At 72.0% G+C, this 57,671-nt stretch carries 44 protein-coding genes (2 of these 44 only partly in view); 25 read left to right on the top strand and 19 right to left on the bottom strand.

Annotated features, from left to right (window positions below; translation table 11 throughout):
• Positions 1-333: the end of a DUF1996 domain-containing protein gene (locus tag ACIP4Y_RS04245; RefSeq protein WP_401387493.1), read on the top strand. It extends 1,206 nt beyond the left edge of the window; the window shows 333 of its 1,539 coding nt (coding positions 1,207-1,539); the start codon falls outside the window, past its left edge; its stop codon occupies positions 331-333.
• Between the two features lie 80 nt (positions 334-413).
• Here the strand turns inward: ACIP4Y_RS04245 and ACIP4Y_RS04240 are convergent, their stop codons facing one another.
• A complete protein-coding gene (locus ACIP4Y_RS04240) occupies positions 414-806 on the bottom strand; it encodes a hypothetical protein (RefSeq protein ID WP_401387490.1) in 393 nt (130 codons plus the stop codon).
• Positions 807-921: 115 nt separating this feature from the next.
• Between ACIP4Y_RS04240 and ACIP4Y_RS04235 the strand changes: the two genes are divergently transcribed.
• The 5 genes from ACIP4Y_RS04235 (at position 922) to ACIP4Y_RS04215 (ending at position 6,108) form a co-directional block, all read left to right on the top strand.
• The gene (locus tag ACIP4Y_RS04235; protein ID WP_358640671.1) at positions 922-1,422 is read left to right on the top strand and encodes a tetratricopeptide repeat protein; all 501 of its coding nucleotides are present in this window, start codon (positions 922-924) and stop codon (positions 1,420-1,422) included.
• Positions 1,423-1,471: 49 nt separating this feature from the next.
• Positions 1,472-3,385, top strand: coding sequence for a hypothetical protein (locus ACIP4Y_RS04230; protein ID WP_401387486.1), 1,914 nt, complete (start codon positions 1,472-1,474; stop codon positions 3,383-3,385).
• A 69-nt stretch (positions 3,386-3,454) separates the two neighbouring features.
• Entirely contained in the window at positions 3,455-4,333 is an 879-nt protein-coding gene (locus ACIP4Y_RS04225; RefSeq protein ID WP_358640675.1) for a metal-dependent hydrolase, read from the top strand.
• Positions 4,333-5,382, top strand: coding sequence for a PDR/VanB family oxidoreductase (locus ACIP4Y_RS04220; RefSeq protein ID WP_401387483.1), 1,050 nt, complete (start codon positions 4,333-4,335; stop codon positions 5,380-5,382). The genes ACIP4Y_RS04225 and ACIP4Y_RS04220 overlap by 1 nt, the downstream gene beginning before the upstream one ends.
• A 36-nt stretch (positions 5,383-5,418) precedes the next feature.
• Positions 5,419-6,108 (top strand): TetR/AcrR family transcriptional regulator, encoded by a 690-nt coding sequence (locus ACIP4Y_RS04215; protein WP_401387481.1) that lies wholly within the window; start codon positions 5,419-5,421, stop codon positions 6,106-6,108.
• Between the two features lie 7 nt (positions 6,109-6,115).
• On the opposite strand, the gene ACIP4Y_RS04210 is transcribed toward ACIP4Y_RS04215, so the two are convergent.
• The 7 genes from ACIP4Y_RS04210 to ACIP4Y_RS04180 form a co-directional block, all read right to left on the bottom strand.
• The gene (locus ACIP4Y_RS04210) at positions 6,116-6,478 is read right to left on the bottom strand and encodes a 5-carboxymethyl-2-hydroxymuconate Delta-isomerase (RefSeq protein WP_401387478.1); all 363 of its coding nucleotides are present in this window, start codon (positions 6,476-6,478) and stop codon (positions 6,116-6,118) included.
• A gap of 32 nt (positions 6,479-6,510) precedes the next feature.
• The gene (pulA, locus tag ACIP4Y_RS04205) at positions 6,511-11,910 is read right to left on the bottom strand and encodes a pullulanase-type alpha-1,6-glucosidase (RefSeq protein ID WP_401387475.1); all 5,400 of its coding nucleotides are present in this window, start codon (positions 11,908-11,910) and stop codon (positions 6,511-6,513) included.
• Positions 11,911-12,003: 93 nt separating this feature from the next.
• Positions 12,004-13,380, bottom strand: coding sequence for an alpha-amylase family protein (locus ACIP4Y_RS04200; RefSeq protein WP_401387472.1), 1,377 nt, complete (start codon positions 13,378-13,380; stop codon positions 12,004-12,006).
• A 174-nt stretch (positions 13,381-13,554) separates the two neighbouring features.
• Positions 13,555-15,225, bottom strand: a complete 1,671-nt coding sequence (locus ACIP4Y_RS04195) for a glycoside hydrolase family 13 protein (protein ID WP_401388667.1) — start codon at positions 15,223-15,225, stop codon at positions 13,555-13,557.
• A 137-nt stretch (positions 15,226-15,362) separates the two neighbouring features.
• Positions 15,363-16,268 carry a sugar ABC transporter permease gene (locus tag ACIP4Y_RS04190; protein ID WP_401387469.1) on the bottom strand — a complete coding sequence of 302 codons (906 nt, stop codon included), beginning with the start codon at positions 16,266-16,268 and terminating at the stop codon, positions 15,363-15,365.
• A 19-nt stretch (positions 16,269-16,287) separates the two neighbouring features.
• Complete coding sequence (locus ACIP4Y_RS04185; RefSeq protein WP_358640689.1) at positions 16,288-17,292, bottom strand: sugar ABC transporter permease; 1,005 nt, start codon at positions 17,290-17,292, stop codon at positions 16,288-16,290.
• A gap of 104 nt (positions 17,293-17,396) precedes the next feature.
• The gene (locus ACIP4Y_RS04180; protein ID WP_401387465.1) at positions 17,397-18,671 is read right to left on the bottom strand and encodes an extracellular solute-binding protein; all 1,275 of its coding nucleotides are present in this window, start codon (positions 18,669-18,671) and stop codon (positions 17,397-17,399) included.
• Positions 18,672-19,016: 345 nt separating this feature from the next.
• On the opposite strand from ACIP4Y_RS04180, the gene ACIP4Y_RS04175 reads away from it, so the two are divergent.
• Positions 19,017-20,051 carry a LacI family DNA-binding transcriptional regulator gene (locus ACIP4Y_RS04175; RefSeq protein ID WP_401387462.1) on the top strand — a complete coding sequence of 345 codons (1,035 nt, stop codon included), beginning with the start codon at positions 19,017-19,019 and terminating at the stop codon, positions 20,049-20,051.
• Positions 20,052-20,119: 68 nt separating this feature from the next.
• Positions 20,120-20,980 (top strand): phosphatase PAP2 family protein, encoded by an 861-nt coding sequence (locus ACIP4Y_RS04170; protein WP_358640695.1) that lies wholly within the window; start codon positions 20,120-20,122, stop codon positions 20,978-20,980.
• Here the strand turns inward: ACIP4Y_RS04170 and ACIP4Y_RS04165 are convergent.
• Positions 20,962-23,982, bottom strand: a complete 3,021-nt coding sequence (locus ACIP4Y_RS04165; RefSeq protein ID WP_401387458.1) for a bifunctional [glutamine synthetase] adenylyltransferase/[glutamine synthetase]-adenylyl-L-tyrosine phosphorylase — start codon at positions 23,980-23,982, stop codon at positions 20,962-20,964. The genes ACIP4Y_RS04170 and ACIP4Y_RS04165 overlap by 19 nt on opposite strands.
• A 325-nt stretch (positions 23,983-24,307) precedes the next feature.
• Positions 24,308-25,180, bottom strand: a complete 873-nt coding sequence (locus ACIP4Y_RS04160; RefSeq protein ID WP_401387455.1) for a DUF72 domain-containing protein — start codon at positions 25,178-25,180, stop codon at positions 24,308-24,310.
• 127 nt (positions 25,181-25,307) lie between these two features.
• Between ACIP4Y_RS04160 and ACIP4Y_RS04155 the strand changes: the two genes are divergently transcribed.
• The 3 genes from ACIP4Y_RS04155 to ACIP4Y_RS04145 are packed head-to-tail and all read left to right on the top strand — an operon-like array spanning position 25,308 to position 28,466.
• The gene (locus ACIP4Y_RS04155) at positions 25,308-26,195 is read left to right on the top strand and encodes an alkaline phosphatase family protein (protein ID WP_401387452.1); all 888 of its coding nucleotides are present in this window, start codon (positions 25,308-25,310) and stop codon (positions 26,193-26,195) included.
• Position 26,196: 1 nt separating this feature from the next.
• On the top strand, positions 26,197-27,450 hold the full coding sequence (locus ACIP4Y_RS04150; RefSeq protein WP_401387450.1) for an MFS transporter: 1,254 nt from the start codon (positions 26,197-26,199) through the stop codon (positions 27,448-27,450).
• A complete protein-coding gene (locus ACIP4Y_RS04145) occupies positions 27,447-28,466 on the top strand; it encodes a TolB family protein (protein ID WP_401387447.1) in 1,020 nt (339 codons plus the stop codon). Before ACIP4Y_RS04150 ends, ACIP4Y_RS04145 begins: the two co-directional genes overlap by 4 nt.
• A 10-nt stretch (positions 28,467-28,476) precedes the next feature.
• Here ACIP4Y_RS04145 and ACIP4Y_RS04140 read toward each other — a convergent pair whose 3' ends face one another.
• Positions 28,477-31,887, bottom strand: a complete 3,411-nt coding sequence (locus tag ACIP4Y_RS04140; protein ID WP_401387444.1) for an NACHT domain-containing protein — start codon at positions 31,885-31,887, stop codon at positions 28,477-28,479.
• Positions 31,888-32,096: 209 nt separating this feature from the next.
• Between ACIP4Y_RS04140 and ACIP4Y_RS04135 the strand changes: the two genes are divergently transcribed.
• From ACIP4Y_RS04135 to ACIP4Y_RS04120, 4 genes are all read left to right on the top strand, one after another.
• Entirely contained in the window at positions 32,097-34,457 is a 2,361-nt protein-coding gene (locus tag ACIP4Y_RS04135) for an Orn/Lys/Arg decarboxylase N-terminal domain-containing protein (RefSeq protein WP_401387441.1), read from the top strand.
• Positions 34,458-34,654: 197 nt separating this feature from the next.
• Entirely contained in the window at positions 34,655-35,422 is a 768-nt protein-coding gene (locus ACIP4Y_RS04130; RefSeq protein ID WP_401387438.1) for a hypothetical protein, read from the top strand.
• Position 35,423: 1 nt separating this feature from the next.
• The gene (locus ACIP4Y_RS04125) at positions 35,424-35,846 is read left to right on the top strand and encodes a phage holin family protein (RefSeq protein ID WP_358640710.1); all 423 of its coding nucleotides are present in this window, start codon (positions 35,424-35,426) and stop codon (positions 35,844-35,846) included.
• Positions 35,822-36,475 carry a DUF3618 domain-containing protein gene (locus tag ACIP4Y_RS04120; RefSeq protein WP_401387435.1) on the top strand — a complete coding sequence of 218 codons (654 nt, stop codon included), beginning with the start codon at positions 35,822-35,824 and terminating at the stop codon, positions 36,473-36,475. The genes ACIP4Y_RS04125 and ACIP4Y_RS04120 overlap by 25 nt, the downstream gene beginning before the upstream one ends.
• 128 nt (positions 36,476-36,603) lie before the next feature.
• On the opposite strand, the gene glnA is transcribed toward ACIP4Y_RS04120, so the two are convergent.
• The gene (glnA, locus tag ACIP4Y_RS04115) at positions 36,604-37,965 is read right to left on the bottom strand and encodes a type I glutamate--ammonia ligase (RefSeq protein WP_055703789.1); all 1,362 of its coding nucleotides are present in this window, start codon (positions 37,963-37,965) and stop codon (positions 36,604-36,606) included.
• A gap of 307 nt (positions 37,966-38,272) precedes the next feature.
• On the opposite strand from glnA, the gene ACIP4Y_RS04110 reads away from it, so the two are divergent.
• Complete coding sequence (locus tag ACIP4Y_RS04110) at positions 38,273-39,457, top strand: globin domain-containing protein (protein ID WP_401387432.1); 1,185 nt, start codon at positions 38,273-38,275, stop codon at positions 39,455-39,457.
• Between the two features lie 40 nt (positions 39,458-39,497).
• Here the strand turns inward: ACIP4Y_RS04110 and ACIP4Y_RS04105 are convergent, their stop codons facing one another.
• Positions 39,498-39,947: an RrF2 family transcriptional regulator gene (locus ACIP4Y_RS04105; RefSeq protein ID WP_401387429.1), complete on the bottom strand. Its 450-nt coding sequence runs from the start codon at positions 39,945-39,947 to the stop codon at positions 39,498-39,500.
• Positions 39,948-40,083: 136 nt separating this feature from the next.
• Between ACIP4Y_RS04105 and ACIP4Y_RS04100 the strand changes: the two genes are divergently transcribed.
• From ACIP4Y_RS04100 to ACIP4Y_RS04090, 3 genes are all read left to right on the top strand, one after another.
• The gene (locus ACIP4Y_RS04100) at positions 40,084-40,767 is read left to right on the top strand and encodes a DUF3105 domain-containing protein (RefSeq protein ID WP_358640716.1); all 684 of its coding nucleotides are present in this window, start codon (positions 40,084-40,086) and stop codon (positions 40,765-40,767) included.
• Positions 40,764-41,396: a DUF305 domain-containing protein gene (locus tag ACIP4Y_RS04095; RefSeq protein ID WP_358640718.1), complete on the top strand. Its 633-nt coding sequence runs from the start codon at positions 40,764-40,766 to the stop codon at positions 41,394-41,396. Before ACIP4Y_RS04100 ends, ACIP4Y_RS04095 begins: the two co-directional genes overlap by 4 nt.
• A gap of 210 nt (positions 41,397-41,606) precedes the next feature.
• Positions 41,607-43,550, top strand: coding sequence for a protease pro-enzyme activation domain-containing protein (locus tag ACIP4Y_RS04090; protein ID WP_401387425.1), 1,944 nt, complete (start codon positions 41,607-41,609; stop codon positions 43,548-43,550).
• A 56-nt stretch (positions 43,551-43,606) separates the two neighbouring features.
• Here ACIP4Y_RS04090 and ACIP4Y_RS04085 read toward each other — a convergent pair whose 3' ends face one another.
• On the bottom strand, positions 43,607-44,350 hold the full coding sequence (locus ACIP4Y_RS04085; RefSeq protein WP_401387422.1) for a helix-turn-helix domain-containing protein: 744 nt from the start codon (positions 44,348-44,350) through the stop codon (positions 43,607-43,609).
• A gap of 223 nt (positions 44,351-44,573) precedes the next feature.
• Between ACIP4Y_RS04085 and ACIP4Y_RS04080 the strand changes: the two genes are divergently transcribed.
• The 3 genes from ACIP4Y_RS04080 to ACIP4Y_RS04070 are packed head-to-tail and all read left to right on the top strand — an operon-like array spanning position 44,574 to position 47,041.
• Positions 44,574-45,239: a DUF4097 family beta strand repeat-containing protein gene (locus tag ACIP4Y_RS04080; protein ID WP_401387419.1), complete on the top strand. Its 666-nt coding sequence runs from the start codon at positions 44,574-44,576 to the stop codon at positions 45,237-45,239.
• A gap of 15 nt (positions 45,240-45,254) precedes the next feature.
• Complete coding sequence (locus tag ACIP4Y_RS04075) at positions 45,255-46,226, top strand: ATP-binding cassette domain-containing protein (protein WP_358640726.1); 972 nt, start codon at positions 45,255-45,257, stop codon at positions 46,224-46,226.
• Positions 46,223-47,041 (top strand): ABC transporter permease, encoded by an 819-nt coding sequence (locus tag ACIP4Y_RS04070; RefSeq protein ID WP_401387416.1) that lies wholly within the window; start codon positions 46,223-46,225, stop codon positions 47,039-47,041. Before ACIP4Y_RS04075 ends, ACIP4Y_RS04070 begins: the two co-directional genes overlap by 4 nt.
• 46 nt (positions 47,042-47,087) lie before the next feature.
• Here ACIP4Y_RS04070 and ACIP4Y_RS04065 read toward each other — a convergent pair whose 3' ends face one another.
• The 4 genes from ACIP4Y_RS04065 to ACIP4Y_RS04050 form a co-directional block, all read right to left on the bottom strand.
• Positions 47,088-48,305 (bottom strand): MFS transporter, encoded by a 1,218-nt coding sequence (locus tag ACIP4Y_RS04065; RefSeq protein ID WP_401387413.1) that lies wholly within the window; start codon positions 48,303-48,305, stop codon positions 47,088-47,090.
• A gap of 93 nt (positions 48,306-48,398) precedes the next feature.
• A complete protein-coding gene (locus ACIP4Y_RS04060) occupies positions 48,399-49,448 on the bottom strand; it encodes an endonuclease/exonuclease/phosphatase family protein (RefSeq protein WP_401387410.1) in 1,050 nt (349 codons plus the stop codon).
• Between the two features lie 186 nt (positions 49,449-49,634).
• Positions 49,635-50,264: a TetR/AcrR family transcriptional regulator gene (locus tag ACIP4Y_RS04055; protein WP_401387407.1), complete on the bottom strand. Its 630-nt coding sequence runs from the start codon at positions 50,262-50,264 to the stop codon at positions 49,635-49,637.
• Between the two features lie 85 nt (positions 50,265-50,349).
• Positions 50,350-51,936 carry an MFS transporter gene (locus ACIP4Y_RS04050; protein ID WP_358640736.1) on the bottom strand — a complete coding sequence of 529 codons (1,587 nt, stop codon included), beginning with the start codon at positions 51,934-51,936 and terminating at the stop codon, positions 50,350-50,352.
• A 180-nt stretch (positions 51,937-52,116) separates the two neighbouring features.
• Between ACIP4Y_RS04050 and panB the strand changes: the two genes are divergently transcribed.
• From panB to ACIP4Y_RS04035, 3 genes are all read left to right on the top strand, one after another.
• Positions 52,117-52,983, top strand: a complete 867-nt coding sequence (gene panB / locus ACIP4Y_RS04045) for a 3-methyl-2-oxobutanoate hydroxymethyltransferase (RefSeq protein ID WP_401387404.1) — start codon at positions 52,117-52,119, stop codon at positions 52,981-52,983.
• A 141-nt stretch (positions 52,984-53,124) separates the two neighbouring features.
• Positions 53,125-54,150: an ATP-binding cassette domain-containing protein gene (locus ACIP4Y_RS04040; RefSeq protein WP_358640740.1), complete on the top strand. Its 1,026-nt coding sequence runs from the start codon at positions 53,125-53,127 to the stop codon at positions 54,148-54,150.
• Entirely contained in the window at positions 54,147-54,968 is an 822-nt protein-coding gene (locus tag ACIP4Y_RS04035; protein ID WP_358640742.1) for an ABC transporter permease, read from the top strand. The genes ACIP4Y_RS04040 and ACIP4Y_RS04035 overlap by 4 nt, the downstream gene beginning before the upstream one ends.
• Positions 54,969-54,981: 13 nt before the next feature.
• Here ACIP4Y_RS04035 and ACIP4Y_RS04030 read toward each other — a convergent pair whose 3' ends face one another.
• A protein-coding gene (locus tag ACIP4Y_RS04030) for a BTAD domain-containing putative transcriptional regulator (protein WP_401387400.1) crosses the window boundary here: on the bottom strand, positions 54,982-57,671 show its 3' portion. 562 nt of this gene lie beyond the right edge of the window; only the last 2,690 of its 3,252 coding nucleotides appear in the window; the start codon falls outside the window, past its right edge; its stop codon occupies positions 54,982-54,984.

Here is a 57,671-nt window from a genome sequence, read left to right as displayed (position 1 = left end):
AAGGTGGTGCGCTCGTTCGCCTTCCAGAGCTGCTGGGACGGGCAGAACGCCGACAGCGCCAACCACCGCACCCACGTGGCGTTCGCCGACCCGGCGAGCGGTGTCTGCCCGAACGGGTTCAAGGCGATCCCGCAGCTGACCATGCGGCTCGTCTACAACATCAACCCGCCGACCATCCAGAACGGCCAGGTGAAGAACGCCTACGCCGTGGACGGCTTCCCGGAGCAGCTGCACAAGGCGGCCACGGACCACGACGACTTCATCAGCGTCACGAAGAACGGTCTGGCCAACAAGATCGCCAACTGCATCAACCGCGGTCAGAACTGCGCGTGATCCGGTAACGGACGCAGGACAGAAGGCCGGTGACGAACCCCCCTCCCGTCACCGGCCTTCGTCATGCCCCGGCACTCCCGTCAGCCGCTGTGCGCGTGGTGGTCGGTGCCCTCCTCCAGGTCGCCGCCGAGCGTGCCGCGCAGCGCCTTGACCACCCCGTCGTCGCCGACGGCGACCCACTTGCGGCCGACCAGGTAGTGACCGCCGTAGTCCTTCGCGTCGTTGATCCACTCGCGCTGGCCGCGGTCGGTGGCGAAGGTGGCGAGGATGAATTTGCCGTCGCCGTTGCGGCAGATGGCCTGGCGGATCTCGTCGGCGTCGGTCTGCATGTTCGGCGTGCACTTCACCTCGGCGGCCAGACGCTCCAGGCTGCCGGTCGCGGTGGGCGGCACCGACTCGCTGCTCCCGCCCGAGCCGCAGCCCGCCAGCGTCAGCACGGCCGCGGCGCCGAGCAGCAGTCCTGTCAACCTCATCTGTTCCTCCGGTCCTGGTGTGCCAAGCATGCCCCAGCTCCTTCGGATACGGCTCCCGCGCGCGGTGCGCTCAAATACGCCGACCGGGCGCGCACGAGTGTGCGAAGGTGGCGCGGTGAACCAGAACTGGGAAGACCGTGTGGCCGCCGCCTGGGCCACCTTCGACGACTATCCGGAAGAGCGCGCGCACGAGTTCCGCGCGCTGATCGACGCACTCGTGGCCGAGCTGCCGGACGACAGCCCGCTGGGCCCCTTCGAGCGGGCCTGCGCCTGGGACTCCACCGGGCACTCCGACAAGGCGGTGCCGCTGTACCGGGAGGCGCTGGCCCGCGGACTCGACGGGTACAAGGGCCGCCGGGCGAAGATCCAGCTGTCGAGTTCGCTGCGCAACACTGGGCAGCCCGAGGAGGGCGTCAAGCTCCTCACCCCCGAACTGGACGCGCCTTCCGATGAGTTGGACGACGCGGTGCGGGCCTGTCTCGCCCTGTGCCTGTCCAGTCTCGGCCGTGACCGCGAGGGCCTGTCCCTCGTGCTCGGCGCGCTCGCCCCCCATCTGCCGCGCTACCAGAGGTCGATGGCGAACTACGCGCGTGCCCTGGTCGAACCCCGGGTGTGAATCCCTCGCCGGGCGGTGACCAACCACCGGCTCGCTCGTTCTCCCGGACGTGCAGTCACAGGATGTATCCCCGCGTCCCCCCTCCGCCGGCGGCACCGGCCCGGTCGACGTCGAGCAGGCCGAGGCCGTGCTCGTCGAGCACTACCCCCGGCTGGTCCGGCTCGCCTACCTCGTGCTGCCGCCGGGCCTCGGCCGCAGCCGCCGCGTGCTGACCGCACACGCCCTCACCCAGCACGCGCTGCCCCGGGGCCGCAAGCAGCCGTCCGTGATCCCCGCCCAGGCCCCGGGCCGGGCGGGCGACCCCGGGTACGCCTGTCTGCGCGAGCGGGTGCTGCGGACGGCCCTGGAGGCGGCCCGCCCCCGCAAGGGCCTGCCCCGGCTCGCCCAGCTGCCGCCGCTGCTCCCCCAGGTGTGGGGCCTCAGGCTGTTCCCGCGCTCGGGCGGCGCCGACGAACTCGCCCTGGACCAGCGGCTGTCCGCCCTGTCCGGACCGGCCCGTGCCGCCTACGTCCTGCGGGGCCTGGAGAAGCTGCCCGACCCGGACGTCCGCGACCTCCTCGAGGCCGCCGGCGTGGCCGACCCGGGCGGCGCGCTGGCGTCGGCGAACAGCGTGCCCGCCCAGCCGGGGCTGCTGTCCTCCCCCGAGTTCGACCCGTGTTCGCTGCAGGCCCGGCCCACCGACCTGATGCGCCGCCGTCGGCGCACCAAGGCCGTGCTCGCCGCCGCCGCGGCGCTCGCGGTGTGCGGCGCGCTGGTCGCCGTGCCGGGCGGCGGCTGGGGTCCCGACGGCGCCGCCGCGCCCGTCTACGCCGAGAACCCGGCCGCCGAGGCCGCGCTCGACCCCGGCCGGCTGACCCGGGTCTCCCCCGCCGTCTGGCGCACCTCGGCGCGCACCGACTTCTCCGTGTGGCCCGCGCGCGGTCCGCTCACGGGGGACAAGGCCCTGTTGCGCCGCGCCCTCGCGGTCTGGGCCCGCCCCGGTGAGACGGTCCGGGTCTCGGCGACCCCCGGCACCCAGACCGGCGGCCCGGCCGGCCCGCCCCAGCTGCTGTACGCGGGCGAGGTAGACGCCGCCCGGGTGGTGATCCTCTACGACGGCCTGCGCATCGCCCGGTACGCCGAGCCGAAGAGCGGCACGCAGCTCGCGGTCCTGGACTTCGCCCGGGTCGACGGCGCGACGGGTGCCGGGGCGAGCGCGCTGGTGCTGGGCCGCTCCGACGGCAACGTCCGCTATCTGACCGCCCCCTGGGTGACGAAGGCGGCCCAGCGGGACCTGACGAAGCCGGACACGTCGGCGACGCCGCTCGCCCTCGCCGACGGTGTCACCGCGCCGCTGCCCAGCCCCGTCCTGCAGCCCGGCGCCTGCGCCTCGTGGACCGTGCTCCAGCTGACCGGCGCCTCCGGCACGCAGCTCGCCACCGACCTGGGCGAGCTGGTCCCGGCCCACCTCACGGCCGGCCGGCCCCGCAGGGCCGGGGAGGTCTCCGGCGCGGAGGGGCTGCGGACGTGGGCGCCGTTCGCCTGTTCCCTGGCGGGCGAGCGCTCGGCGGGCATCCGCAGCGTCAACGCCTGGGCGTACGCCGAGCAGCCGCTGCCCGACGGCAGCGGCTCCGGTACGTGGGTGTGCGCCCGGGCGGAGACCTGGCGCGGCGACGGCACGGCTGCGCTGGCGCTGTTCCGGACGCCGGACAAGGCGGCCGGGACGGTCGTCGCCAAGGGCACGGACGTGCCGGCCTGCGGGCCGCGTGATCCGCATGTGCTGGCCGGAGTGCTGTGGAAGTCGGCGGCGGGCTCCTGGTACCTGCTGGCGGCGGGCAGCAAGGACACGGCGTCGATCGAGGCGTCGGGCGGGGTCACCGCGTCCGGGCCGGGGCCGTTGCTGGCCGTGAGGGCCGCGCAGGGGGCACGGGCGGACCTGACGGGGAGGCTGGCGGACGGGCGGGAGATCAACGGACTGCACTAGCTGACACCGGCGTCAACAAGCTGTCACACAGGGGTTCTCAGGCGCCTTACCCGCCAGTACATTGACGCCATGTCTAACACGCAGGCCCGGGTGCCGCTCAAGGCGCGCAAGGTGTCCTTCTCCTGGGAGGGCACGCCGCTGCACTGGGTGCCGGGGGATCCCTTCACCACGCACACCATCAATGTGCTGCACCTGCTGCTGCCGGCCGGTGAGCGCTGGTTCGTACACGTCTACAAGCAGGTGCTGCCGTACATCCGGGACGAGCGGCTCCGTGCGGACGTCATCGGATTCATCGGCCAGGAGGCGATGCACTCCCAGGCCCACGACGAGGTGCTGCCCCACCTGCGGGAACTGGGGCTGGACCCGACGCCGTACACCGCGCAGGTCGACTGGTTCTTCGAGAAGCTGCTCGGCGACCGGACCCTGCCGCCGGGCAGGCCGCGCAGGTGGTGGCTGATGGAGCGGGTCGCCCTCATCGCGGCCATCGAGCACTACACGGCGTTCCTGGGGAACTGGGTGCTCAACGCCGAGGCACTCGACCGGCACGGCGCCGACCCGACCATGCTGGACCTGCTGCGCTGGCACGGCGCGGAGGAGGTCGAGCACCGCTCGGTCGCCTTCGAGCTGTTCATGCACCTCGACGGCAGTTACCGCCGGCGGGTACGGACCTGGGCCACCGCCTTCACGGCGCTGGTGTTCCTGTGGCAGCGCGGGACGCGCTTCTTCATGGCGAACGACCCGACCCTCGTCGACGGCAAGGCCACGCTCAAGGACCTGTACGTCCGCGGCAGGCGGGGCCTGCTGCCCACGACCGGCGACATGCTCAGGTCCGTCCCCCGCTATCTGCGCCGCGACTACCACCCCTCGCAGGAGGGCGACACCGAGCAGGCCGTCGCCTACCTGGCTTCCTCGCCCGCGGCCACCGCGGCGGAGAAGAGGGCCGCGTGATGCCGAAGCTGCGTACCGCCGCACTCGTCGCGGGCGCCGCCCTGCTCACCCGGCGGGCCCTGCGCCGCCGCGTCCGGGTCTCCCCGCTGTGGCCGCTGCCCGCCCTGGACCCGCCCCTGTCCGGCCGGCCGCGCTCACGGACCCTGCGGCTGCTGCTCACCGCGCACGAGACGATCGCCGACGGGGTCGTACAACTCCGCCTGGAGGGCGCGGACCTGCCGCGCTGGGAGCCGGGGGCGCACCTCGATCTGGTGCTGCCGTCGGGGCTCGTACGGCAGTACTCCCTGTGCGGGGACCCCGAGGACACCTCCTCCTACACGGTGGCCGCGCGGCTCGTGCCGGACGGCAGGGGCGGCTCGCGCGAGGTGCACGAGCAGCTCGCCGAGGGCATGGAGCTGGAGGTGCGCGGCCCCCGGAACCGCTTCGAGCTGGCCGGCGCGCCCTCGTACGTGTTCGTCGCCGGCGGCATCGGCATCACCCCGATCCTGCCGATGCTGCGGGCCCTGCCGGACGGCACCGACTGGCGGCTGCTGTACGGCGGGCGGACCCGGGCGTCCATGCCGTACCTGGAGGAGGTGCGGAAACTGGCCGGGGACCGGCTGACGGTGGTCGCCGAGGACGAGGACGGCCGGCCGGATCCGGCCGCGCTGTTCGCGGACACGGCCGCGGGTGCGGCGGTGTACTGCTGTGGTCCGGAGGGTCTGATGGCGGCGGTGGAGGAGGCGCTGCCCGAAGGGGCCGCCCTGCACCTGGAGCGGTTCGCGCCCCGGGTGACGGCCGGCGGCGACACCGCGTTCGAGCTGGAACTGCGGCGCAGCGGACGTACGTTGACGGTCCCGTCCGGCTCGACGGTGCTGGCCGCCGTCCGCCGGGAGCTGCCGGACACCGCCTACTCCTGCGAGCAGGGCTTCTGCGGGACCTGCCGGCAGCAGGTGCTGGAAGGGGAGATCGATCACCGGGACGAGCTGCTGACGGACGCGGAACGGCGGGACTCGATGCTGATCTGCGTGTCCCGGGCGCGGGGCGATCGCCTGGTGCTCGACATGTGACCGTAGGCGGCCGGAATCGATCGGTAAAGTGTTCGCATGAGTACCGGGGTTCGCCGCAGGATGGGCGTCGAGGAGCGGCGGCAGCAGCTGATCGGTGTCGCCCTCGACCTGTTCAGCCGACGCTCGCCCGACGACGTCTCCATCGACGAGATCGCCACGGCGGCAGGCATCTCCCGCCCGCTCGTCTACCACTACTTCCCCGGCAAACTCAGCCTGTACGAGGCCGCGTTGAAGCGTGCGTCGGAGGATCTCGCGAGCCGTTTCGCCGAGCCGCACGAGGGCCCGCTCGGCGCCCGGCTGCTGCGGGTGATGAGCCGCTACTTCGACTTCGTGGACGACCACGGCCCCGGTTTCTCGGCGCTGATGCGCGGCGGCCCGGCCGTCGGCTCCTCCACCACGAACGCGCTCATCGACTCCGTACGGCAGGCCGCGTACGACCAGATCCTGTCGCACCTGGGCGTGCGGGAGGCGTCCGCGCGCCTGGAGCTGGTGGTCCGCTCCTGGATCTCGCTCGCCGAGTCCACGGCGCTGATCTGGCTGGACGGCCGGCGCGTACCGCGCGCCGAACTGGAGATCCAGCTCGTGCACGACTTCGCCGCGCTGGCCGCCGTCAGCGCGGCCTACGACGCGGACATGGCCGAGCTGCTGCGCACGATGGTGAAGGACGAGCCGGCCGACGGCCCCTTCGCGGACCTGGTCGGCCGGCTCATCGCCCTCGGTTCCTGAGCGTGTCCTAGCGGTCGAACTTCCGGTACGACGCGTCGAGATCACGGATCTCGGCGGAGGCGTGCACGGCGAACGCCGTGTCCGCCACATGCTTGCGGAGCAGGTCCAGGACCGCCTCCGTCAGCTGCGCCTTCGTCTCGTCGCTGCGCCCGGCGAGGAGCCCGATCGTCACGTGCACGACGGCGTGCCCGCGCGCCCCGGGATCCTCGCGACCGAACACCGTGTACGCGCTCGGCCGGAACTGTGACGTGCAGTTCTCCGGCTTCGCCGCCGCGATCTCCGCGACCGCGTCGTGCAGGCCTCGTGCGAAGCCCTCGCGGTCGAAGGCGTTCTCCAGCGTGTCGGAGTAGTCGACGGTGATCTGCGGCATGCGCACTCCTGTTCCACGGCAACGGCCTCACCCTAGTTCCGAGCGGTGAACACCGCGACGGTCCGGGCCGGAACCGTGAACGTGCCCGAGCCGGCCGCGTAGGCGGAGCCCTTCACGACCGCGTCCGCGCCTGCCGCCTGCACCGGGTGCAGCCGGTACCGCTGCCCGGCCAGTGCCGGGACCCGCTGCTCCTGCTGCTCGGGGGTGGCGTTGAAGACGACGACCAGGTCACCGAGGCGCATGGTGATCACGCCCGGCGTCTCGTCCTTCCCGGACAGCGGGAAGGAGAGGTGCTCCTGCACCTGCCCGGTGGTGCCGAGGGAGAAGGCCCGCTCGGTCGTGCGGATCCTCAGCAGGTCCCGGTAGGCGGCCGAGGCCCCGGTGATCTGCGGGCAGCCCACCTCGACCGTGCTCAGCAGCGGCTTGGCGTAGTCCCACTTGGACCTGTTGTCGGCCGCCGGCGGCAGCCCCCGGCCGAAGCCGTTGCCGTCGGCGCAGTTCCAGTGGATGGCGTTGAACCAGTCCCCGCTGTCGAAGGAGTTGCGGTCCAGGGACTTCGAGCGCAGCAGGTCGGTGCCGGCCTGGGAGAGGGCCGGGCCCTGCGAGAGGGCCGCGGTGGCCATCGCGAGGACCTGCATCCGGGACCGGTCGGACGCGGAGGTGTCCCTGGGCAGCTTGTAGGCGAGTGCGTCGAACAGCGACTCGTTGTCGTGCGCGTCCACGTAGGCGAGGGCGTCGCCGGGCGCGTCCGCGTAGCCGGCGGGCGAGCCGTTGTAGTCGACCGCGGCGCCGGTGACCTCCTTGCCGTCGGTGTCGGTGAAGCGGTACCTGGCGAGGTTGCCGGTCAGACCCACCTTGATCAGGTCCTGGTAGTGCAGCAGGCGGGCCTTCTGCTCCTCCTTCGTGCCGTTGGCCGCGGAGGAGTTGGGGTCGGTGTAGAGCCCGGACGCGAAGCCCTGGACGCCGGGGTCCTCGTCGAAGGGGCCGCCGCCGCGCACCGCGTCACGGGCGCGGTCGGAGAAGGTGGCGATGCCGGTGCCGGCCATGTTCGCCTGCGTGGCCTGCACGAACCGGGCGTCGTCCGCGACCTCGCCGAAGTTCCAGCCCTCGCCGTACAGGATGATCTTCTTGCCGTCGACGCCGTCCTTCTCCGGGGTCAGCGCGTCGAGCGCCTTCCTGACGGCGAGGATGTTGGCCTTCGGGTGGTGGCCCATGAGGTCGAAGCGGAACCCGTCGACCTTGTACTGCCTGGCCCAGGTGACGATCGAGTCCACGACCAGCTTGCCCATCATCGCGTTCTCGGGCGCGGTGTTGGCGCAGCAGGTGCTGTTGGCCACCGAGCCGTCGGCGAGCAGCCGCTGGTAGTAGCCGGGCACGATCCTGTCGAGGACGGAGGTGTCCGCCTGGCCGGCGGCCGCCGTGTGGTTGTAGACGACGTCCATGACGACCCGGAGGCCGTCCTGGTTGAGCGCCTTCACCATCGTGCGGAACTGGACGGTACGGGCCGTGCCGTCCGGGTCGGTGGCGTAGGAGCCCTCGGGGACCGTGTAGTGGTACGGGTCGTAGCCCCAGTTGTAGGCGTCCCTGGCGGCGACCTTCGCCACGCACTCCTGCTGCTTGTCGGAGTCGGCCGGGTAGGAGGCGAGGTCGCAGTCCGTGGTGGCCTGGTCGGCCTTCTTCTCGGGGATCGTGGCGATGTCGAAGGCGGGCAGCAGGTGGACGTACGACGTCCCGGCCCCGGCCAGCGCGCGCAGGTGCTTCGAGCCGTCGCTGCTGCTGTCGGCGAAGGCCAGGTAGGTGCCGGGGTGCCGCGCGGTGCGGTCCGCGACCGAGAAGTCCCGGATGTGCAGCTCCTGGATCTGCGCGTCCTTCAGCGGTACGGCCTTGGGCTTGCGCAGCGTGGACCAGCCGGCCGGCGCCAGCGACCGGTCGTTCAGGTCCACGACCAGGCTGCGCTCGGAGTTCGCGGTGAGCGCGACCGAGTAGGGGTCGGTGACCTTGTTGGTGACCAGCTTGCGGACGCTGGGCGCCCACACCTTCACGACGTACCGGTAGGGCTTGCCCTTCCAGGACGCGGGGCCGGTGACGGACCAGACGCCGGTGGTGTCGTCGCGGTGCATGGCCACGGTCGAGCCGTTCAGCTCCAGCGCGACGCTCTGGGCCGTGGGTGCCCAGACGGCCAGCGTGGGCCTGCCGTCGTGGAAGGTCGGTCCGAGCTTCGCCTTCGTCGCGCCGGGGTAGAGGTCGTCGAGCACGCCGGCGGTCTGCACGCCGGTCGCGGCCAGCACGGCCCCGTTGGCGGCGCGCTGCGAGGCGACCAGCTGGCCCTTGAGTGCCGCACGCACCCGGTCCCGGTCGCGCGGGTCGACGGACCAGGCGGTGTAGTCCTTCAGGTGCGGGAACTTCGCCTTCTGCGCGTCGGTCAGGGTGGTCTTCGCCAGCCGGATCCAGCGCTCGTCGTCGCTGGTCAGCGTCCCGTCCTTGACGGTGATCGAGCCGTCGCGGGAGGACAGCAGCTGGGTGGAGGCGGCGCCGTCGACGCCGTTCCAGGCGAGGGTGTCCCGGTCGATCCAGACCGCCTTGGAGGTGGCCGGGTCGAGGGCGGCCGCGCTGCCGGGCGGCTGGGGCAGCAGGTACTCCTCCTGGCCGTTCAACAGCCACACCTCGTGGCCGTCGGCCTTGAGGTCCAGGGACTGGTCGGCCGGGAGATCCTTCTCGTCGCCCTTGTGGAGGATGTAGCTGAGGCTGGTGGCACCCTCGGTGAGCGGCACCTCGAAGACCGCGCCATAGGCATCAGTCTTCACCGGAGCCAGCGGGTTCGGCCAGTCGGTGGGGTGCGCGGCACCCGTCCAGACGTGCAGGCCCCAGCCGTCGTAGTTCCCGTCGGCCCGGTGGTAGTGCAGGACGGCCTTGGTGGTGTCCTGGGCGGGGTAGTCCGGTTTTTCGGTGCGGACGTCGGCCTTGCCCTGCTCGATCCACACCTCACCCGTCCGGGTGACGTCGATCGACCGGTCGGCGGAGACGTCCTTGGTGCCGTCCTTGTCGATGACCAGGAAGCCGATGTTCGAGGCGCCGGGCCTGAGCTTGACGTAGGCGAAGGCGCCGTAGGCGTCACGGCCGGTGAAGGGGTGGCTGGCCGGCCAGTTCGTGGCCTCGCCGTCGGCGAGGTCGCCCCAGGCGTACAGGCCCCAGTCGGCGTAGTCGCCGTCGGTGCGCTTGTAGTGGACGACCGCGTAGTCCCGGGAGGAGGCCGTGGGGACCTCGGGCGCGGGCGGGGTGCCGGTGGTGCTGCTCGCCGTGGCGCTCGCGGTGTGCCCGGCGGAGTCGATGACGACGGCCTTGTAGCGCAGGGCGGTGCCGGCGGGCACGTCCTCGTCGAGGGTCTGGGTGACCTGGTAGGGGGCGTGGTCGGCGGAGCCGAGGGTCTTCCACGTGCCGTTGCCCACCTGGGCGGCGAAGACGACCCGGTTGAGCTGTCCGCCGTCGACGCCGGCCTTGAGGACGACCGTCCCGGTGGCGCCTGCGGCCGGCGCGGTCAGGGTGATCTCCGGCGCGGCGGCGGGCGCGGCGAGGGCGCCGGCGGCCTTGTAGACGACGGCGGAGCCGGCCGGGACGGTGACGGTGGCCTTCCCGTCGCCGTCGGACCGCACGGTGCCGGTGGCCCCGTAGACGCCCCGGTACGCCCTGTCCGCCGACCCGGTCGCGAAGGTCGCCGTCTTCTGCTCGCCGGCGTTGTTGAAGGCGACGACGTACTCCTGGCCGCTGCGGGCGTCGGTACGCGTGAAGGCGTAGACACCGGGCCCGTCGGCCGCGTACCGCTCGGTCTGCACTCCGTCGGTCAGGGCCGGGTTGGCCTTGCGGAGCTTCGCGAGCGCGGCGATCTGCCGGTACAGCGGGGCCTTCGTGTCGTAGGCGGCGCCGGCGTGGGTGCGGTCGGTGCCGATCTCGTCGTCGTCCAGGTAGTCGGCGACCTTGGAGGCGAACATGGTCTGGCGGGCGTCCTTGTCGCCGCCGGAGCCGGTGAAGCCCTGTTCGTCGCCGTAGTAGACGACCGGGTTGCCCCGGCTGAGGAACATCAGCTCGTTGGCGAGCCGGTCCTTCTTCAGGATCTCGGCGTCGGTCGCCTTCGGGTTGTCCTGCTTCAGGAAGTACCCGATGCGGCCCATGTCGTGGTTGCCGAGGAAGGTGACCTGCTCGTACGCGTTGGCCTTGTCGGTGGTGTACCGGTAGTCGTCACCGAAGACGCTCGCCAGCTTCCGCGCGCTGCCGCCCTGGGAGGCGTAGGTGCGGGCCGCGTCCTGGAAGGGGAAGTCGAGGGTGGCGTCGAGCCGGCCCTGGGTGACGTACGGGGAGGTGACGGAGGTGTCGGCGGAGTAGACCTCGCCGAACATGAAGAAGTTCTTCCGTCCGCGCCGGGCCGCGTACCGGTCCAGTGCGGTCGCCCACTGGGTCCAGAACTCCATGTTCACGTGCTTGACGGTGTCGATCCGGAAGCCGTCGACGGCGAAGTCCTTCACCCACCGCTCGTAGATCTTCTCCATGCCGTGCACGACCTCGGGACGCTCGGTCCACAGGTCGTCCAGGCCGGAGAAGTCGCCGTAGGTGGTGGACTCGCCGGCGTACGTCGAGTCGCCCCTGTTGTGGTACATCGCCGGGTCGTTCAGCCAGGACGGGACCTTGCTCCTGCTGGTGGCCTTCGGGGTGTACGGGAAGGAGTCGGCGTCGACGGCCGGGAACTCGCGGCTGCCGTCCGCGTAGTCGGCGTCGTCGAAGGGCTTGCCGTCCTTCGTCAGGTACGGGAAGGCGCCCTTGGAGAGGTAGTCGTAGGACTTCTCCGCGTAGTCCACGACGTCGGCGGTGTGGTTGGTGATGACGTCGAAGAAGACCTTCATGCCCTTGGCGTGCGCCTTGGAGATGAGGGTCTTGAGGTCCTGGTTGGTGCCGAAGTGCGGGTCGACCTGGGTGAAGTCGGTGATCCAGTAACCGTGGTAGCCGGCGGAGGCGTTGCTGCCCGTGCCCTGCACCGGGCGGTTCTTGAAGATCGGGGCCAGCCAGATGGCCGTGGTGCCGAGCCCCTTGATGTAGTCCAGCTTCCCGGTCAGGCCCTTGAGGTCGCCGCCCTGGTAGAAGCCCTTGTCGGTGGGGTCGTAGCCGGTGCTGAGCCGGGAGCCGGTGAGTCCGCCCCGGTCGTTCGAGGTGTCCCCGTTGGCGAACCGGTCCGGCATGACGAAGTAGAACTGCTCGCGGGTGTCGTCGTGCCGGGCGGGTACGGCGGCGAGCTTCGCGTCGGAGGGGGGTGCGGGCGGGGTGGCGGCCCGGGCCGCCGGCACCTGGATCAGGGCGGCGGCGAGGGCCAGACCGGTGAGGGCGGCGGCCCTTCTTCTGCCATGCGGCGTACGGCGCGTGCGAGGCGCCGGCCATCTCGGTATCACGGGTCGTGACTCCTAGGGGGATTGCGGCTGGGACTTGCAGCAAGGGGCGTGAAACCACCCGAAAGAGGTTTCACGCACCGTCAGGAATGCCGTTCAGCAGCTCGACTTGCCGGCGTAGATCGCCAGGGCCGTGTTCGAGCCGAGGGTGGCGGTGAACTGTCCGCTGGAGTTCACGGTCACCGTGGTGTTGTTCTGGACGTTGCAGTACGTCCCGGCAGGCAGGGACGTCTGGTAGGTACGGGTCAGCGCCGAGGACTCGTGGTTGATCGCCACATAGCCCTTGCTGCCCCGGCCGAACGCGATGGCGTTGTTGCCGTTGTCCCACCAGTTGCCGACCGCCTGGCCGCGGGTCGCGTTGCGGAAGGCGACCATGCGGGCGATCTCCGGCCAGGCGTGCTGGCACTTCCAGCCGTCCTGCCAGCAGGCGTTCACCTGGCCGCCGTTGGGCGGTCCGGCGTCGGCGTCCGACCACTCGTAGCCGGAGTTGACGTCGGGGGCGCCGTAGGGCCAGGCGAGCATGAAGACGTTGGCCAGCGTGTAGTCGGCGCCGCTCTTGTAGTTCAGCGTGCTGCCGTTGCGCTCGGTGTCGTGGTTGTCCACGAAGACGCCGGCGACCGAGCTGTTCAGGTAGCCCCAGCCCTCGCCGTAGTTGGTGAGGTACGCGAGCTTCTCGCTGGTGAAGACGCGCTTGAGGTCGTAGGCGTAGCGGAACTCCTGGACGTCTCCGTTGCCGGTGTACTCGGAGGGCTGCACGGCCTCGCCCGCGCCGTAGATGACCTCCTGCTTCCAGTAGACGGACGGGTTGGTCAGGCGGCTCTTGATGTTGGCGAGGTCGTCGGCGGGGACGTGCTTGGCCGCGTCGATGCGGAAGCCGTCGACGCCGAGGGTGAGCAGGTCGTTCAGGTAGCCGGCGATCGTCTTGCGGACGTACTCCTCGCCGGTGTCCAGGTCGGCGAGGCCGACGAGTTCGCAGTGCTGCACGTTCCAGCGGTCGGAGTAGTTCGACACCTGGGAGGTGCAGTCGTCGAAGTCGTAGGCCGAGTACAGGCCAGGGTAGGTGTACTTCGTGTACGACGAGCCGCCGGTGCCGGTGCCGCTGCCCGCCGACATGTGGTTGACCACCGTGTCGACGACGACCTTCACACCGGCCGCGTGGCAGGTGTTCACCATGTTCCGGAACGCCGTGCGGTCGCCGAGGCGGCCCGCGATCTTGTACGACACCGGCTGGTACGACGTCCACCACTGCGAGCCCGGTATGTGTTCGGCGGGTGGGGAGACCTGGACGTAGCCGTACCCGGCGGGGCCGAGGGTGGTGGTGCACTCCTTGGCCACCGAGGCGTAGTTCCACTCGAAGAGAACGGCGGTGACGTCCTTGGTGCCGGGCGGGGAGGCCTCGGCGGCGGTCGGGGTCATGCCAACCAGAGCGGCGGCCGTGAGGGCGACCGCCATGGGGAGGGTTCTGCGTGCCATGTGGGGTTCCTTCGACGTTGAAGGCAAGGACCGCTGACGGCGCTTGCTGAAATCTTTCAGCAAACTTGCGGTGACGCAGATGTTAAAGGCCCGCTGCCCGAAAGGCAGCGGGCCGTTGTGAAGTTGATGCAAGAACTTCCAGACGTGGCGTCAGCCCGGCCTGGCGGCCCGGTCTCAGTCCGCCGTCGTCCACCACACGGTGGTGTCGGCGGGCACCTTCGCCTCGCCACCGGTCTCGGCGATCTCCCCGCTGGTGAGCAGCACACGGCCGTACGCCGGGGTCGTCACCGACTCGCCCGTGGTGTTCGCCACGCACACGAAGTCGCCGCGCCGGAAGGCCAGTACGCCCTCGGGCGCCCGCAGCCACTCCACCGTGTCACCGGCGCCCAGGTCCGGGTGCGAGCGGCGCGTCCGCAGCGCGGCCCGGTACAGCTCCAGCGTCGAGCCGGGCGCGCCCGTCTGCGCCTCCACGCTCAGCTCGGCCCAGCCCGCAGGCTGCGGGAGCCAGCTGCCGCCGCTGCCGAAGCCGTACGACGAGCCCTCCCGGGTCCACGGGATCGGCACCCGGCAGCCGTCGCGGAAGCCGTCCTGGCCGGCGCCCCGGAAGTACGCCGGGTCCTGGCGCACCTCGTCGGGCAGGTCCACGACGTCCGGCAGGCCCAGTTCCTCGCCCTGGTAGACGTACGCCGAGCCGGGCAACGCCAGCATCAGCAGGGTGGCCGCCCGGGCGCGGCGCAGGCCCAGTTCGCGGTCGCCGGCCGAGCGGATCTGGGTGCCGAGGCCGGGCGGGTTGGCGAAGCGGGTGGCGTGCCGGGTGACGTCGTGGTTGGACAGCACCCAGGTGGCGGGGGCACCGACCGGACGCATGGCCTCCAGGGTGCGGTCGATCACCCCGCGCAGCTCGGCCGCGTCCCACTCCGTCGCCAGGTACTGGAAGTTGAAGGCCTGGTGGAGCTCGTCGGGACGGACGTAGTTGGCGGTGCGCTCGACGGTCGGGGTCCAGGCCTCGGCGACGAAGATGCGCTCGCCCGCGTACTCGTCGAGGATCGTCCGCCACTGCCGGTAGATGGCGTGCACGCCGTCCTGGTCGAAGAACGGCATGACATCGTTGCCCAGCAGCTTGAGCTGGTCGTGGGAACCGAGGTCGGGAAGGCCGTCGGCCTTCACCAGGCCGTGGGCGACGTCGATGCGGAAGCCGTCGACGCCCATGTCCAGCCAGAAACGGAGGATGGAGCGGAACTCGTCGCCGACGGCGGGGTGGTTCCAGTTGAAGTCGGGCTGCTCGGGGGCGAAGAGATGCAGGTACCACTCCCCGTCGGCCACGCGCGTCCAGGCCGGGCCGCCGAAGATGGACTCCCAGTCGTTGGGCGGGAGTTCACCGTTCTTCCCCTTGCCGGGGCGGAAGTGGTACCGCTCGCGCAGCGGGGAGCCGGGTCCCTCGGCGAGGGCGCGCTTGAACCACTCGTGCTGGTCGGAGGAGTGGTTGGGGACGAGGTCCACGATGATGCGCAGGCCGTGCGCGTGGGCGTCACGGATCAGCGCGTCGGCGTCCAGCAGGGAGCCGAACATCGGGTCCACGGCACGGTAGTCGGCGACGTCGTAGCCGGCGTCGGCCTGCGGGGAGGCGTAGAAGGGGCTGAGCCACACGGCGTCGACGCCGAGGTCACGCAGGTAGGGCAGACGGGAGCGTACGCCCTCCAGGTCGCCCATGCCGTCGCCGTTGCTGTCGGCGAAGCTGCGCGGATAGACCTGGTAGATGACCGCGTCCCGCCACCAGTCGCGGCGGTCGGCGACGGTGGCGACGGCGGAGTGGCGGGCCGGTGCGGCAGGGTGCTGCTGGCTCATGGCGTCCTTGATACGTAACAGGGGCATGGTGGTCGGGTGGTGGGTGCGGCGGCGGGCGGCCGGGAGGGACTGCGAGGCGGGCCGCGGTGACAGCGGGGTCGGAAGGCCACGGCGGCCCGCCTGGTCGGGGCCGGGCCTCAGCCCTTGGTGCCGCCGGCGGTGAGACCGGTGACGAGGTTCTTCTGCACGAGGTAGAAGAACACGGTCACGGGTATCGCGATCAGCACCGCGGTGGCGGCCATGTAGTTCCACTGGGCGTCGTGCTCGCTCACGAAGGTCTGCAGGCCGACGGCGAAGGTGTACTTGGAGTCGTCCAGCAGGAAGGTGGTCGCGAAGGCGACCTCGCCGACGGCGGTGATGAAGTTGTAGAACGCGGCCACGGCCAGGCCCGGGCGGGCCAGCGGGAGGATGAGCCGGAAGAAGGTCCCGAAGGGGCTCAGCCCGTCCACGCGTCCGGCCTCGTCGATCTCGAAGGGGATCGTGTCGAAGTACCCCTTGAGCAGCCAGGCGCTGTACGGCACGGCGGTGGTGCAGTTGATGAGGATCAGCGCCCAGTAGGTGTCGATGAGGCCGAGTTCGCTGAAGATCTCGTACATCGGCACGATCAGCACGGCGATCGGGAAGGCCTGGGTGAGCAGCAGGACCCACATCAGCGGCTTGTAGCCGGGGAAGCGCATGCGGGAGACCGCGTAGCCGGTGGTGGCGGCGACGAGGACACCGACGAGGGTGGTGCCGAGGGCCACGATCATCGTCGACTTGAACCAGTCGAGGAATCCGGTGTGCTCCAGCACGAAGCTGTAGTTCGAGAAGGTCAGCTTGCCCGCGATCCCGCCCGGGTGCAGGTAGTCCTCCTTGTCCGGGCCGAGGGACAGGTAGAACAGCCAGGCCACCGGGGCCAGGGCGATCAGGCTCGCCACGACGAGGCCGCCGTGCAGCAGGGCGGCGCCGACCGGGCCTCGCTCACCGCGCCGGCGGACGCGGCGCCGGGGCGCGGGTGCGGGGGCCGGGGCGGTCTCGGTCTTGTCCAGGGTGGTGGTGCTCATGGCGGCGGCTCCTGCGGCGTCAGACGGCGAGCTGGTCATTTCGCTTCAGCCAGCGGAAGTAGAAGGAGGTGAAGACGGTCAGGATCGACAGCAGCAGCACGCCGTACGCGGCGGACTGGGCGAAGTCGCGCGGCTGCTGGCCGAAGCCCAGGGCGTAGGCCCAGGTGACGAGGATCTGGGCGTCCGGGGCGGAGTTCTTGCCGAACAGCAGGAAGATGATGACGAACTGGTTGAAGGTCCAGATGATGCCGAGCAGCACGACGGTGGAGCTGACCGAGCGCAGCCCGGGCAGGGTGACGTGCCGGAACCGCTGCCAGGCGGTGGCGCCGTCCATCTCCGCGGCCTCGTAGAGCGTGGAGTCGATGGACTGCAGGCCGCCGAGCAGGGACAGCATCATGAACGGCACACCGCACCAGGTGTTGACCATGATCGCGGAGAACCGCTGCCAGAAGGTGTCCTCCAGCCACTCCGGCTGGGGCAGGTGGAGGCTGCCGAGGAGCTGGTTGAGCACGCCGGAGTCGGCCAGCATGATCCGCCAGGAGAAGACGGTGACGAAGGTCGGCACGGCCCAGGGCAGGACGAGGAGCAGCCGGTAGACGGTACGGCCGCGCAGCTTCTGGTCGAGCATGAGCGCGAGGCCGAGGCCGATGGTGTAGTGCAGGGCCACGCAGGCGACCGTCCAGAACACGGTCCACAGGAAGTGGGACCAGAACCGGTCGTACGCCGTCGGGCCGAACAGGATGTCCTGGTAGTTGTCCAGGCCGATGAACTTGTAGGTGGCGTCGATGTGGTTGACGCCGATCGTGCGCGCCGAGTTGAGGCTGTTGGCGTCGGTGAGGGTCAGGTAGAAGCCCCGCACCAGCGGGTAGCCCACGAGGACACCGAGCACGACGACCACCGGGGCGATCATCGCGTAGGCGTACCAGTACTTCTGGAAGCCGTTTCTGACGCGCTGCCCCAGCCCGGGACGAGGCGCGCGGTCACCGCGGCGCTTGCCGGTCGCGCGGTCGATGGCGACTGTCATGGTTCGACACCTTCAAACGATCAAGGGTTGGGCCGGGTACAGGACGGTGGCCGCCGGATCCTTCCCCCCCGTTCGCACAGGGAGGATCCGACGGCCACGCGGACTCACTTGCTGAAGCCGTCGACCAGCTTGGAGATGGCCAGCTCGGCGTTGCCCAGGCCCTTGTCCAGCGACTCCTTGCCGCTGGCGACCTTGGGCAGCTCGGTGTCGAGCGGGCCCCACAGGGAGCTGTACTCGGGCAGCGCCGGGCGGGGCTGCGCGGCGGCCAGGACGCCCTGGTAGCCGGCGATGCCCGGGTCGGTCTTGACCTTGTCGGTGTAGGCGTCGGAGCGGGTGGGGAGCGTGGAGTTCTTCAGCGCGATGGTCTCCTGGGCCTGCGCCGAGGTCATGTACTTCACGAACTTCAGCGCCGCCTGCTGGTGGGCCTTGTCGGAGCCGGCGTAGACCGAGAGGTTGTGGCCGCCGGTCGGGGCGCCCGCCTTGCCGGTGGAGCCGGCCGGGACGGTGGCGATGCCCAGGTTCGACTTGTCCTTGAAGGCGCTGCCCTTGTAGAAGTTCGTGATCTCCCAGGGGCCCTGGATGATCGCGGCGACCTTGCCGTTGACGAACGCGTCCTGGATGTGGGCGTACGCGTCGGCGGTGGCGTCGGCCTTGTGCAGGCCCTTGCCGGAGAACAGGCTCAGCCAGGTGCCGTAGGCCTTCTTGGCGGCGGCCGAGTTCACGGTGATCTTCTTGGCGGCGACGTCGACGGTGTCGGTGCCCTCGCCGTAGAGGAAGGTCTGGGCGTAGTAGGCCTGGGCGGAGCCCCAGTAGCCGTCGACCTTGGCCTTGTCCTTGATCTTGGCGGCGTCGGCCTTCAGCTCGTCCCAGGTCTTGGGGGCCTCGGCGATGCCGGCCTTCTTGAACAGGGCCTTGTTGTAGACCAGTGCGAGGGTGTCGGTGACGAACGGCACGCCGTAGGTCTTGCCCTCGTACTGGGCCTGCTTGATCAGGTTCGGCTCGAACTTGCCCTGCTCGGCGAGGGCCTCGGTGCCGTCCAGCGGCAGGAAGTAGCCCTTCTTGGCGAAGGCCGGGGTCCAGCCGACCTCGGAGCGCAGCACGTCCGGGGCGCCCGTGGCGCCGGCCGCGGTGTCGAACTTGTTCTGCGCCTGGTCGAAGGGCACGTTGACGTACTTGACCTTGATGTTCTTGTTGGCGGCCTCGAACTGCTGGACCAGGGCCTTGTACGTCGGCGCCTCATTGGTGGCGTTGGAGGTGTCCCACCAGGTGATGGTGACCGGGCCGTCCGACTTCCCGCTGTCGCTGTCGCTCCCGCCGCACGCCGTCGCCGTCAGGGCGAGGGACGCCACCAGCGCGGAGGCCGCTATGCCACGCCGCATGAGTTCTCCTTGAGGGTTAAGCCCGAGTGATGCCGACTGCGCCTTTGCGGCCGCCGGGCGAGTGGGAACGTAACAGCCGTGTAAGCGTTGCGAAAGACCTTGCAGAAAAAAAGTGCAAGGGGAGACGATGGTTACCCCGTCGTGACCGCCCGTCGACCGGGACGCAACCCGGTGACGCAGGAGCTGAGCGGCGTGGACGGCACTTGTGCAAGACTTGCAAGCTCTTGCCACCATGAATCCCGAGGGAGCGCGATGACGCAGCAACCCACGGCAGGCCGTGCGCCCGCCCGCGCCCGGCGTCCGGCCGGTGTGCAAGGCGAGATACGACCGGTACAGTCCAGTGGCGTGACCACACGGCTTGCCGACATCGCTGCGCAGGCGGGGGTGAGCGAAGCGACCGTCAGCCGGGTCCTCAACGGGAAGCCGGGCGTCGCCGCCACCACCCGCCAGTCCGTGCTCGCCGCGCTCGACGTGCTCGGCTACGAGCGCCCGGTGCGGCTGCGGCAGCGCAGCGAGGGTCTGGTGGGGCTGATCACGCCGGAGCTGGAGAACCCGATATTCCCGGCCCTGGCCCAGGTCATCGGCCAGGCGCTGACCCGCCAGGGCTACACGCCGGTGCTCGCCACGCAGACCCCGGGCGGGTCGACGGAGGACGAGCTGACCGAGATGCTGGTGGACCGCGGGGTCGCCGGGATCATCTACGTCTCCGGGCTGCACGCGGACACCACCGCCGACATGCAGCGCTACGAGCGGCTGCGCGCCCAGGGCGTGCCGTTCGTGCTGGTGGACGGCTTCTCGCCGAAGGTGCAGGCGCCGTTCATCTCGCCCGACGACCGGGCGGCGATGGCGCTCGCGGTGACGCACCTGGTGTCGCTGGGACACACCCGGATCGGGCTCGCGCTGGGGCCGAAGCGGTTCGTGCCCGTGCAGCGCAAGATCGAGGGCTTCGTCCGGGCGGTGCACGACCAGCTGGGCCTGCCGGCGCAGACCGTCGAGACGGAGTTGGTCCAGCACTCGCTGTACACGCTGGAGGGCGGTCAGGCGGCGGCGGCGGCGCTGATCGAGCGGGACTGCACGGCCGTGGTCTGCGCCAGCGACATGATGGCGCTGGGCGCGATACGGGCGGCCCGGCAGCGGGGACTGGAGGTCCCCCGGGACGTGTCCGTGGTCGGGTTCGACGACTCCCCGCTGATCGCCTTCACCGATCCGCCGCTGACCACGGTCCGCAAGCCGGTCCCGGCGATGGGGCAGGCCGCGGTGCGCACCCTGCTGGAGGAGATCGGCGGGACCCCGGCGCCGCACAGTGAGTTCGTGTTCATGCCGGAACTGGTGGTGCGCGGGTCCACCGATTCGGCCCCGCACGTCCTGCGAGCGTCGTAGAAGGTGCGCCGCGGACCCGACCTTGGGATGATCGGCCGGGGAAGCCGCATCTGGCAGACTCTGTACCTATGAGTGACTCGACCGTGACAGGGCCGGAAGGGCGCGAGCAGGTGGCCGTTCCGCGAACCGTCACGGGCGGGAACCGACCCGGTCCGCTGGACCGCCGGCGCCGCCCGCGGCGGCCCCGGCTGTGGTTCGAGATCCTTCTGATCGCGGTGAGTTACTGGACGTACTCACTGATCCGCAACGCCGTGCCGGAGCAGCGGGGCAAGGCGCTGCGCAACGCGGACTGGATCTGGCGCACCGAGCACGCGCTCGGCGTAGCCGTCGAGCAGTCGGTCAACCACGCCGTCAACTCGGTGTCTTGGCTGATCGTGGGGATGAACTATTACTACGCCACCCTGCACTTCGCCGTCACGCTCGGTGTACTGGTGTGGCTGTACCGGTGGCATCCCGGCCGGTACGCGGCCACCCGGACGGTGCTGTTCGCGACCACGGGCGTGGCCCTGGTCGGTTACTACCTGTTCCCGCTCGCGCCGCCCCGGCTGATGCGCGGGGGGCACTTCGTGGACACCGTCACGGTGCACCACACCTGGGGCTCGATGGCCTCCGGCGACCTCAAGCACATGTCGAACCAGTACGCGGCGATGCCGTCGATGCACATCGGCTGGTCGCTGTGGTGCGGGCTGACGATCTTCGCGCTGGCCTCGGTGCCGTGGGTGCGGGTGCTGGGGCTGCTGTATCCGGCGGCCACCCTGCTGGTGATCGTCGCCACGGCGAACCACTTCTGGCTGGACGCGGTGGGCGGGATGCTCTGCCTCGGCTTCGGCTGCGCGGTGGCCCGGGTGTGGTACGGCAGCCTGCCGCACGCGCTGCCCCGGCTGGTGCCGGCCCGGCCGCCCGCGCCGGCTCAGGCCCTGTCGTCGTAGAACAGCTCCTCCACCACCGTGCGCGCCCGGCGTGTGGTACGGCGGTAGGCGTCCAGCATGTCACCGGCGTGCCCGGCGCCGTGGCCCAGGTAGCGGCCGACGGCGGCCAGCTCGCGCGGCGCGGTCGGGAAGGTGTCCCCGGCCCGGCCGCGGACCAGCATCACCGCGTTGCGCACCCGGGTGGCCAGCACCCACGCCTCGTCCAGGATCTCGGTGTCCTCCGCGGCCAGCAGCCCGGCCTCGCGAGCGGCGGCCAGGGCCTGCCGGGTGCGGGTGGTGCGCAGGCCCGGGACGCGGTGGCCGTGCCGGAGCTGGAGCAGCTGCACGGTCCACTCGACGTCGGACAGGCCGCCGGGGCCGAGCTTGGTGTGCAGCTTGGGGTCGGCGCCGCGGGGCAGCCGCTCGGACTCCATGCGGGCCTTCAGCCGGCGGATCTCGCGGACGGCGTCCTCGCCGAGGCCCTTGGCCGGGTAGCGCAGCGGGTCGATCAGCTCCACGAACCGCCGGCCCAGGTCCTCGTCGCCGGCGACCGGCTCGGCGCGCAGCAGCGCCTGTGACTCCCAGACCAGGGACCAGCGGCGGTAGTACGCCTCGTACGACTTCAGGGTGCGCACCAGCGGGCCCGACTTGCCCTCCGGGCGCAGGTCGGCGTCGATGAGCAGCGGCGGGTCGGCGCTGGGCAGCTGGAGCAGGCGGCGCATCTCGGCGACGACCTTGTTCGCCGCCGCGGCCGCCTCGTGCTCGTCGACGCCGTCCCGGGGTTCGTGCACGAACAGGACGTCCGCGTCGGAGCCGTAGCCCAGCTCGTGCCCGCCGAAGCGGCCCATCCCGATGATCGTGAACCGGGTGGGCAGGGTGTCGCCCCAGCCGTCCCGGACGACCGCGCGCAGGGTGCCGGCGAGGGTGGCCGCGGTCAGGTCGGAGACGGCCGCGCCGACCCGGTCCACCAGGGCGCCCTGGTCGGCCTCGGCGGGGCTGGTCTCGGTGCCGTAGGAGCCGACGATGTCGGCGGCGGCGGTGCGGAACAGCTCGCGGCGGCGGACGCCACGGGCCGCGGTGACGCCCTGCCCGGCGTTCGCGGCGCGGCCCACGGCCGCCAGGATCTCCTGCTCCAGCTGGGTGCGGTCGCGGGGGGCCAGCCCGCCGCCGACGGCCACCGGGCCGGCGCCGGTGCCGTCGCCGAGGAGGGCGACCGCCTCGGGGGCGCGCATCAGCAGGTCGGGGGCGAGGCGGCCCGCCGACAGGACGCGGGCCAGGTTCTCGGCCGCCGCGCCCTCGTCGCGCAGCAGCCGCAGGTACCAGGGCGTCTTGCCGAGCGCGTCGGAGACCTTGCGGAAGTTCAGCAGGCCGGCGTCCGGGTCGGCGGAGTCGGCGAACCAGCCGAGCAGGACCGGGAGCAGAGTGCGCTGGATCGCCGCCTTGCGGGTCACACCGGAGGCCAGGGCCTCCAGGTGGCGCAGGGCGGCGGCCGGGTCGGCGTAGCCGAGCGCCTCCAGCCGTTCGCGGGCCGCCTCGGGGCGCAGCCGGGCCTCGCCGGGGGCGAGTTGGGCGACCGCGTCGAGCAGCGGGCGGTAGAAGAGCTTCTCGTGCAGCCGGCGTACGACGCCGGTGTGCCGCTTCCACTCGCGGTTCAGCTCGGCCGCCGGGTCGGCGCGCAGGCCCAGGGAGCGGCCGAGGCGGCGCTGGTCCGGCTCGGCCTCGGGGACGAGGTGGGTGCGGCGCAGCCGGTACAGCTGGATGCGGTGCTCCATGGAGCGCAGGAAGCGGTACGCCTCGTCCAGGCGGGCGGCGTCCTCGCGGCCGACGTAGCCGCCGGCGGCGAGGGCCTGGAGGGCGTCCAGGGTGGTGCCGCTGCGCAGGCTCGGGTCGGTGCGGCCGTGCACCAGCTGCAGGAGCTGGACGGCGAACTCGACGTCGCGGAGCCCGCCGGGGCCCAGCTTGAGTTCCCTCTCGATCTCGGCGGCGGGGATGTTCTCGACCACGCGGCGGCGCATCTTCTGGACGTCCGTCACGAAGTTCTCGCGCTCGGCCGCCTTCCAGACGAGGGGTTCGAGGGCGTCGACGTACGCCTCGCCGAGCGCGGTGTCGCCGGCCACCGGGCGGGCCTTGAGGAGGGCCTGGAACTCCCAGGTCTTCGCCCAGCGTTGGTAGTAGGCGAGGTGGCTGCTGAGGGTGCGCACGAGGGGGCCGTTGCGGCCCTCGGGGCGGAGGTTGGCGTCCACCGGCCAGATGGAGCCCTCGACGGTCGTCTCGGAGCAGATCCGCATGAGGTGGGAGGCGAGTTTCGTGGCGGACCGCAGGGCCTGGTGCTCGGGGACGCCCTCGGCCGGCTCCCCCACGAAGATCACGTCCACGTCGGAGACGTAGTTCAGCTCGTGGCCGCCGCACTTGCCCATCGCGATCACCGCGAGGCGGCAGGCGGCGGCGTCCTCGGGTGCGGCGCGTTCGGCCAGGGACAGGGCGGTGCGGAGGGTGGCGGTGGCCAGGTCGGCGAGTTCCGCGGCGGTCTCGGCGACGTCCGTGGTGCCGCAGACGTCGCGGGCGGCGATGGACAGCAGGCAGCGGCGGTAGGCGACGCGGAGGGAGACCGGGTCGGTGGCCTCGGCGAGGCCGCGTTCGAACTCCGCGACGCCGGGGTGGAGGTCGTGCGGCTCGTAGGTGACCAGGGCGTGCCAGTCGCCGGGGTGGCGGGCCAGGTGGTCGGCCAGGGCGGCGGAGGCGCCGAGGATGCCGAGGAGGCGGTCGCGGAGGGGTTTGGCCGCGATGAGGGTGTCCAGCAGTTCGCGGTGGGCGGTGGGGCCGGGCTGGGCCTCCAGGAGGCGGACCAGGCCGTGCAGGGCGAGGTCGGGGTCGGCGGTGGCGCCGAGGGCTTCCAGGAGGACGGGGTCGTTGCGGACGGGGGCGAGTTCGGGGCCGTCGAGGAGACGCTCGGCGGCGGAGGGGTCGGTGAAGCCGTGTCGCAGCAGACGGGTGAAGGTGCTGCTCCTGCGCCCCGGCGTCATGTCCGTGACCTCCCCTTGCGTACGTCTCGGATCGGGCTCGTCCTGGCCAGAGCCTAACCGGAGGGAGCGGGGGCGGCTTTGCGCGCGGGCGGTGGCTCGCCGTCCGCGCGCGGTGGGCGGTGGCGCGCCCGCCATGCCCGCGGCGGCCCGTGCCGGTGCGCTGTGGCGTGCGGCGCGCCTGTGGCGGACCGGGGGGCGGGGCCGTGCCGGGCAGTGTCCGTCCTCGGTTCGGCACCCTGTCCGCGGTGCGTCGCCGGGGTTCTCGCCGGCCGCTGCGGGCGGACATGAACCGGCACGTCCCCTTCCCGCCGTGCGCGGCCCCGGGTCAGGGCGCGGCCCGGCTGGTGGTGCCGCGCTGGTGCGGGAGCCTCGGCTGCAGGAGGTCCTGGAGCGTCTGGGCCGCTGTGGGCGCCGCGTCTCCGCAGCAGTTGTTGAAGAGGATGTGCAGTTCGTCCGCGGCCTCCGCCAGGGCTTGGATGCCGGGCAGCCATTCGGTCAGCTCCCGCTCGGTGTAGGCGTGGCGGAAGCGGTCCTCCTTCGTGCCCTTCCGCCAGTGGGGGCTGCGGCCGTGGAAGCGGATCACGGACAGGCGGGGGGTCGTCACGGGGGCGGGCTGCATGCCCTCGTAGGTGTCCGTGGCCACGGCGGTCGCGTCCAGGTCCTCGAGGAAGGCGGTCGTACGGTCCGCCTGGTCGGGGTGCCACCAGGCGGGGTTGCGGAACTCCGCCGCGAACGGCCAGTCGTGGGCGCGTTCGCGGGCGGTGCGGATGAAGGTCTCGGCCTTCGGGCCGGGAGCGAGGGACGGCGGGTACTGGAAGAGGAGGGTGCCCAGGCGGGCGGAGCGGCGGAGGGGGGCCAGCGCTTCGGCGTAGCGGGTCCAGACCTCGGTGTGCAGGTCCTCGTCGCGGGGGTGGCCGCGCAGGTCCGGCGGGAGGGCGGCGGGGCGGGTGGGGTGGCCGGTGAGGAGGGAGAACGCCTTGACGTCGAAGCGGAAGCCGGGGGGCGTGCGGTCGGCCCAGAGGGCGGTGGTGCGGGGGCTCGGCAGGGCGTAGTACGGGGAGTCGGCCTCGACCAGCGGGAAGCGGGTCGCGTAGTGCCGTAAGCGCTTCTCGGTGTCGCGGTGGCCGGGCGGATACCAGCCGCTCCTGAGCAGGGCCGGGTCGGTCCAGCCGCAGGTGCCGATGAGGATCTTCGCCATGGAGGCGCTAGTACCCGGCGTTCATCCGGTCTTCACCCGTGAGGTTGGCCTGCGTGGGCCGCGGGAATGTTGGCGTGAGCATGCTCTGTCCGCACCGCCAGCCGTCCATCCATTCCCGGAGGTTGATGTGTCCGGCAGTTCCGTGTACCGCCGTGCCCGTGCCGTCGTGGCGTCCGCCGCGGCCCTCGCCGCAGCCGCGGTCGGGCTGTGGACCGGGCTCGGCGGCGAGTCCGCCCATGCCGCGGGAGCCGTGCCCAGCCCGGACCACGTGGTCGTCGTGGTCTTCGAGAACCATGCGTACAGCCAGGTCATCGGATCCTCCAGTGCGCCGTACATCAACTCGCTGAAGACGGGGGGTGCCAACCTGACCCAGTCGTACGCCGAGACCCACCCGAGCCAGCCGAACTACTTCGCGCTGTTCTCCGGGTCGACGCAGGGGATCACCGACGACAGCTGCTACACCCCGGGCTTCTCGTCGGCGCCGAACCTCGCCTCCGAGCTGATCGCCGCCGGCCGCACCTGGGCCAGCTACAACGAGACGCTGCCGAGCCAGGGCTCCACGTCGTGCAGCAGCGGCACCTACGCCCGCAAGCACAATCCGTGGTTCGGGTTCGCCAACGTGCCGACCTCGACCGCGAAGACCTTCGCGCAGTTCCCGACCGACTACGCGACGCTGCCCCAGCTGTCGTTCGTGGTGCCGAACCTGTGCAGCGACATGCACGACTGCTCGGTGTCCACCGGCGACACCTGGCTGAGGAACAAGCTGGGCGCCTACGCGACCTGGGCCAGGACCCACAACAGCCTGCTCGTCGTCACCTTCGACGAGGACAACCGGCTGAGCGGGAACCGGATCCCGACCGTCTTCTACGGGCAGCCCGTCGCCGCCGGGTCCAGCTCCGCCACCACGTACAACCACTACGACCTGCTGCGCACCCTGGAGGACACCCAGGGCCTGACCACGCACGCGGGCAACGCGGCCTCCGGCAAGGACATCACCGGCATCTGGGCGTCCTGACGTGTACGTAGCGGACAGCCGTGCCAGTACGTCCGCTCAGGGTGCCGTCCGGCCTTCCGCCGGGCGGCGCCGTGCGGCCCTCGCCCCCACCGTGCTCGCGCTGGGGACGGTGAGTCTGGTCACCGACGTGTCGTCGGAGATGGTGACGGCGGTGCTGCCGCTCTACCTGGTGAGCGGGCTGGGTCTGTCACCGCTGGGCTTCGGACTGCTGGACGGCATCTACAACGGGTTCTCGGCGCTCGTGCGCCTGGTGGGCGGGCACTTCGCCGACCGGGGCGGCGGGCGGCACAAGTGGGTCGCCGGGCTCGGCTACGGCATCTCGGCCGTGTGCAAGCCGTTGCTGCTGGTGGCGCACTCCCTGACGCCGATCGGGGTCGTGCTCGCCGCCGACCGGACGGGCAAGGGACTGCGGACGGCGCCGCGCGATGCGCTGATCTCGCTGTCCAGCACACCCGAGACGCGCGGGCGGGCCTTCGGGGTGCACCGGGCGATGGACACGGCCGGGGCCCTGCTCGGGCCGCTGGTGGCGTTCCTGATCCTCCGGGCCACCGTGGACGGGTACGACGCGGTGTTCACCGTCAGCTTCTGTGTCGCCGTGCTGGGCGTCCTGGTGCTGGTCCTGTTCGTGCCGGGCGGCCGGCGCGACGCGGTCCCGGCGCAGCGGCCGACGCTGCGGGCGGCACTCGCCCTGCTGCGCCGCCGCGACCTGCGCCGGATCACCGGCTGCGCGCTGCTGCTGGGCCTCGCCACGGTCAGCGACTCCTTCGTCTACCTGCTGCTCCAGCGCCGCCTGGGCGTCCCCGACCGCTGGTTCGCGCTGCTGCCGCTGGGCACGGCCGCCGCGTTCCTGCTGCTGGCGGTGCCACTGGGCCGGCTCGCGGACCGGGTGGGCCGCTGGGCGGTCTTCCTGGCCGGCCACGGCGCCCTGCTCCTGGCCTACGGACTGCTGCTGACCTCCTGGCACGGCACGGTGCTGCCCTGCCTCGTGCTCGCCCTGCACGGCGGCTTCTATGCGGCCACCGACGGGGTGCTGATGGCCGCCGCCTCCGACAGCGTGCCGGAAGGGCTGCGCTCCTCAGGGCTGGCCGTCGTACAGACCGGGCAGGCGCTGACCCGGTTCGCCTGCTCGCTGCTGTTCGGCGCGGCCTGGACGGTGTGGGGCGACCGGGCGGCGCTGGCCGGGGCGGCGGTGGCGCTGGCCGCGTGCGCCGCGTTCTCCCTCACCCTGCGCCCGAAGGGGGCGGTGCCCGCATGACCGTACGCAGCCGCGTCCTGATCCTGGTCTCGGCCGTCGCCGTGCTCGCGGCCGTCGCCCTGGCCTCCGTGCTGCACGCCTCCGCGCGGGCGGACCGCCGCAACCACACGCAGGCGGGCGGGCCGCGCGTCACCTCGGGCACGGTGACGCTGCGCGGGGCCGGGCGGCTGGTGTTCCGGAACATGGCGTGGGGGCCGCACCGGGACGAGCTGACGGCCGTCCCGGCGGATGATCCGGGCGGACCGCGCACCGCCGCCGGCCTCAAGTGCCTCCGCTTCCACGCCGCTTCCGGCACCGGGGTGTGCCTCCAGGCCGTGCACGGGCCCGTCTCGGACACCTACCGCGCCCTGATCCTGGACACCCGGCTGCGGACCGTGGACCGCTACGACGTGCCGGGCATCCCCTCACGCGCCCGGGTCTCCCCCACCGGGCACTTCGCCGCCTGGACGGCGTTCGTGGGCGGCGACTCGTACGCCGGGACCGACTTCTCCACGCGCACGGCGATCGTGGACACCCGCAGCGGGGAGCTGATTCCGTCCCTGGAGGCGTTCCGGATCGTCAAGGACGGGCGTCCGTACCGGGCGGCGGACGTCAACTTCTGGGGCGTGACGTTCGCGGCCGACGACCGCACGTTCTACGCGACGCTGGCGAGCAGGGGGCGTACCCATCTGGTCCGCGGCGATCTGCGCCGCCGTACGGTCACCACACTGCACACCGACGTGGAGTGCCCGTCCCTGTCGCCGGACGGCTCCCGGGTCGCGTACAAGAAGCGGGTCGCGGGGCTGCCGAAGGACGCGCCCTGGCGGCTGTACGTCCTGGACCTGCGGACCATGCGGGAGACCCCGCTCGCCGAGCCGCGCAGCGTGGACGACCAGGCGGTGTGGAAGGACGCGCACACGGTCGTGTACGCGCTGCCCGGGGACTACGGCGCCGATCTGTACCAGGTCCCGGCGGACGGATCGGGACGGGCCCGGCGGATCGGCCCGGCCGCGGTGTCACCGGCGTACCTGCCCTGAGGTCTCACCCTCAGGCGTACAGCAGCCTCACCGAGGGGGGCAGTTCGGCGGCACCCCGGACCCGGTCCCGGCCGGCCGCGACCCGGACGAGCCGCAGCCCGGACAGAGCCGCGAGCGGCGCGACGTCGATGTCTCCCTCCGCGCTCATGTCCCCCGTGAGCGAGCAATGGGTCAGGGCGGGGAACGCCCGGGGCAGCCGGTGCACCGCCGCCTGCAGCGTCCGTTCGCCGCCGCCACCGACCAGGCTGAGCGAGGTGACGTCCGCCAGGGCCCCGGCCGGCGGCAGGGTCTCCAGCGAGGAGGCGTGGAGCGTGACGTCCCGCAGCGCGGGCATCCGGCTCAGCTCTTCCCAGTCCTCGGCCGAGGCCGGGCTCGACGCGGAGTTGAGCCGGAGCGACTGGAGGAGGCGCCCACCGGCCAGGCCCCGCAGGCCGTGCACCGGCCGCATCCCACCGTCCAGCCGCAGGCCGCGCAGCGAGCCCGCGGGAAGGTCGCCCGGGGACCACACCCCGCCCGGGCGGCCGCGCAGCGTCAGCACCTCCAGCTGCGGCAGCCGGGAGAGCGGGCGCAGGTCCACATCGGGTCCGGAGCACGTCAGGAGGAGGATCTCCAGCGGCAGTCCGGCCAGCGCGGACACGTCCGCCAGCGCCGGGCAGTCGCCGACGACGAGCAGCTTCAGCGTCGTCTGCCCGGCGAGGAAGCCGAGGTCGCGCGCGGAGGCGTTGGCGAGGGACAGCTCCGTCACCGCGGTGCGGGAGGTGTACCCGGCGAGGGCCCTGAGGGAGACGCCGGTACGGACGTCCAGGCGGTCCGGCCGGAGGCCCAGGCGGTCCAGCTCGCGCATCTGCGCGTCGGACTGGATCGTGAAGTCGAGCCCGGCCGGATCGAGGCGCGCGATGATCTCGTCGGCGTACCGGGTGCAGTCGAAACGCGACCAGGCCCACATGAGCTGGGCCCGGACGGGCTGGTCCGGGTGGTCGGTGAACCGGGCCAGGAACGGCAGGGCGGCATCGGAATGCACGTGGGATGCGGCGACCACCACGTGAAAGGCCTCCGTGTCGTTCAGCTTCTCCGGCCCGGGGAGCAGGCCGAGGATCAGCGGGCCGATCTCCGCCAGGGCGCGGGCCTCCTCGGCGCTCTCCGGCGGGATGAGCGTGGCGGTGCGCTGCTCCACGGCCTGCCGGACGGACGGGGCGAGGGAGGTGGCGTGCTCCAGACAGGCGGCCGCGAGCAGATAGACGCGCGCCTGGGTGTGCTGGTCGGAGGCCGAGTCCCCGCGGGACAGCAGGGCCTGGAAGATCGCCTCGCGCTCCCGGGGGCGGCCCAGCGCCACCGCCATGCCGATGACGTCCTCCCACTGGTCGTCGGCGGCGTGCCGGGCGAGCAGGCCGACGTCGCCCTCCTCCACGGCGGCCCGGGCGCCGAGGAAATCCTGGAAGGTGCGGTGGACGAAGTCCACGGTGCCCGGGACCGGTTCGCGCAGCAGGCCGGTGCGGTTCAGGAAGTAGGCGAAGACGGCCGCCGCGTCCCCGAGGGCCGCCGCTTCGGGGACCGCGGGCAGGGCCCGGGCGATGATGGTCTCGGCGCGCGACCGGTCCATCTCCGTGCGGCCGTTCTTGATGAGCCAGTAGGCCAGCCGCTGCAACAGGTCGAGCTGCGGTTCCTCCCTCAGGTCGGGCACGGCCATGTCCCGTTCGCGGTCACGGCGGCTCAACAGCATCGACAACGCGGCCTCGTAGAGGTCCTTGCGGCCCTGGGGGAGGTAGCCGTGCCGGTCGCGGTGGAGTGCGCAGATCAGCCCGCACATCAGGGGGTTGGTGGCCAGCCGCCCGAGGTCCGGTTTGGTGCGGATGGCCGTGAGGAGCTGCCGCTCGTACCGGTCGAGATCGGCGTCGTCGTCGGTGCCGGCGCGGGCGGCCCGGTGCCACCGCTTGACGAAGGTCGCGATGGCGGCGGGGCTCATCGGGGACAGCGTCAGCTCGGTGAAACCGTCCTCGGCGAGCCAGTTCTCGGCCACGGCGGGCGGGCGGGAGGTGACCAGCCAGCGGTTGCCGCCGTCGTAGGTCTCGACCAGGTCCCGCAGCCAGGTGCGGGTGCGCTCGCGCTCGGCGTCGGGGACCTCGTCGATGCCGTCCACGAGGATCAGGCCCCGGCCCGCGGCGAGGACCCGGTGTTCCCATCCGGCGGGCTGGCTGCCGGCCAGCGGGCAGCCGACGGCGCCCAGGAAGTCCTTCGGCGCGGGCAGCGCCCCGCCGTGACGGGTGAGGGTGCGCAGGGGCAGGACGAACGGCACGCGGTCCTGGAGGTACGTCACGTGCTCGGGGACGTCCTGCCGGGCGGCGGTGACGGCGAGCCACTGGACCAGGGTGCTCTTGCCCGAGCCCGCCTCGCCCCGCAGCAGGATGCGGGCGCTGTCGGCCAGGGCCTGGTCGGCGGGCCGGTGGTCGGGGGCTTCGGCCAGCAGCCGCTCGGCGGTGCGGACGGTCCTGCCGGCGGCGGCCAGGACGGCGTCGTACGGCACCGTCGCCAGCGGTCGGCGCGCGTCCTCCGCCGACAGCCATGCCGTCGTCGGTATCCCCCCCTGGTCGGGCCCGCTGTTCACCTCGACGAGCACGCCGTGCATACCGTCGCCGGAACCCAGGATCAGGCCGGGGCCCACCCCGGTGCCGGGTGGCGCCTCGACGACCCACCTGGCCGCCTCCCGGCGGAGGGAGGACCACGTCGCCTCCAGGCTCAGGTACGCGACGTTCAGCGGCCACCGCCCCGGCGTGCGGTCGAGGTCGATTCCGTAGATCGTGAGCTTGCCGTGCTTCTTGGCCACGTAGCGCGCGTAGTCCTGCTCGAAGGCGGCGTCCTCGCCACCGGGCAGCGGGCTGCGCCGGATCAGCTCGTCGACCTTGGCGGTGAGCGAGTCGAGCGCCCGTGTCTGCTCGACCAGCGTGTGGGCGACGAAGGTCGAGCGCTGGGTGAAGAAGTGCAGGATGTGCAGACACGCCGCGTCGAGGAGGCGCAGGTACAAGTGGGCCGCATCCGTGGAGAGTTCGCGCTCGGGGTGGCGGGCGGCGCGCCGGAGCTCACGGGCGAAGGCCTCGTGGCCGAGGCGTACGGCGTCGAGGTCGGTGAGGGTGAGGTCGCCCAGGGCGTGCAGGGTGAGGGACAGGGCCTCGGTGACGGCCTCCCGCTCGTCGTCGGGGATCGCCGGTTCACCGGTGCGCAGGGCCTGCTCGACCAGCCTGGCGGCGAGGCCGCGCAGATCGGGCGCGGTGAGACGGCGTTTCTCCCCGCGGAAGGAGACGTATCCGGAGAGCCGGATCGGTTCGTCGACCAGACCGGCGCCCGGGCCTTCCGAGACGAACAGCTTCTTGATCAGCGGGCCGATGACGGCCGAGGCGAGTCGGGTGCCGACGGTCGTGGGCTCCACAGGTCCCCTTCTGTTCACAACTGCCGCTCGTCACGGTGATCGTAAGGCGTGCCGACCGTGGCAGGGTGGCCGGTTGCGTCAATCCGCGGGCCTGAGTTTCCGTCATCACGATGATGTGCCGTCGCGGGCTGCCGGGGTTGCGGCCGGCCGCCCCGGAGACTTTGCGCGGCGGTGGCCGGGTGGCCGCCGGGAGAGAACGAGGGCACGGGATGGCCGACAGCAGGATCCTGGTCGCGGTACCGGAGCATCCGCGCGCCGAGGGCGCCGGGGCCGAGCAGCTGCGGAAGATCCGGGAGGCGGTGGAGGCGGACGGCTTCGGGGTGCGCTGGGCGGTCACCGCCGAGGACGCGGACGCGGTGCTGCGGACCGAGGCGGGCCTGGCCGCGGCCCTGGTCGCCTGGGACCTGCCCGGCGGGCGGGCCGCCGGTGACGGGCCCGGGGCCGCGCTGGCCGCGCGGGACGGGGCCGTCGACGGGGCCCCGGGCGGGGCGGCGGCCGTGCTGCGCCGGATCGGGCGGCGGTACCGGGACCTGCCGGTGTTCCTCGTCATGGCCGAGGAGGGCGTGCGGGAGCTGCCGCTGTGGGTGTCGGAGACGGTCGTCGGATACGTGTGGCCGCTGGAGGACACCCCCGGGTTCATCGCGGGCCGGATCACCAGCGCCGCCCGCGCCTACCGGGAGGACGTGCTGCCGCCGTTCTTCCGGGCGCTGCGCCGCTTCGACGACGCCCACGAGTACTCCTGGCACACCCCCGCCCACTCCGGTGGCGTCGCCTTCCTCAAGTCGCCCGCCGGACGCGCCTTCCACGACTACTTCGGCGAACGGCTGCTCCGCTCCGACCTGTCGATCTCGGTGGAGGAGCTGGGCTCGCTGTTCGAGCACACCGGCCCGATCGGCGAGGCCGAGCGCAACGCGGCCCGCGTCTTCGGCGCAGACCTCAGCTACTTCGTGCTGCACGGCGACTCCACCTGCAACCGGCTGGTGGGCCACTTCAGCGTCACCCGCGACGAACTCGCCCTGGTGGACCGCAACTGCCACAAGTCGGTGCTGCACGGCCTGGTCGTCTCCGGCGCCCGGCCGGTCTACCTGGTGCCCACCCGCAACGGCTACGGTCTCGCCGGCCCGCTGCCGCCGGCCGAGCTGGCGGCGGACTCGATCGCGGCCCGGATCGCCGCGCACCCGCTCGCCGAGGGCGCCGTCTCGCGGGACCCCCAGTACGCGGTGTTCACCAACTCCACCTACGACGGCCTGTGTTACGCCGCCGTACCGGCCGCGAAGGCGCTCGCGGCCAGCACGCCCCGGGTGCACTTCGACGAGGCGTGGTTCGCGTACGCCCGCTTCCATCCGCTGTACCGGGGCCGCTACGGCATGTCGGTGGACGCGGACTCCTTCCCCGGCCCGGACCGGCCGACGGTCTTCGCGACCCAGTCCACGCACAAACTGCTGGCCGCGCTGTCCCAGTCGGCGATGGTGCACGTACGGCCGGCGCCTCGGGCACCCGTGGAGCACGACCGCTTCAACGAGGCGCTGATGATGCACGGCACCACCTCGCCCCTCTACCCGATGATCGCCTCGCTGGACGTGGCGGCGGCCATGATGGACGGGCCGCAGGGCGAGTGGCTGCTGGACGAGACGGTGACGGAGGCGATCCGCTTCCGGCAGGAGATGGTGCGGCTGGGGCGGCGGGTGGCGAGCGCCGGGGACCGGCCGCCGTGGTTCTTCGGCGTGTGGCAGCCGGAGCAGGTCACCGACCCGGCGACGGGCGAACGGCTGCCCTTCGGGGACGCCCCGCCCGAGCTGCTGCGCACCGAGCAGTCCTGCTGGCTGCTGGAGCCGGGCGCCGCCTGGCACGGCTTCCCCGGGCTGACGGAGGGCCACTGCATGCTGGACCCGGTCAAGGTCACGCTGACCTGCCCGGGCATCACCGCCACCGGTGAGATGGCCGAGGAGGGCATCCCGGCCCGCGTCCTCACCGCGTATCTGGCCACCCGGAACATCGTGGTCGAGAAGACCGACAGCTACACCACCCTGATCCTGTTCTCCATGGGCATCACCAAGGGCAAGTGGGGCACGCTGCTGGACGCCCTGATGGACTTCAAGGCCCTGTACGACTCCGGCGCCCCGCTGGACCGGGTCCTGCCCGAGGCGGTCGCCGCGCACCCGCGCCGCTACTCCGGCCTGACCCTGCGCGAGCTGTGCCGGCAGATGCACGAGCAGCTGCGCTCGGCACGCCTGGTGGAGCTGCTCGAAACCGCGTTCCGTCAGCTCCCGGAGCCGGTCCACCCGCCCCAGCACTGCTACCAGCAGCTGGTGCGGGGCGGCACGGAACGCATCCGCATCGCCGACGCGGCGCACCGGGTGGCGGCCGCGATGGTCACGGTCACCCCGCCCGGCATCCCTGTCCTCATGCCGGGCGAATCCACCGGCACCCCCGACGGCCCCCTCCTGCGCTACCTCACCGCCCTGGAAACCTTCGACCGCCGCTTCCCGGGCTTCCGCAGCGAAACCCACGGCGTGACGATCGACGAGGACACCGGGGACTACGAGATCGAGGTACTGCGCACGGAGTGACCCGGGTGTTGCAGCGGGCGTCCCCTCAGGTCGAGAACACGTCGCCTAATATCCCCACGAACGTGTTAATCACGGACAAATGGCCACTCGAGGCGGGACGGACGGTCCCCTGCGGTGCCCCGCGCGGGCTCGCGGCCCATGCCGGACGGCGCACGCAGGAGACCGCACGCGAACCATCCGATGAGGAGAAGTCGCCGATGAGTGAGTCCATACAGACCGGCACGGGGGCCGCCGGGGAGAAGGTCATGACGGAGGCCACCGCGACCGCCGACCAGGCCAAGCAGGCGGCGACCGAGGTCGCCGGGACCGCGGCGGAACAGACCAAGGCGGTCGTGGGAGAGGCGCGGCAGCAGGCGGGAACCGTCGTCGACCAGGTGTGCAGCCGTGTGGTGGACGAGGCCGATGGACAGACCCGGCGTGCGGCCGAGGCGCTGCGGCAGTGGGCGCACGACCTGTCCGGGCTCGCCGAGAGCGCCCAGCAGGACTCCCCGGCCCGCAGTCTGGCGGCCCAGGCCGCCGACAAGGGCCACCGGGCGGCCGACTACCTGGAGAAACAGGGGGCCCAGGGCATCGTCTCCGACCTCCAGCAGTTCGCGCGGCGGCGTCCCGGCGCCTTCCTGGGCGGTGCGCTGCTCGCCGGACTCGCGGTGGGACGCCTGGCGAAGGCGGCGGGAACCGCCTCCCGGTCCGATGGATCCGGGCGGGAGCAGGAGGCCGCAGCCCGGCCGGACCGGGCGGTGACGGCCACGGCTCCCCAGCCACTGCCGCCCGCCGCCGCGGCGCCTGCGCCCGGGACCTCGCCGCAGCCGTTCCCCGCGTCCACCGCGGAACCCGCCTCGGCAACACCGCCGGCGTCCTCCGCCGGGCCCGGCACGGGAGCGGCGGTGCCGCCACCGCCGCAGGTCCCGCCAGCCGTCGGTGCGCCGCCGGAGGACGCCCCGGGCCGGACCTTCCCGGAGGTGTGAGATGTCCGCCGCCTCGCCCACGCCCGGCGTGCCCCGGCCGCCGGAGCGGGACGCCTCCATGGGACAGCTCCTGTCCGAGGTGACCTCGGACCTGCAGACGCTCTTCCGTCAGGAGGTGAAGCTGGCCAAAGCCGAGATCAGGGAGGAGGGGGCGCGAGCGGGCAAGGCCGCCGGCATGTACGGCGGAGCCGGATTCGCCGGCTACATGGTCCTGCTGTTCCTGTCGCTGGCCGCCGTACTCGGCCTGTCCAACGTGCTGGACGGGGGTTGGGCCGCCCTCATCGTCGCCGCCGTGTGGGCGGTCGTCGCGGCCGTGCTCTACCAGCGGGGCCGGGACCGGATGCGCGCGGTCTCCCCGAAACCCGAGCGAACCGTCGAGACCTTGAAGGAGAACGCGGAATGGGCACGTCACCCGACCAAGTGAGGGCTGAGATCGAGGCCACGCGTGACCGGCTGTCCTCGGACGTGGACCGGCTCGCCGACCGGACCAGTCCCCGGCGAGTGGTCCGCCGTCGCACGCGGCGCATGCGTGGCGCGGTATCCGGCATCCGTGAGCGGGTCATGGGCAGCGCGTCCCAGACCGCGCAGAGCATGACGGACACCGCGCAGTCGGCGGCCGGCTCGGTGCAGGAGGGCACCGGACGGGCGGTCGACGCGGCCCGCGACGCGGCCGGCGAGGCGGGGCAGGCCGTCCAGCGGGCGCCCGAGCTGGCCCGGAGCCAGACGCGGGGCAACCCGCTTGCCGCCGGGCTGATCGCCTTCGGCGTCGGCGCCCTGGCGTCCTCACTGCTGCCGACGACGCAAGCCGAGCAGCAGGCGGCGTCCGATCTCCTGCAGAGCGAGGCCCTGGAACCGGTCAAGCAGGCCGCCGTCGAGTCCGCGCAGAACCTGAAGGAAGGCGCCCGGGAGGTGGCGCAGAGCGCCGCCGCGGAGGTACAGGACACCGCGGCCCAGGCGGCCCGCGTCACGCAGGAGGAGGCGCGCGACCGGACCGGCGAGGTCGCCGAGCAGGCGCGTGAGTCTGGCCGGCATCTGAGGGACGAGACGCCGTGAGGACGGGTCACGGCGCTGTCCGGTACGGCAGCGCCCCGCGACCACGGGGCGCGGGGCGCTGCCGGCAGGGTGTCCGGCGGACGGTCGGCGACTGAGACCCGTCGGGAAGACGGCCGCCTGCCGACCGCTTACAGCACCGGCAGGTTCTTCCGCAGCTCGAAGGCGGTCACCTCGGAGCGGTACTCCTCCCACTCCGACTTCTTGTTGCGCAGGAAGAAGTCGAAGACGTGTTCGCCGAGGGTTTCGGCGACCAGGTCGCTGCTCTCCATGAGGGTCAGGGCCTCGCCGAGGTTCTGCGGGAGGGGTTCGATGCCCATGGCGCGGCGTTCGGCGTTGGACAGGGCCCAGACGTCGTCCTCGGCGCCCGGCGGGAGTTCGTAGCCCTCCTCGATGCCCTTCAGGCCGGCGGCGAGGAGGACGGCGTAGGCCAGGTAGGGGTTGGCGCCGGAGTCGAGGGAGCGGACCTCGACGCGCGCGGAGCCGGTCTTGCCGGGCTTGTACATCGGGACGCGGACCAGGGCGCTGCGGTTGTTGTGGCCCCAGCAGATGTAGGAGGGGGCCTCGCCGCCCGCGCCGGCCGTGCGCTCGGAGCCGCCCCAGATGCGCTTGTAGGAGTTCACCCACTGGTTGGTGACCGCGGAGATCTCCGCCGCGTGCCGCAGCAGGCCGGCGATGAAGGAGCGGCCGACCTTGGAGAGCTGGTACTCCGCGCCGGACTCGTAGAAGGCGTTGCGGTCGCCTTCGAAGAGGGACAGGTGCGTGTGCATGCCGGAGCCGGGGTGCTCGGAGAAAGGCTTCGGCATGAACGTCGCCTGGACGCCCTGCTCCAGTGCCACCTGCTTCATGACCAGGCGGAACGTCATGATGTTGTCGGCCGTGGAGAGCGCGTCGGCGTAGCGCAGGTCGATCTCCTGCTGGCCCGGCGCGCCCTCGTGGTGGGAGAACTCCACCGAGATGCCCATCGACTCCAGCATGGTGATCGCCTGACGGCGGAAGTCCATGCCGACGTTGGTGGGCGTGTGGTCGAAGTAGCCCGAGTTGTCCGCGGGGGTCGGGCGGGAGCCGTCCAGCGGGCGGTCCTTCAGCAGGAAGAACTCGATCTCCGGGTGGGTGTAGAAGGTGAAGCCCAGGTCGGAGGTGCGGGCGAGGGCGCGCTTGAGGACGTAGCGCGGGTCGGCGAAGGACGGGGAGCCGTCCGGCATCAGGATGTCGCAGAACATGCGGGCCGTGCCGGGGGTCTCCGCGCGCCAGGGCAGGACCTGGAAGGTGGAGGGGTCCGGCTTGGCGATCATGTCGGACTCGTAGACCCGGGCGAAGCCCTCGATGGCGGAGCCGTCGAAGCCGATGCCCTCGTCGAAGGCCTGCTCGAGTTCCGCAGGGGCCACGGCGACGGACTTGAGGAAGCCCAGCACGTCCGTGAACCACAGGCGTACGAACCGGATGTCGCGCTCCTCCAAGGTCCGGAGCACGAACTCCTGCTGCTTGTCCATCTTCCGCTTCCCCATCCTTGCTGGTCAGGCCGCCTGTCCCCCGTATCACGGGAGGCGGTCGGGCACCTGAGCATCCCACCACAACACCATTTCACGCGCGTTGCGGACCTTGATCGCCCGAGCGTCCTCGTGCTGAACGCCTCTCGTACGGCAGGTGTACTGCGCTCTCGCCCATCTTGCCTGCTCGGACCCACATCCGTAATGGCCGGCCCGCTCCACCTGGTGAGCGACACCACTCCGCTTAAATTTGCAGATCAGATGCAAGTTTTCATAGCGTGCGGACAGCCGAGTTCTCCGAGGAGTCCCGATGCTGACCGAACAGTCCGCAGCCACCGTCCGCGCCACCCTGCCCGCCGTCGGAGCGGCCATCGGCGAGATCACCGAGCGCTTCTACACCCGCCTCTTCGCCGCCCACCCCGACCTGCTGCGCAACCTGTTCAACCGCGGCAACCAGGCCGCCGGCACCCAGCGGCAGGCCCTCGCCGGCTCGATCGCCGCCTTCGCCACGCACCTGCTGGACCACCCCGACCAGCGGCCGGACGCGATGCTCGCCCGCATCGCGCACAAGCACGCCTCGCTGGGCGTGGCCCCCGAGCAGTACCAGGTCGTCCACGAGCACCTCTTCGCCGCCATCGCCGAGGTCCTCGGCGAGGCCGTCACGCCCGCGGTGGCCGCCGCCTGGGACGAGGTGTACTGGCTGATGGCGAACGCGCTGATCGCGATCGAGAAGCGGCTGTACGAGGAGAGCGGCGGCCCCGGCCTGCGCGCATGGGAGGTCGTGGAGCGGGTCGAGGAGACGGCGGACGTCGCCACCTTCCGGCTGCGGCCGGCCGACGGCGGCCCGGTGGCCGGCTTCCGCGCCGGGCAGTACGTCTCCGTCGGCGTCACCCTGCCCGACGGGGCCCGGCAGATCCGGCAGTACAGCCTGTCCGGGGCGCCCGGCGAGGCGGTGCGCCAGATCAGCGTCAAGCGCGCGCACGGCGCGGCCACGCCCGACGGCGAGGTCTCGAACCACCTCCACGCGCGCGTGCGGCCCGGCGACACCCTGGAGCTGTCCGAGCCGTACGGCGACCTCGTCCTTGCCGACGCGCCGGACACGCCCCTGCTGCTCGCCTCGGCGGGCATCGGCGTCACCCCGATGATCGCGATGCTGGCCGACCTCGCGGCCGGCGGCCACCGCGCCCCGGTCACCGTCGTGCACGGCGACCGCTCCCCCGCCGAGCACGCCCTGCGCGCCGGTCACACGGCCTACGCCGGCAAGCTGCCCGACGCCCGCGTGCACCTCTTCTACGAGCGGGACGCCGAGCCCGGCACCCGCACCGGCCTGGTCGACCTGACGGACATCGCCGTGCACCCCGGCACGCGCGCGTACCTGTGCGGCCCCCTCCCCTTCATGCGCGCCCTCCGCACCCAGCTGATGGCGAAGGGCGTCGCCCCGGCCGACATCCACTACGAGGTCTTCGGCCCGGACCTGTGGCTGGCGCGAGGCTGAGCATCAGCGCCCTCGCGGCACCCCCGCACCGCGCCGCCGCTCAGACCGGCCCCGGTCCCCGGGAGATCCCGAGCAGCAACGGCCCCGTCGGCTCACCCACGATGTCGGCGATCGTGACCGGATCCAGCGAAGCGAAGAACGCCTCCTGAGCCCCCCGCAGCGCGCCCCGCAGGCGGCAGCCGGAGCGCAGGGGGCAGGCCGGCGTCCCCTGCGTCCCCTCGCAGTCCACCACGTCGCCCTCGCCCTCGAAGGTCCGCACGACCGCGCCCACCGACGCCGTACGGCCCCGCTCGGTCAGCGCCAGCCCCCCGCCGCGCCCGCGCCGGGCGTCGACCAGGCCCAGGTGCTGGAGCTCGGCGACGACCTTCGCGGCGTGCGTGTAGGGGACGTCCATGTCTGCGGCGACCTGGCGGGTCGTGGGGGTGGCGTCGGCGACGGCGAGTCGCATCAGGACGCGCAGGGCCAGGTCGGTGGAGCGCAGCAGCCGCATACCGCGAGCGTAGGTAATGCGCTTTCCGGCTTCAAATCATCCGGTTCCTGTGCCCTCCCTACGGAAGCGCGGCCCGTGCGCATTACGATCAGCGGGCCCCACCGTCCACGTCCCCTTCTGAAGAAGGACACGCCTCATGGGTTCCGGCAAGAACAACAGCACCGCGGCGCGCAAGGCGCGCATCGAGGAGATGCGGCGCGAGGAGCGTGCCCGCGAGCGCCGCAACCGGGTGCTCACCATCACCGCCAGCGTGGTGGTCGTCGCCGGTCTCGTCGTCGGCGGTGTGGTCCTGGTGAACTCGCAGCGCGACTCCGGCACGGACGCGGGGAAGCCGAGCGGCGACGCCAAGGGCGCCGGGGACTCCGGGCACTTCACCACCGGCAAGGACGGCGTGAAGACCTGGTCGGGCAAGCTGTCCCGGACGCACGTGACGACCAAGGTGTCGTACCCGATGCACCCGCCGGTCGGCGGCAACCACAACCCGGTCTGGCTGAACTGCAACGGCGACGTCTACACCAAGCCGGTCGCGGACGAGAACGCCGTGCACGCGCTGGAGCACGGCGCGGTCTGGGTGACGTACACCGGCAAGGCGGACAAGGCGGACGTCGACGCGCTCGCGGCCAAGGTGAAGAAGACGCCGTACTCGCTGATGAGCCCGTACGAGAACCAGGACGCCCCGCTGATCCTGTCGGCGTGGGGCCACCAGGTCGCGGTGAAGAGCGCCAAGGACCCGGAAGTGGACAAGTTCTTCGCCGCCTATGTGCAGGGGCCGCAGACGCCCGAGCCGGGCGCCTCGTGCACCGGCGGGGTCATGAAGTGAGGCGGCAGCACATCGGCTGGGTCGCGGGGACCGCCGCGGCGGTGCTCGTGGCGGCCGGCGCGATCACGTACTCCGTGGCCGAGGACACCGGCGGACCGGATACGAAGACGCCGGGCGCGGAGTCCGCCGACGCCGGGTTCGCCCGGGACATGGCCGTCCATCACCAGCAGGCCGTCGAGATGTCGTACATCGTGCGGGACCGCACGAAGAACGAGGAGGTCCGGCGGCTCGCGTACGACATCGCGCAGACGCAGGCCAACCAGCGCGGGATGCTGCTGGGCTGGCTGGACCTGTGGGGGCTGCCGAAGGTGTCGGCCGATCCGCCGATGACCTGGATGGGCATGGGGGACATGGCCTCCGGCAAGGACGGCGCGCTGATGCCGGGCATGGCCACGAACACCGAGCTGAACAAGCTCCAGTCGCTCAGCGGCAAGCAGGCCGAGGTCCTGTACCTGCAGCTCATGACGGACCATCACAAGGGCGGTATCCACATGGCCGAGGGCTGTGTCGCCAAGTGCACCGTGGGCGTGGAGAAGCGGCTCGCGCAGGGCATGGTCGACGCGCAGCAGTCGGAGATCGAGCTGATGGCCGGAATGCTCAAGGAGCGGGGCGCGCAAGCCCGTTCGTAACACCGCCGTAAGGATGAATGCCTCAAATCACCTTCGATGGCGCTTACTTGAGCTTCTCTTGACTTCCCCCTTCCCCTGGCATGAACGGTTCATCGAAAGAGTGGCCCCCATCGTGTGATCCACTCGCCGGCCGACACCGCCGCGGGCCGGCGCGCGGAAACGCGACGTACCGACCACGACATGCATGCGAACCGCATCGCAGGGGGTTCTATGAGATCCAACCGCGCCACCGTGCGCGCCGGCGTGAGCATGGCAGCGACACTGCCTATGATCGCCGGCGCACTGGCGCTGGGCATACCCGCGGCGCACGCCGCGGACAGCCCCGCTCGTGACGTTCTGAAGGGCACCAAGCCGCTCTGGGCCACGGCCAAGGCGGACAAGGGCGCCACCCCGGACAGCGCCCAGGTCAAGGCCCGCGTCTACCTCGCGGGGCAGGACCGGGCCGGCCTGGCCGCCTACGCCAAGGCGGTGTCCGACCCCGACTCGCCGCTGTACGGCAAGTACCTGAGCGGCAAGAAGGCACAGGCCCGCTTCGGGGCGACCAAGGCCCAGGTGGCCGCCGTCACGTCCTGGCTGAAGTCGGCCGGCCTGACCGTCACCGCGGTCACCCCGCACTACGTCGCCGTCTCCGGCGACGTGGCCGCCGCCGAAAAGGCGTTCGGCACCCAGCTGCACAACTTCGCCAAGGGCTCGAAGACCTACCGCGCCCCGGCGCGCACGGCCTCCGTCCCGGCCGCCCTGAAGGGCGCCGTCCTGACCGTCACCGGCCTGGACAACGCCCCGCACAAGGCGAACCACGACGACCAGCTGCCGCCGCCGGACGCGGTGTTCAAGAACTCCGGGCCGTTCTCCTCGTACTACGGCTCGAACACCGCGACGACGCTCCCGGACGCGTACGGCCAGAAGATCCCGTACGCGGTCAAGGGGTACACCGGCAAGCAGCTGCGCGCCGCGTACGGCGCCGGCACCTACACCGGCAAGAACGTCCGCATCGCCATCACCGACGCGTACGCCTCCCCGACGATCGCCTACGACGCCGGCACCTACGCGAAGAAGCACGGCGACGCGGCCTGGAGGACCGGCCAGCTGCACCAGGTGCTGCCGAAGGGCTACACCAAGACCAAGGAGTGCGGCGCGGCCGGCTGGTACGGCGAGGAGACCCTCGACGTCGAGGCGGTCCACGCGGTCGCACCGAACGCCGACGTCACCTACGTAGGCGCGGCCTCCTGCTACGACGACGACCTGCTGGACTCGCTCAGCAAGATCGTCGACAACCACCTGGCCGACATCGTCTCCAACTCCTGGGGCGACGTCGAGGCCAACCAGACGCCGGACCTGGCCGCCGCCTACGACCAGGTCTTCCAGCTGGGCGCGGTGCAGGGCATCGGCTTCTACTTCTCCTCCGGCGACGACGGCGACCAGGTCGCCAACACCGGTGTGAAGCAGGTCGACACCCCGGCCAACTCGGCCTGGGTGACCGCGGTCGGCGGCACCTCGCTGGCCGTCGGCAAGGGCGACTCGTACCTGTGGGAGACCGGCTGGGGCACCGAGAAGGCCTCGCTGTCGGCCGACGGCAAGAGCTGGACGAACTTCCCCGGCGCTTTCACCTCGGGCGCGGGCGGCGGCACCAGCAAGACGGTGCCTCAGCCGTACTACCAGAAGGGCGTCGTGCCGAAGGAGCTGGCCACGGCCAACAACGCCTCCGGCAACCGCGTCGTCCCGGACATCGCGGCCATCGCCGACCCGAACACCGGCTTCCTCGTCGGCCAGACCCAGACGTTCCCGGACGGCACCGAGCAGTACAGCGAGTACCGCATCGGCGGCACCTCGCTGGCCGCCCCGGTCATCGCGGCCGTCCAGGCGCTGGCCCAGGAGGCCCGCGGCGGCAAGGCCCTCGGTTTCGCCAACCCGGTGATCTACGCCAAGTACGGCAAGAAGGGCGTCTTCCACGACGTCACGGACAACCCGACGGGCTCCGGCCTGGCGGTGGCCCGGATCGACTTCGTCAACGGCCTCGACGCCTCCGGCGGCCTGGCGACCTCGGTCCGCAGCCTCGGCAAGGACAGCTCGCTGTCCGCGGTGAAGGGCTACGACGACGTCACCGGCGTCGGTTCCCCGGCCAACGGGTACGTCCAGTCGTTCCGCCGGCGCTGATCCTCCGGATCGCCTGAGGGGCGTGGGGTCCTGGTGACCTCACGCCCCTTTGTGCGTCACCGGGACGCGGCGGGGCCGTCCGAGGGCGTCGCGGGTTTCGTGTGGAGGATCTCGCGCGCCTGCTCCGCCGCGCGGGCGAGGCTCTCGGCGACGAAGTCGAGGAAGCGGGCGGTGTTTTCGAGGCGGGCGCCGGCCGGGGTGCCGGGGCCGAGGACGCCGACGCCCTGCCGTGCGGTCTCGGCGACCTGGGCGGTGGACCGGGCGCTGGCCATCATCGCCTGGTACATGACCTCGTCGTCGACGACGTAGCGCTCACGGCGGCGTTCGTCGCGTTCCCGGCGGACCAGGTCCTGGCCCTCGAGGAACGCGATGGCCTTGGAGACGGACGCCGGGCTGACCTGGAGGCGCTGGACGAGTTCGGACGCGGTGAGGCTGCCCGCGTCGCTGATGGTCAGGCAGGCCATCACCCGCGCCATCATGTGGGGCGTGCCCGACTGCATGAACACCGTGGTGAGCGTCTCCTCGTACGCGCGCACGGCCTCGGGATCGCGTCCGTAGCCCTGCGGGGGCGCCTGCGCCCCGCGGGGGGCGGCCTGCCGGCGCCGGTGGGCACGGCGTTCGGTGGCCCGGTGGGCGAGGTCGGCACGGTAGGCGGTGGGGCCGCCGTTGCGCATGACCTCGCGGGTGACGGTCGAGGTCGGACGGTCCAGCCGTCTGGCGATCTCCGCGTAGGCGAGGCCGTCGGCCAGTCCCAGCGCGATCTGCTGACGTTCCTGCTGGGTGAGCCTGCCTCCCGGCATCACGGCCTCCTTCATCGGTCTGCGGCACCTGCAGCTTAGCGTTCACCCTCATGCCATTGCAACGATAGGACAGGGGGGCGTTGCGTTACCATCAGGCCCGTTGCAACGATTTCCCGGTGTTGACCTGCACAATTACCCATCGCTCGCAACGGACTCATTGCCTGGTTCATGAATGCAACGTAGCGTTTCCATCATCGGAAACAACGAACCGAAGGAACGCACCATGCAGAAGTTCACCACCCCCGCCCCGGTCTCCGCCGTCCTCGACATCCCTGCGGGACGCATCCAGTTCATCGCCGCCGACCGGGCCGACACCACGGTCGAGGTCCTGCCCGCGGACGCCTCCAAGAGCCGCGACGTGAAGGCCGCGGAGCAAGTCGAGGTCGCGTACGGCGACGGCGTCCTGCGGATCGCGGCCCCGGCGGCGAAGAACCAGCTCTTCGGCCCCTCCGGTGCCGTCGAAGTGACCGTCCAGCTGCCCGCCGGCTCCCGCGTCGAGGCCACGGCGTCCGCCTGCGAGCTGCGCGGTGTCGGCCGCCTCGGCGACGTCGCCTTCGACGGCGCCTACCACCGCATCAAGATCGACGAAGCCGCGAGCGTCCGCCTCACCGCGGTCGACGGTGACGTCGAGGTCGGCCGGCTGGGCGGCTCGGCGGAGATCAGCACCGCACGGGGCGACATCCGCATCGCCGAGGCCGGGCGCGGCACGGTCGTCCTGCGCACCCAGTCCGGCGACATCTCGGTCGGCGCGGCCCGCGGAGTCTCCGCCGCCCTGGACGCCGGCACCGGCCACGGCCGCATCAGCAACGCCCTCAGGAACGACGGCACCGCCGAACTCGACATCCGCGCCACCACCTCCCATGGCGACATCACCGCCCGCAGCCTCTGAACAGGAGCACTCCTCATGACCGATCTGGCCATCGCGGCGACCGGGCTGCGCAAGTCCTACGGCGACAAGACCGTCCTCGACGGTGTCGACCTGGCCGTGCCGGAAGGCACGATCTTCTCCCTGCTCGGCCCGAACGGCGCCGGCAAGACCACCGCCGTCAAGATCCTCTCCACGCTCGTCTCCCCCGACCCCGCCAGTGGCCGGATCCGCGTGGGCGGCCACGACCTGGCCGCCGATCCGCAGGCGGTGCGCGCCACGATCGGGGTCACCGGGCAGTTCTCCGCCGTCGACGGCCTGATCACCGGCGAGGAGAACATGCTCCTCATGGCGGACCTGCACCACCTGTCCAAGAGCGAGCGCCGGCAGGTCACCGCCGAGCTGCTGGAGCGTTTCGACCTCACCGGGGCCGCGCGGAAGCCCGCCTCCACCTACTCCGGCGGCATGAAGCGCCGCCTGGACATCGCCATGACCCTGGTCGGAGGCCCGCGGATCATCTTCCTGGACGAGCCGACCACCGGCCTCGACCCCCGCAGCCGTCACACCATGTGGCAGATCATCCGCGAACTGGTCTCCGACGGCGTCACCGTCTTCCTCACCACGCAGTACCTGGAGGAGGCCGACGAACTCGCCGACCGCATCGCCGTGCTGCACGACGGCAGAATCGCGGCGGAGGGCACGGCCGAGGAGCTGAAGCGGATCGTCCCCGGCGGGCACGTCCGGCTCCGCTTCACCGACCCGGCCGCGTACCGGAGCGCCGCCGGCGCGCTGCGCGAGGCCTCCCGGGACGACGAGTCCCTCGCCCTGCGGATCCCGGGCGACGGCAGCCAGCGCGAGCTGCGCTCCCTCCTCGACCGGCTGGACTCGGCCGGCATCGAGGCGGACGAGCTGACCGTGCACACCCCCGACCTCGACGACGTCTTCTTCGCGCTGACCGGCGGCGCGAACGTCCCCCACCAGCCGAACCAGCCCAAGGAGACCGCCCGATGAGCACTCCCCCGGCCACCGCCCGCCCGACCCGGTTCTCCCTCGCCGTACGGGACTCGGCCACGATGCTGCGCCGCAACCTCCTGCACGCCCGGCGCTACCCGTCGCTCACGCTGAACCTGCTGCTGACACCGGTCATGCTGCTGCTGCTCTTCGTCTACGTCTTCGGCGACACCATGAGCGCGGGCCTCGGCGGCGGCGCTCCGGACCGCGCCAGGTACATCGCCTACATCGTCCCCGGCCTGCTGCTGATGACCATCGGCAGCACCACGATCGGCACCGCGGTCTCCGTCTCGACCGACATGGCCGAGGGCATCATCGCCCGCTTCCGCACGATGGCGATCCACCGCGGCTCGGTGATCGTCGGGCACGTCATCAGCAGCGTGCTGCAGTCAGTCGTGAGCGTGGTGCTCGTCGGCGCCGTCGCGGTGGCGATCGGTTTCCGCTCCGCCGATGCCACCGCCCTGGAGTGGCTGGCGGCGTTCGGACTGCTGGTGCTCTTCGCCACGGCGCTCACCTGGATCGCGGTCGGCATGGGCCTGGTCAGCCCGAACGCCGAGGCGGCAAGCAACAACGCGATGCCGCTGATCCTGCTGCCGCTCCTGTCCAGCGCCTTCGTCCCGCTCGACTCCCTGCCCGGCTGGTTCCGGCCGATCGCCGAGTACCAGCCGTTCACCCCGGCCATCGAGACCCTGCGAGGCCTCCTCCTCGGCACCGGGATCGGCACCAACGGCTGGCTGGCGCTGGCCTGGTGCCTGGCCCTGACGGCCCTCGGCTACACCTGGTCGACCACAACCTTCAAGAAGTCCCCGAAGTAAGCCCCCTCACCCCCCACGGCGATTGGCAATCCGCCCATCACTGCGGTCAGCGGTGCACGGCGGCCGGCTCGTCCGGGACGTGGGACGTGACCACGCGTCCCGCCGACGGAGTGTCCCGGCGGCGGTCCACCGCGTACGCCACGCTCGCCACGCCCAGGCCCAGCACCGCCAGGACCGCGCCCGCGAGGGCCGGGGAGGTCGTGCCGAAGCCGGCCGCCAGGGCGAGGCCGCCGATCCAGGCGCCGCCGGCGTTGGCCAGGTTGAAGGCCGCCTGGTTGGCGGAGGAGGCGAGGGAGGGGGCCGCGGCGGCCTTCTCCATCACCATCAGCTGGAGCGGGGAGCCGGTGATGAACGCCGCCGCGCCGAGCAGGGTCACCGCGAGGGCCGCGCTCCACTCCGCCCGCATCAGCAGGGGGAACAGCAGCAGTACGACGCCCAGCGAGACCAGGCCGCCGAACAGGGTGCCGCGCAGCGAGTGGTCCGCCAGCCGGCCGCCCAGCAGGTTGCCGGCCGTGGCGCCGACGCCGAAGAGGGCCAGCAGCAGGGTCACGTTCGTCTCGGCGTAGCCGGCGGTGTCCGTGAGCATCGGGGTGACGTAGCTGTAGGCCGCGAAGAGCGCGCCGAAACCCGCCACCGTCGTACCGAGGGCCAGCCAGACCGGCAGGGACCGCAGGGCGGCCAGTTCGCCGCGCAGGCCCGTCGACGCGGCCGCGTGCTCGCGGTCGTGCGGGATCAGGAGGGCGAGGGAGGCGATCGCGGCCAGGCCGATCGCGCTGACCGCGAGGAACGTCGCCCGCCAGCCGAGGTGCTGGCCCATGAGGGTGGCGGCGGGGACGCCGGCGATGTTGGCGACGGTCAGGCCGAGGAACATCAGGGACACCGAGCGCGCCTTGCGCTCCGGCGGCACCATCGCGGTGGCGACGACCGCGCCGACGCCGAAGAAGGCGCCGTGCGGCAGGCCGCTCAGGAAGCGGGCGGCCAGCAGGGAGCCGTTGCCGGGGGCGAACGCCGAGAGGGCGTTGCCCGCCACGAACAGGGCCATCAGGGAGATGAGCACGGTCCGGCGGGACATGCGCGCGGTCAGCGCGGCCAGCAGCGGGGCGCCGATGACGACGCCCAGCGCGTACGCCGAGACCAGGTGCCCGGCGGTGGGGATCGAGATGTGCAGGTCGTCCGCGACCTCGGGGAGCAGCCCCATCATCACGAACTCGGTCGTGCCGATGCCGAAGGCCCCCACGGCGAGGGCGAGCAGGGCGAGGGGCATGAAGGACCTTTCAGAGCGGAGTGCGTACGGGTTCGAGTCTCGCAGTATGTTCCCGTACGGAACAAACGCGCTCCGGTCCGAAATTCCAGCGGTTTACGAGGCTGTGTCGAGCTTCACACGGGCCGCCACCGGCAGATGGTCGCTGTTCGTGCGCGGCAGGGTCCAGCTGCTCTCCGGCTCGGCGCCCCGCACCATGATCTGGTCGATGCGCGCCATCGGGAACGACGCCGGCCAGCTGAACCCGAAGCCGCTGCCCGCCGCGCCCTGCGTGGAGCGCAGCTGGGAGGTGACGGCGTTGAGCGAGCGGTCGTTCATCGTGCCGTTGAGGTCGCCGAGCAGCACGACCCGCTTCAGGGGCTCGTCGGCGATCGCCTCACCGAGCGCGTCGGCGCTCTTGTCCCGCTGCCGGGCGGTGAACCCGGCCTCCATCTTCACCCGCACCGAGGGCAGGTGGGCGACGTAGACCGCGACCGGGCCGCGGGGCGTGGCGACGGTGGCCCGCATCGCCCGCGTCCAGCCGAGCTTGATGTCGACGGCCTCCACCCCGGTCATCGGGTACCTGCTCCACAGGCCGACCGTGCCGGCCACCGCGTGGTACTTGTACGTCGGCGCGAGCGCCTTCTCGTAGACGGGTACGGCGGAGGCGGGCAGCTCCTCCAGCGCCAGGACGTCGGCGCCGGAGGCGGCCACGTCGGTGGCGGTCGCGGCCGGGTCGGGGTTGTCGGCGTTGACGTTGTGGGTGGCCACCATGAGGTCGCCGCCGCCGCCCGCCTTGTCGGTGAGCAGCCCGCCGAAGAGGTTCAGCCAGACGATCGCCGGGAGGACGAGCGCGATCAGCGCGGTCGCCGACCTGCGGATCAGGGCGAGCACCAGGAGCACCGGGACGGCCAGGCCCAGCCAGGGCAGAAACGTCTCGGTGAGCGAGCCGAGATTGCCCACCCGGTTGGGGATGTGGGCGTGCACCAGCATCACCAGGGCGAGCAGCAGGGCCAGTGCGGCGAGGACGAGGCCGCGCCGCCAGATCCGCGGATCGTTCCGCCAGCCGGAGAACAGGCGGTGCGTGAGGCGCCGAAGCCGGGATCCCGGCCGCTCGGGCCCCGAGCCGTCGCCCGCCGTCTCCGTCATGTACGCCTGCTGCGCCATACCGTCTGCCTCACTGCCTGCCGTGCACACCGTTCGCCCCCGTGCTCTTGACGACCCTAGGGGATGATCGGCTCGTTCCCGCCGTCCCATGACGGCCGTACGGAAGACGAGGACGAACGAGCCGGTGCCGCGAGTTCCGGTTCCCCCGCGGACGGCGCGGTCTGTGACGAAACACGCACACGAGTGCTACGAGGCTGTCGACCTGACGGGTCGTAGGCCCTCCAGGACCGTGTCGACGATCTGCTCCGCCAGACCCTCGGGCAGGTCGGCGTCAGGGCGCATGACGGAGCGGACGAGCATGGGGCCGACGAACATGTCATTGGCCAGCTCCAGGTCGACGTCCGCCCGGATCTCGCCGTTCTCCTGCGCCCGGCGCAGCACTTCCAGGGCGATGGCACGCCGGGGCGCTATGACGCTCGCGTGGTACGCCGCCCAGACCCTGGGGGCGGACTTCATCTGGGCGTACACGTTGTGCAGGATCGCCGAGGAGCGGCTCATCAGGCCGCGCTGGCGCAGGGACTCCAGCAGCACGACGAGGTCGTCGCGCAGGGAGGTGCCGGGCAGTCGGGGGTCGGGGGGTTCGGCGGCGCGTACGACGTCGACGAACAGTTCCTCCTTGCCGCTCCAGCGGCGGTAGATGGTGGCCTTGCCGACCCCGGCCGTGCGCGCGACCCGCTCGATGGACAGCTCGGCGAGGGGCACGCCCTGCTCCAGGAGCTTCATCACGCCTTCCAGGATGGCCCGTTCCACGGCTTCGCTGCGCGGCCGGCCCCGGGCGGGTCCGTCCGGCCGTGGCCGGCTGTCGGCAAGGGTCACGTCGTTCCGTCCTCTCACTGTGCTGGGGGAATTGTCCCGCAGCACCCTCCTTCCCCCGTGGACCCGCCCACCAGGGCGGGTCCGGTCATTCCGCGGCCGCGACCAACTCCGGTTCGGCGTCGTCGCGCTGACCGGCCGGCGGCTTGCCCGGCAGGAACAGGGCGGTCACCACGGCACCGATCAGCGCGACGCCCGTACCGCACAGGGCGGTGATGTGCATGGCGTGCAGGAAGGCGTCGTTCGCCGGGGCGACCAGGGCCTCGCCCCGCGGGCCGAGCTTCTCGGCGATGCCGAGGGTGGCCTCGACGGACTCGGCGGCGGTGTCGCGCAGGCCCGGCGGCAGCGCGCCGAGCTTGTCCTCGATGCCGTCGCGGTACGAGGCGGCGAGCACCGAGCCGAGGACGGCGATGCCGAGGGCGCCGCCGACCTGGCGGAAGGTGTTGCTGAGCGCGGAGGCGGAGCCGGCCTTCTCGCGGGGCAGGGCCTGCATGATGACGACGGAGGTCGGCGTCATGATGTGGGCCATGCCGGCACCCATGAGGAAGAAGACGACCTCCAGCAGCCAGATCGGGGTGTCGGCCTCGAAGGTGGCGAAGACGGCCAGGGTCGCCGCGATCAGCACCAGGCCGGCGGTGGTGGTGGCCTTGTTGCCGAACCGGTCGACGACCAGCCGGGCGCGCGGCGCGAAGATCATCTGGGCGGCGGCCAGCGGCAGCATCAGCAGCCCGGACTGCAGCGGCGAGTAGCCGCGCACGCTCTGCGTGTAGAAGACGCTGAAGAACGTGACGCCCATCAGCGCGAAGAAGACCAGCGCGATGGCGCTCATGGCGGCCGAGAAGACCTTGTTCCGGAAGTAGGTGACGTCCAGCGACGGGTGGTCGCTGCGCTTCTCGAAGACGACGAAGCCGACCAGCACGGCGAGCCCGGCGAGGATGGTGGCCAGCACCTTGGCGTCGGTGAAGTCGGCCAGCTCGCCGCCCTTGATGATGCCGTAGACCAGCAGCACCAGGCCGACGACGGACAGGACCACGCCGACCGGGTCGAGGCGGCCGGGGCGCGGGTCGCGGGAGTCGGGCACCAGCCAGACCATCAGGACCAGCGCGATGATCACGATGGGCACGTTGACGAAGAAGACCGAGCCCCACCAGAAGTGGTCCAGGAGCGCGCCGCCGGTGATCGGGCCGATGGCGATGGCGAGGCCGACGCCGCCGGCCCAGATGCCGATGGCCTTGGGCTGCTCCTCGCGCTCGAAGACGTTCATGAGGACGGCGAGGGTGGCGGGCATGACGAAGGCGGCGCCGAGGGCCATCAGCGCGCGGTAGGCGATCAGCTGGGCCGGCGAGCCGGACTCGGCGGCGAGCGCGGAGCCGATGCCGAACACGGCGATGCCGCCGAGCAGCACCTTCTTGCGGCCGAGCCGGTCGCCGACGAGGCCGGCGGTGAACAGCAGGCCGGCGAAGACGAGCGTGTAGGCGTTGATCGCCCACTCGATCTCGCTCTGGGTGGCGCCGAGGCCGGTCGGCGCGGGGGTGGCGATGGTCTTGATCGCGACGTTCAGGATCGAGTTGTCGAGCACCACGATGAGCAGGCTCAGCATCAGCACGCCGAGGATCGCCCAGCGGCGCCGGTGCACTGCTTCCGGTATTCGGGGGGCAGGGACGGGACTTGTCATGTGTCCGAGACTACGATCATTCCGATACGGAACGGTCTCGTATCTTATTTCTTTACCAAGGCCTTACACGGCTCGACTCACAGGGGGGTACCTCTGGCCCCGAATGGCACGAGGTGCCACCATGGAGTCGATCCGGGGACGCCGTCAGGGCGCCTCGAGATGACTGAAGGAGCCGTTGCCATGACGCAGCTTTCGGCTGCCCAGAACAAGCCTTCCGACGGCAGCAAGGCGCTGTACGGGGGGAAGGGCACCCGCCGCATCACCGTCCGCGACATCGCCCTCGCCAAGGAGCGGGGCGAGAAGTGGCCCATGCTCACCGCCTACGACGCGATGACCGCGTCGGTCTTCGACGAGGCCGGGATCCCGGTGATCCTGGTCGGCGACTCGGCGGGCAACTGCCACCTCGGCTACGAGACCACCGTGCCCGTCACCCTCGACGAGATGACCATGCTGTCGGCCGCCGTCGTACGCGGCACGCAGCGCGCCCTGATCGTCGGCGACCTCCCCTTCGGCTCCTACCAGGAGGGTCCGGTGCAGGCGCTGCGCTCGGCGACCCGGCTGGTGAAGGAGGCCGGGGTCGGCGCGGTCAAGCTGGAGGGCGGCGAGCGCTCGCACGAGCAGATCCGGCTCCTGGTGGAGTCCGGCATCCCGGTCATGGCCCACATCGGCCTGACCCCGCAGTCCGTCAACGCGATGGGCTACCGCGTGCAGGGGCGCGGGGAGGAGGCCGCACAGCAGCTGCTGCGCGACGCCAAGGCCGTGCAGGACGCGGGGGCGTTCGCGGTGGTGCTGGAGCTGGTTCCGGCGGAGCTGGCGGCCGAGGTGACGCGGGTGCTGCACATTCCGACCGTGGGCATCGGGGCGGGGCCGGAGACGGACGCGCAGGTGCTGGTGTGGACCGACATGCTGGGGCTGACGTCGGGGCGGGTGCCGAAGTTCGTCAAGAAGTACGCCGACCTGCGTGAGGTCATGGGCAACGCGGTGAAGGCGTTCGCGGAGGACGTCGTCGGCGGGGCGTTCCCGCTGGAGGAGCACTCCGTCCACTGAGCCACTGCGGCACCACCGGGCAGCCCGCCGATCATCCCCCGTCGGCGGGCTGCTGCCGTGCCGGGGCGCCGTCAGGGGGTGTCGGCGGGGTGTCGGTCGGCTGTAGGCCGTTTGTCGGTGGGGGCTGGCACTGTCATCGGCATGACACGCATCGACGACAACCCCGCCGGCGGCCGCTCCGCCGTGACCGTACGGGGACTGGTCAAGCACTACGGCGAGACCAAGGCACTGGACGGCGTCGACCTGGACGTGCGCGAGGGCACCGTGATGGGTGTGCTCGGGCCGAACGGCGCCGGCAAGACCACCCTCGTACGCATCCTGTCCACCCTGATCACCCCCGACGCCGGGCAGGCCACCGTGGCCGGCTACGACGTCATACGCCAGCCCCGCCAGCTGCGCCGGGTCATCGGTCTCACCGGCCAGTACGCCTCGGTGGACGAGAAGCTCCCGGGCTGGGAGAACCTGTACCTGATCGGCCGCCTGCTGGACCTGTCCCGCAAGGACGCCCGCACCCGCGCCGACGAGCTGCTGGAGCGGTTCTCGCTGACGGAGGCGGCCAGGCGGCCCGCGGGCACGTACTCCGGCGGCATGCGGCGGCGGCTGGACCTGGCCGCCTCCATGATCGGCCGCCCGGCCGTGCTGTACCTGGACGAGCCCACCACCGGCCTCGACCCCCGCACCCGCAACGAGGTGTGGGACGAGGTCAAGGCGATGGTCGGCGACGGCGTCACCGTGCTGCTCACCACCCAGTACATGGAGGAGGCCGAGCAGCTCGCGTCCGAGCTGACCGTGGTGGACCGGGGCAAGGTCATCGCGAACGGCGGGATCGAGGAGCTGAAGGCCCGCGTCGGCGGACGCACCCTGCGGGTGCGGCCGGTCGACCCGCTGGAGCTGCGTCCGCTCGCCACGATGCTGGACGACCTGGGCATCACCGGGCTCGCGGCCACCACCGTGGACAGCGAGACCGGGACCCTGCTGGTGCCGATCCTGAGCGACGAGCAGCTGACCGCCGTGGTCGGCGCGGTCACCGCGCGCGGGATCACGATCTCCTCCATCACCACCGAACTGCCCAGCCTGGACGAGGTGTTCCTGTCCCTCACCGGCCACCGTGCCAGTGCCCCGCAGGACGCCGTGCCCGCCGACACCCGCGAAGAGGTCGCCGTATGAGTTCCGCCGCCCTGTCCCCCGCCGACGCGAAGGCCGACACGCCCATTCCGTTGCGGGCCCACCTACGGCACACCGGCGCGCTGATCCGCCGCAACCTGCTGTGGATCCGGCAGGACCCGGAGTCGATGTTCGACGCGATCCTGTTCCCGGTGGTCTTCACCCTGCTGTTCGTGTACGTCTTCGGCGGCTCCATCGGGAAGTCGCTCGGCGGCGGGCAGGACCAGTACGTGCAGTACGTGGTGCCCGGGCTCATGGCCATGATGGGCATGAACATGGCCCAGGGCGTGGGCACCGGTTTCAACCAGGACTTCAACTCCGGTGTCATGGACCGCTTTCGGTCCCTGCCGATCGGTCGCGGCTCCGTCCTCTTCGCGAAGATCGCGGTGGAGCTGATGCGGATGCTGTTCGCGACCGTGGTGCTGATGGTGGTGGCCCTCCTCGTGGGCTACGACATCAACAGCTGGACCGGTCTGCTGGCCTCCGTGGGTCTCTCCGCGGTGTTCGGATCGGCGCTGATGTGGGTGTTCCTGACCCTCGGCGTGGTGATGAAGAACGCGCAGTCGGTGCAGGCGATGGGCTTCCTGGTGCTGATGCCGCTGCAGTTCGGCTCGTCGATCTTCGCGCCGACCGCGTCGATGCCGGGCTGGCTGCAGTCGTTCACCGACTACAACCCGCTCTCCGCGCTGGCCGACACCGCGCGCGGTCTGATGCAGGGCGGCCCGGTCGCGCACGACCTGTGGGTGACGCTGATCTGGTCGGTGGGCCTGACGGCGGTCATGGCCCCGGTGGCGATCCACAAGTTCCGCACCAAGAGCTGACGTCCCAGGACGGTCAGAACAGGGCGGTGGCCTCCACGAGGGAGAGGCCACCGCCCTCGGCGTACGCGGCCTCGTACGACCGCGCGTCGAGCCCCTCCCGGATCCGCGCCTCGGTCAGGTCGCGGGCCCGCCGCTCCACGCCGGAGGGGATGTGGCCGGCCGGCAGCAGCGCTTCGGCGGCGCCCAGGCAGCGGGCGGCGTCGGCGGCGCGGCCGTCGGCGCGGGCGAGGGCCATCGCGGCGACCCCGAGGACGACGGAGTGCAGGTGCGGGGTGATGGCCTGGGTCAGCGGGTCGGCGGCGAGCTGCAGCGCGTCGCGGGCCTGGCCGAGGGCCTCCTCGGTGCGCTCCTCCACGGCGTTCAGCCAGGCCTCCTGGCAGAGGATCACGGCGTCGAAGACGACGAAGCGCGCGATGCGGACCTCCTGGCGCAGCCGCCGCAGGTGTTCGCGGGCCTCCGCGGTGCGGCCGGTCAGGCCGAGCCAGCCGGCCAGGAAGAGCCGGGCGGCGGGCATGGCCTCGTTGAGGCTGCTGTCCTTGCTGGCGATGACGTCCCGGAGCATCCGTTCGCCGCGTTCGCTCTCGCCCGCCTCCAGCAGGGTGCCGCCGAGCCGGGCGCGGAGCACAGCCACCTGGGCGCGGGCGCCGAGGCGCTCGGCGTGTTCGATGGCGGCCCGGTAGTCGGCGGCGGCCTCGTGGTGGTCGCCCCTGCGTTCCCGGGCCTCGCCGCGGGCGGACAGGGCCTCGGTGGTGCCCCAGGCGTCGCCGAGGCGGCGGTAGATCTCCAGGGCCTCGTCGGCGTCGCGGGTGGCGTCGCCTGCCCAGTCGGCGCGGTTGGCCAGGAGGTTGGCGCGCAGCTGGAGGGCGCCGGCCAGCTCCCACTCGTAGCCGGGGGTGTCCCGGCAGGTCTGCACGCAGGCGTTGGCGATGGTGCGCAGCCGGTCGGCGCCGCCGGTCAGCAGCTCGGCGAAGAACCACAGGATGCCCGGGGGCCGGCAGATCTGCGGCAGGCCGGGCTCGTAGGTCCGGGCGACCGCGCGGAGCTTCGCCTGGGCCTCGGGGGTCTGCCAAACGTCGATCTCGGTGTCCATGCAGGCCAGATGGGCCAGGTGGACCCCGCGCCGGGCCTCGGCGAGGATCTCGCCGGCGTACGGCGGCGGGGTGTCGGTGCAGCGCTGCCACACCGGTTCGGCGGGGCGGACCGGTTCGGTGAACGGGTCGGGGCCGAGCGCCATGACCTCCCGGCACCAGGTGCGGGTCTCGATGCGCTGGTCGCGCATCTGCCAGAACCACAGCAGGGAGAGGACCAGGCAGAGTGCCTCCTGTTCGTCGCGTTCGGCGACGGCGTGCCGGAAGGCGGTGCGCAGGTTCTCGTACTCCAGCTGGAACCGGTCGATGGCGGCGAGCTGCTCGGGGCCGCGCAGCAACGGGTCGGTGGCGCGGGCGAGTTCGCGGTAGTAGGTCAGGTGGGCGCGCTCGGCCTCTGTGCGGCCGCCGGTCTCGGCGAGGCGTTCGGCAGCGTACTCGGCGACGGTCTCCAGCAGCCGGTAGCGCATGCCGCCGTCGGCGCCGGGGGCGGCCACCACCAGGGACTTGTCGACCAGGGAACCGAGGGCGTCCAGCGCACCCGGCCCGCACACGGCCTCGGCGGCGGCCAGGTCGCAGCCGCCGGCGAACACCGACAGCCGGGCGAGGACGTCCCGTTCGCCCGCGTCCAGCAGGTCCCAGGACCAGTCCACGACGGCTCTGAGGGTCTGCTGGCGGGGCAGCACGGTGCGGCTGCCGGAGGTGAGCAGCCGGAAGCGGTCGTCCAGCCGGTCCGCTATCTGTCGGGGCGTCAGCATGCGCAGCCGGGCCGCCGCGAGCTCGATGGCGAGGGGCAGTCCGTCCAGGCGGCGGCAGATCTCGGCGCACGCCTCGGGGTCGTCCTCGACCCGGAAGCCGGGCCGGGCCGCCGCGCCCCGGTCGGCGAGCAGCCGCAGCGCGACCGGTTCGGGCAGCGGCTCCACCGGCCGCAGCAACTCGCCCGGCACGCCGAGGGGTTCGCGGCTGGTGGCGAGGACCGTCAGCTCCGGGCAGCGGGCCAGCAGCCGCTCGGTGAGGCGGGCGGCGGCGTCCACGACGTGCTCGCAGTTGTCCAGGATGATCAGCATGCGGCGCCGGGCGCAGTGCTCCACGAGCCGGTCGAGGGGGTTGTCGTGCCGGTCGGCGACCGCGCGCATACCGTCCACGCCGGCGCCGTGCAGCACCGTCTCGCGGGCGCCGATCGCGGTGAGCACGGCCTGCGGTACGGCGTCGGGGTCGTCCACGGGGGCCAGCTCGGCGAGCCAGACCCCGTCCCGGACGGTGTGCCGTACCGCCTCGGCGGCCTCCTGGGACAGCCGGGTCTTCCCGGCGCCGCCGGGCCCGAGCAGGGTGACCAGGCGGGCCGCGACGAGGTCGGCACCGATGGCCCGGATGTCGGCTTCCCGGCCGACGAAGGAGGTCAGCCGGGCGGGCAGGTTGCCCGTGCGGGCCGCGGGCGGCTGCTCGGCCGGTTCCTCGCGCAGCAGCTCGGTGTGCAGGCCGCGCAGTTCGGGGCCGGGGTCGGAACCGAGCCGGTCCGCGAGCAGGCGGCGCACGTCCTCGTAGGCGGCGAGCGCCTGGGCGGGGCGGCCGGTGTCGCGCAGGGCGCGCAGCCGCAGCGCCTGGAGCGGCTCGTCCA

Origin of the sequence: Streptomyces sp. NPDC088810, from assembly GCF_044750305.1 — a bacterium.
GTDB lineage: Bacteria > Actinomycetota > Actinomycetes > Streptomycetales > Streptomycetaceae > Streptomyces.
This window is presented reverse-complemented; position numbering and strand designations above follow the sequence as displayed.

Coding starts and splice junctions, on each gene's coding strand:
- ACIP4Y_RS04145 (WP_401387447.1), top strand. CDS start 27,447: ATGACCGTACGCAGCCGCGTCCTGATCCTGGTCTCGGCCGTCGCCGTG.
- ACIP4Y_RS04070 (WP_401387416.1), top strand. CDS start 46,223: ATGAGCACTCCCCCGGCCACCGCCCGCCCGACCCGGTTCTCCCTCGCC.
- ACIP4Y_RS04135 (WP_401387441.1), top strand. CDS start 32,097: ATGGCCGACAGCAGGATCCTGGTCGCGGTACCGGAGCATCCGCGCGCC.
- ACIP4Y_RS04185 (WP_358640689.1), bottom strand. CDS start 17,292: ATGACAGTCGCCATCGACCGCGCGACCGGCAAGCGCCGCGGTGACCGC.
- panB (WP_401387404.1), top strand. CDS start 52,117: ATGACGCAGCTTTCGGCTGCCCAGAACAAGCCTTCCGACGGCAGCAAG.
- ACIP4Y_RS04080 (WP_401387419.1), top strand. CDS start 44,574: ATGCAGAAGTTCACCACCCCCGCCCCGGTCTCCGCCGTCCTCGACATC.
- ACIP4Y_RS04065 (WP_401387413.1), bottom strand. CDS start 48,305: ATGCCCCTCGCCCTGCTCGCCCTCGCCGTGGGGGCCTTCGGCATCGGC.
- ACIP4Y_RS04215 (WP_401387481.1), top strand. CDS start 5,419: ATGAGTACCGGGGTTCGCCGCAGGATGGGCGTCGAGGAGCGGCGGCAG.
- ACIP4Y_RS04195 (WP_401388667.1), bottom strand. CDS start 15,225: ATGAGCCAGCAGCACCCTGCCGCACCGGCCCGCCACTCCGCCGTCGCC.
- ACIP4Y_RS04120 (WP_401387435.1), top strand. CDS start 35,822: ATGGGCACGTCACCCGACCAAGTGAGGGCTGAGATCGAGGCCACGCGT.
- ACIP4Y_RS04170 (WP_358640695.1), top strand. CDS start 20,120: ATGAGTGACTCGACCGTGACAGGGCCGGAAGGGCGCGAGCAGGTGGCC.
- ACIP4Y_RS04180 (WP_401387465.1), bottom strand. CDS start 18,671: ATGCGGCGTGGCATAGCGGCCTCCGCGCTGGTGGCGTCCCTCGCCCTG.
- ACIP4Y_RS04040 (WP_358640740.1), top strand. CDS start 53,125: ATGACACGCATCGACGACAACCCCGCCGGCGGCCGCTCCGCCGTGACC.
- ACIP4Y_RS04085 (WP_401387422.1), bottom strand. CDS start 44,350: ATGCCGGGAGGCAGGCTCACCCAGCAGGAACGTCAGCAGATCGCGCTG.
- glnA (WP_055703789.1), bottom strand. CDS start 37,965: ATGGACAAGCAGCAGGAGTTCGTGCTCCGGACCTTGGAGGAGCGCGAC.
- ACIP4Y_RS04110 (WP_401387432.1), top strand. CDS start 38,273: ATGCTGACCGAACAGTCCGCAGCCACCGTCCGCGCCACCCTGCCCGCC.
- ACIP4Y_RS04130 (WP_401387438.1), top strand. CDS start 34,655: ATGAGTGAGTCCATACAGACCGGCACGGGGGCCGCCGGGGAGAAGGTC.
- ACIP4Y_RS04090 (WP_401387425.1), top strand. CDS start 41,607: ATGAGATCCAACCGCGCCACCGTGCGCGCCGGCGTGAGCATGGCAGCG.
- ACIP4Y_RS04190 (WP_401387469.1), bottom strand. CDS start 16,268: ATGAGCACCACCACCCTGGACAAGACCGAGACCGCCCCGGCCCCCGCA.
- ACIP4Y_RS04160 (WP_401387455.1), bottom strand. CDS start 25,180: ATGGCGAAGATCCTCATCGGCACCTGCGGCTGGACCGACCCGGCCCTG.
- ACIP4Y_RS04075 (WP_358640726.1), top strand. CDS start 45,255: ATGACCGATCTGGCCATCGCGGCGACCGGGCTGCGCAAGTCCTACGGC.
- ACIP4Y_RS04100 (WP_358640716.1), top strand. CDS start 40,084: ATGGGTTCCGGCAAGAACAACAGCACCGCGGCGCGCAAGGCGCGCATC.
- ACIP4Y_RS04200 (WP_401387472.1), bottom strand. CDS start 13,380: ATGGCACGCAGAACCCTCCCCATGGCGGTCGCCCTCACGGCCGCCGCT.
- ACIP4Y_RS04050 (WP_358640736.1), bottom strand. CDS start 51,936: ATGACAAGTCCCGTCCCTGCCCCCCGAATACCGGAAGCAGTGCACCGG.
- ACIP4Y_RS04210 (WP_401387478.1), bottom strand. CDS start 6,478: ATGCCGCAGATCACCGTCGACTACTCCGACACGCTGGAGAACGCCTTC.
- ACIP4Y_RS04035 (WP_358640742.1), top strand. CDS start 54,147: ATGAGTTCCGCCGCCCTGTCCCCCGCCGACGCGAAGGCCGACACGCCC.
- ACIP4Y_RS04225 (WP_358640675.1), top strand. CDS start 3,455: ATGTCTAACACGCAGGCCCGGGTGCCGCTCAAGGCGCGCAAGGTGTCC.
- ACIP4Y_RS04105 (WP_401387429.1), bottom strand. CDS start 39,947: ATGCGGCTGCTGCGCTCCACCGACCTGGCCCTGCGCGTCCTGATGCGA.
- ACIP4Y_RS04060 (WP_401387410.1), bottom strand. CDS start 49,448: ATGGCGCAGCAGGCGTACATGACGGAGACGGCGGGCGACGGCTCGGGG.
- ACIP4Y_RS04220 (WP_401387483.1), top strand. CDS start 4,333: ATGCCGAAGCTGCGTACCGCCGCACTCGTCGCGGGCGCCGCCCTGCTC.
- ACIP4Y_RS04125 (WP_358640710.1), top strand. CDS start 35,424: ATGTCCGCCGCCTCGCCCACGCCCGGCGTGCCCCGGCCGCCGGAGCGG.
- ACIP4Y_RS04165 (WP_401387458.1), bottom strand. CDS start 23,982: ATGACGCCGGGGCGCAGGAGCAGCACCTTCACCCGTCTGCTGCGACAC.
- ACIP4Y_RS04240 (WP_401387490.1), bottom strand. CDS start 806: ATGAGGTTGACAGGACTGCTGCTCGGCGCCGCGGCCGTGCTGACGCTG.